This window comes from Desulfurobacterium pacificum, assembly GCF_900182835.1.
In the GTDB taxonomy this organism is placed as follows: domain Bacteria; phylum Aquificota; class Aquificia; order Desulfurobacteriales; family Desulfurobacteriaceae; genus Desulfurobacterium_B; species Desulfurobacterium_B pacificum.
On the sequence record NZ_FXUB01000001.1, the window covers coordinates 631,021 to 688,691 of the forward strand.

Consider the following 57,671-nt stretch of genomic DNA (forward strand, 5'->3'; position numbering starts at 1 on the left):
TTACAGGAGTTATTCGTTGTCTTAACTAAAAAACTTAAACCACCACTAAAAGAATCAATCGCCAAAGAAGTAATCAAAACCTACAGTGAATTTCCTGTAGTAATCGTTAACCCAAACCTTATATTAAAAGCAATTTCAATAAAGGAAAGACATAAGTTTTCTTTTTGGGACTCACTAATTCTTTCTACTGCCATTGAAGCTAAATGTTCTATTCTTTTTACCGAAGATTTATCACACGGAACAGTTATAGAAGGAGTTCAAATTATTAATCCCTTCCTAAAGGAGGAAAAGCGATGAACCTTCAAGACGCATATCTTAACCGCCTCAGAAAAGAAAAAATACCTGTAAGCGTATTCCTGTCAAAAGGCACCAGACTTCAAGGCGTTATTACTTTTTTTGACCAGTTCACCATTCTTCTTGAAAACGGCAATTCCCAGCAGTTAGTTTACAAACACTCCATAGCTACAATCGTTCCATCCAGACCCGTTAAAAACCTCTTCAAAGAACAGGAAGAAAACAAAAATGGATAAAACCATACTCTTCGGTGGACTAACACCTATCCATGAAAGACTTATTCAGGGAGCGGTGGAAAGCCAAGGTTACAAAGCCCTCCCTCTTCCTGTCCCTGACAACCAATCGCTTGCTATAGGCAGAGAGTACTGCAACCGTGGAATGTGCAACCCAACTTATTACACCGTCGGCAATCTGATTAAATTCCTCTTAGAAGAACAGAAAAAAGGCATAAACGTAGAAGAAAACTATATCTTTGCAACCATCGGAGCCTGCGGACCCTGCCGTTTTGGAATGTATGAAACCGAATACAAACAAGCGTTAAGAAAAGCAGGCTTTAAAAACTTTCAGATAGCCATACTCAATCAAACAACTTTTTCTTCAGAAGGAACAATAGAACTAACACCTTCACTCATCTGGCAACTCATTAAAGCAATATGGACTGCAGATATATTGAGAGAAATCGGATACAGACTCAGACCTTACGAAGTAGAAAACGGTTCTATAGACAAACTACTTACAGAACAAACAGAAACCCTATACCACATACTGAAAAAAGGTGGAAAAGTAAAAGAGATACTGAAATCTCTCTATCAATTCAGAAAGAAACTGCAAGTCATACGTTTTAACTTTTCTAAAGTGAAACCCGTCGTAGCCGTAATAGGGGAATTCTGGGCACATACAACAGAAAGCGACGGCAACTACCACCTACACCGCTGGCTTGAAGAGGAAGGTGCCGAAGTAAGACCAGAACCCATAGCAGGTTGGATAGACTATCAACTCTTTATAACCGAAGAAAAACTCAAAAAAGAGATAAAAGCAAAAGGGCTCTCAAAAAACAGAATAAAGTCTCTAATAGCAACTAAAAGCTTATCTATAGCACTCAAAGGCTTCTACAACCTTTTAAGAAGCGTATTTTCTTTCCTGCCAAAAGAGTTACCATCACAGAAATACTTAGCCCAATTAGCATCCCCCTACTTTGACTACATGGTAGTAGGCGGAGAAGGACATTTAGAAGTAGCAAAACACGTTTATTACGTAAAACACAAAAAGTGCCACATGGTAGTTTCCGTTAAACCTTTTGGCTGTATGCCTTCTACCCAAAGCGACGGCGCACAGGCAAAAGTTCTTTCTGACTATCCAGAAAGCATCTTTATCTCAGTAGAAACATCCGGCGATGCAGAGATAAACGTTAAAAGCAGAATTTTGATGAAGCTCTTTGAAGCTAAAAAATTAGCCGAACAGGAACTCTCAAACGCCTTAAGGAAACACAAGATCACCAAAAGAGAGTTTGAAAACGCCTGCAAATCTGAAAATCTACAAAAACCTCTTATAAAAAGAAGTAAAAACTATATTTCTACAGCCGCTCAAGTATTAGACGCAAACGCAAAACAGATTAAGTCTTTAATAAGAGAGAAATTCAGCGATGGATTACTTATACCTACAAAAAACGGTTAAGGAACTAAATAAACTCTTCAAAGCTCAGAGGATAAAAGAAATTACAAATTCCGAAAACGGCATATCTATCACCTTTTCAAACAAAAAAACTCTAAACGTTTATTTAGGATATCCAAACGCAATCTTCATAAGCGATAAAAAATTCAGCGACTTTAAAACGTTCAGTAGCGCCGAAAAATTAACGGTAAAAGAATTCAAGCTTCCAGTGAAAGATAGGGTATTAGAGTTAGAACTTCTAAAAATTTCCCTATCTGGAAAAATCCAAAAACTTTTTCTTATACTTGAACTAACAGGAAAAACAGCCAACGCATTTCTTCTAAACGAAAACAGGAAAATAGTAGCAACGCTAAAAAAGGTAGAAACATCGGTAAGAAACGTATCTGTCGGAGAAGCCTATCAATTTCCACCTAACGACAAGAAAGAAATAGAAGAAATACAATTCGGAAAAGTAACACCTGAAGGAATAGAAAAACAACTCCACAAATTCGTGAAAGGAATATCACCACTTAATTCAAAAGAGATAGCTTTCATCTTCAGGAAAACAAACAACTTAATTGAAGCTTACAGAATCTTCCTTGAAAAACACGAAAACTCCCAAAATCCCCACCTCTACCGCCAAAACGACAAAATCAAATACCTCACAACTTTTAAGTACGAATCTTTAAGAGATTACGAAGGAGAAAAAATAGAAGCAGAATACCCATTTTTAGAAGCCTGGAAAATCTTATATATAGAAAAAGTTGAAAACGAAACGCTCAAAAACGTCAAAAGAAAACTCTTAGAACGCCTAAACAAAAAACTCCACTCGCTCCAGAAAGAACTATCAGAAGTAAGCAACCCGGAAAGCATAAAGTCAGAAGCACTTCATTACAAAAAATTGGGAGAACTCCTCAAGTACAACCTGTACGCCGTAAACAAAGGAGAAACAAAAATAAAAACTTACGACTACGAAACTGAAAAAGAAATTGAAATTCCCATTGACCCCACACTATCCCCACAAGAAAACTTGGAACGTTATTTCAAGCAGTATAAAAAATTAATCAACAAATACGAACACTCTTTCAAAAGGAAAGAAGAACTCCTAAAAGAGATAAAACAGATAAACAACTTAATAGACGTAATTGAGAAAGCGGAAAATATAAAGGAACTCCCTCTATTAGAAACAGAATCATCAAAAGCTCAAAAAAACAAAGAACTACCATTCCGAATCTACACTCTTCCCACAGGAAAAAAACTCTTGATAGGTAAAAACAGCAATGGAAATGAAACAATAACGTTTAAAATTGCAAGACCCTGGGACTTATGGTTTCACGTCAAAGACATTCCAGGTTCTCACGTTATCTTGATGCGAGAAAAGAATGAACCCCCAACTAAAGAAGAATTAGAACTATCAGCATCTGCAGCAGTTTTCTTCAGCAAAGCAAGAAACGGCGGAAAAGTTAAGGTTGATTACGTGGAAGTGAAAAACCTGAAAAAACCACCAAAAAGCAAAGCTGGCTTTGTTATCTACAGAGGAGAGAAAAGCGTTTTAATAGATGACAAACCTTTTAGAGAGTTTTTGAAAGGGGAGGACTAAACCTCCCCTCATATTTTACTGCATACCTATAATTACTATAGAAGTAATAATAACTATTAAGAGATATATCCCAAAAACTCCATAAAACATCAACTTCTTAATTGGGCTGTTCTCCATCTTTTCCTCCTTCAAGAGTTGCTTTCAAAGCTCTAAGTTCCGCTTCAAACCTATCTCTATTAATAAAAATAACGACGTAATGCCCAACAATCCCTTTTAACGTAAACATTGCAGACAGAATAAACAACAATTTAGAAAGAAAATGCGCTACACTTCCAGGAGGGAAAACAACTTTCCATAAAATAAGCGCTGGCAGTAGGAGGCTGCCCCCTATTAAGAAAAAATAAGAGAACAGGTTCAGTTTTCTAAAGCTCAAATCTTCTTTGTATAGCTTCCTAATATAAGACTCTACCTCCTTCCAGCTCCTGCTCTTTAAATAAATTTCCCTGGCTTTTCTCAAAACTTGAGAACGCCCCTTAAGGAAATCTTCTTTTAAACCTACTACCAGCGCCATTCCTTTATCCCCATTAGATATATAGAGAGGGGTTAAGCCCCCTCTCCTTCAAATTTAGACTTTGCAAGAGTATAAGTAATCCACGCTATACCTATCCACCAAATAAAGGATATGATAAGCCACATTATTCACCTCCTTAGTGTTCTCCTGCTTCTTCAATCTCTCTCCTAATTGTTTCAGGAGAAATCTTAAATAGGAACATCTTATAAACCCAAGCCTGATAAGCAATAACAATAGGAGTAAAGATGAGCGCAGCAACAAGCATTACAGTAAGTGTAAGTTGGCTGGAACAACCGTTATAGATAGTAATGGAATGTTCTAAACCAACACTGGAAGGAACAGCCAATGGGTAAGCACCAAACATTACAGCAAATCCTGCGAAGAGGAATGTAAGCGTAGAGAACAGAAAAGCTCTCGCTCCATTCATGCTCTTTACAGCCAACAGGTATCCAACGGCAGAAAGAGCAGCCAATACAATTAACGCAATTTCAATAGCAGGAAATCTGAAAAGTGCATGTTCAAGAACGCCGTTATGAAGCATAGAAGCTATCTGGTTAAACATATCATCAGGTAATGCAAGGAATTTTTTGGCTGCTGCAGCATCATTCACTTTGAAAGAAATCTCATAAGCAAGCGCTGTACACACAACGTACATAACTACAAATGGAAGCCATAGTTTGAGAGCAATATTTCTCGCCCTTTCTGCAATTTCTCCCTCTGTTTTCCATAAAAGCCAGGAAACACCATGAAGGATAACGAACAATACCGTTGTTATACCAACAAGTAAACCGTAAAGTCCGTGGAACTTGAACGGATTAACCAGGTTAATAAAGCTAATTGGGAATCTCTCAGCGTAAACGAAGCCGTGCAACATATCTCCTTTTATTGCACTATTTACAATTGGAATCCCTGCCAAGATATTTCCAATAGCAACACCTATAAGAAGAGCTACTATCAAAGAAGACCAGAAAATGCTCTGGTCCCAAAACTTCTTCCAACCTTCACTCTCTTCTTTACTTCTAAATTCAAAGGAAACAGCCCTGTAAATAAGCGCGAGAAGAACAACAAAGAGAGCTATGTAGAGAGAGCTGAACAGCGCAGCGTAAAGCTCTGGAAAGGCAGCAAATGCTGCACCACCAGCTGTAATGAACCAAACTTCGTTACCGTCCCATACAGGACCAATAGCGTTAAGCATTACTCTTCTTTCAATATCTGTTTTGGCTATTATCGTATGGAGGATACCCACACCAAGGTCAAAACCATCGGTAATTATGTATCCTGCAATCAGAACTGTTACCAATATCGCCCATATAGTAGGCAAATCAAAATGCATCGCTCACCTCCTCCGTAATTAGTAAAGTTCAGCTTCCTTCTCTGGACCTTTAGTTGCAAACTTCGCAAGGAGGTAAAAGTCTGCAATAGCCAGAGCTATGAAAGTAGCAAGGAATACTACGTAAGTTATAACAACCTCTACATTCGTAAGTGGAGATACCGCATTTGCTGTCTTAAGACCTATCTGTGGTAACAAAATCTTTCCAAAATCATCAGTTAACGGATAAACAATCCACGGCTGTCTTCCTACCTCTGCGAAAGCCCATCCTAACCAACAAGCAATATAAGGTAACGGTAGAGAGTAAAGGGCAAGTTTAAGGAATCCAGTGCTGTTTTCAAGATTCTTGTACTTGATAAGTCCTACCAAGAAAAGAAGTACAAAGTAGAATCCAAGGTAAACCATCAAATGGAAAGACCAGAAACTAAAGTTAACAGGAGGAATATAATTGCCAGGACCAAACTGTGCTTCAAACTGCTTCTGTAACTCCGCAGCTCCCTTCAACTCTCCGTTAAAGCTATGAGTTGCCAAGAAGCTCAAAAGTCCTGGAATTGGTACAGGAATCTCTATAATGTTTTTCTGAGAATTTTGGTCTGCCCACGCAAACATAAGTAGATTAGCTCCTTTTGTTGTATGCCACAACGCTTCACCGGCAGCTAATTTAGTTGGTTGAGTCTTAGCAACTTCGTGAGCATGAATATCACCTATAACCACTTCACCAACAGAAGCTATAAGACCAAAAACTAAGGCTATATACGCAGACTTTTTGAAAAACTCAACGTGTTGTTTCTTAAGCAGATGGTAAGCACTAATAGAAAGTACAAACACAGCAGAAAGTATCATTCCCGCTGTAGTAGTATGCCAGAACTTAACATCAGCTACTGGATTAAACACAACAGCCCACCAGTCAGACAAAACAGCTCTCTTACCAGCAGCAGCCATCTCTACTTTTGCACCTACTGGATGTTGCATCCAACCGTTAGCAATCAAAATCCAGAGAGCAGAAAGGTTCGAACCAATTGAGGACAGCCAGGCTGCCAGAAGGTGAACAGCTTTAGGTACCTTATCCCAACCAAAAAGAAATACACCCATAAAAGTAGATTCCATAAAGAACGCAAGTAAACCTTCAATGGCAAGCGGAGCACCGAAAATGTCTCCTACAAATCTTGAATAAACAGACCAGTTCATACCAAACTCAAACTCGTGAACAAGACCTGTAGCGACACCAAGAGCAAAGTTAATAGCAAAAAGCTTTGCCCAAAACTTTGCCATATCACGGTAAATCTCTTTACCCGTTGCGTAATGTAGAGTTAGCATAATTGCGGCAAGTGTTGAAAGTCCCAGAGTTAAGGGAACAAAGATAAAGTGGAAAAAGGCTGTCATCGCGAACTGCAATCGCGACACTAAAAGTACAAAAGGTGATACATCCATCGGGCACCTCCCTTCATAATTTATAAACCTTTCTTACTTATGTAAGTTATTTGGATGGAATTATACCAAAACTGCTAAATGTTAGCATATGAAAATTTCCTGCTTTCAATCATATTATCTCAGTCCCTATACCTTCTTGTGTAAATATTTCTAAAAGAATAGAATGCTTAACTCTTCCATCTATAATATGTGCTTTTTTAACTCCCGATATAAGAGCTGCTTCACACGCTCTCACTTTAGGTATCATACCTCCTTTTATCACCCCTTTATCTATAAGTTCGGCAATTTCACTTCTCTTGAGAGAACGCAAGAGTCCCCCTCTTTCGTCCTTTATCCCCTCTACATCCGTTAACATTATTAATTTTTCCGCTTTCAAAGCAGCAGCAATTTCTCCTGCTGCAAGGTCGGCATTAATATTATAAGCTTCATAATCTTCACCTATTCCTACCGGAGCAATAACAGGAATAAACTTAGAATCAAGCAAATTCTTCAAAATTTCAGGATTTACTTTTTTAACTTTACCAACGTACCCTAAATCTATAATCTCAGGTGCTTTAACCTCCTTTAAATACTGTTCAGAATTTATTTTTTCAGCAACAATTAGATTCCCATCTTTCCCAGACAAACCTACCGCATTTCCCCCATGAGAATTAATTAACTTAACAATCTCCTTATTAACCTTACCTACTAAAACCATTTCTACAATATTCATAGTCTCCCTATCTGTCACCCTCATTCCACCTACAAATTTCGTTGGAATATTTAGCTTCTTCAAAAATTCTCCTATTTGCGGTCCCCCACCATGAACAATAACAGGATTTATACCTATGTACTTTAAAAGAACGACATCCTCTGCAAAGGAAGCCTTCAACTCCTCTTTAACCATAGCGTTCCCACCATACTTTATAACTACTGTTTTTCCGTAAAAACGCTTAATGTAAGGAAGTGCTTCCAGCAAAACAGATGCTTTTTCTATCAACCTTTCCAAACCTATACCCTCCAATTGAAAGTTTTTATAAGTTTACATTAACAAATTTTTCGGAGGAATCTTGAAAGAGAAAAACCTAATCGTTGCAGTAACCGGCGCATCTGGAGCAATATACGCAAAGCTTTGTATAGAAACTCTCAGCAACAACGGATATCACCTTGAAGTCATCTTCTCAGAGACAGGAAAACAAGTTTTTGAATACGAATTAGGGATAAAACCAGCCGAATTTCTTAAAAACCTAAATGTAACAGTATACAAAGAAAAAGATTTCTTCGCACCACCATCAAGCGGCTCACACCCATCAAAAGGGATGATTATTATCCCCTGTTCAACAGGTACTTTAGGGCATATCGCTAACTGCACAATTTCAAACCTGATACACAGAGCCGCCGATGTAACCTTAAAAGAAAAAAGACCCTTAGTTTTAGTAGTTAGAGAAACTCCTTTAAATCCCATACATTTAGAAAATATGCTCAAACTATCCAGAGCAGGAGCTACTATACTCCCGGCATGCCCTTCTTTCTACAGTAAACCACGAACAGTTGAAGACTTAGCTGCTACAGTAGTAGAACGAGCGTTAAGACACCTTGCAGGAAAATCTTTTAACCTCTCTAAAGATTGGAAATAGTTTCTTCTAACAGTCTTTTTGTTGAATAAGGAATAACATCGTGAATCGATTCAGCTCCCAATCTCAACATTAAAAGTCTGTCAAACCCCAGAGCTACTCCTTCACATTCAGGAAGTAAACGTTTCTTTAAAAGAGACAAAAATCCCCCATCCACCGCCTTTTTCCCTTTCTCCTCAAACTTTCTCAAATAAGATTCATAATCTCTCAATTCCGTATAACCGTTCGCTATCTCCACTCCCCCAACGTAAAGTTCAAACCTTTCAGCAACGCCATTTTTCACCCTTGCCATAGCAGAAAACTCTTCCGGATAATCAATTAAAAAGACTGGTTTGTCTATTTTCCCCAGTGCAGGTTCAACTCTTTCAACCAAAAGCTTGAAAAAACCACTTTCATAATCCTCTTCACAGGCAACTTTCTTTACTTCCTCTCTATCAAAAACGTTCACCCCTGCAAACTCTCTAAAAGCTTCCTCAACAGTAAAAATCTCATAACCATTAAGCGTTATCTTCCTCCCCTTTACGTTCGCAAAATCCCCCACCACCTCCCTCACCAAACCAAACGTTTCCTTCATACCATCACGATAATCCCCACCCACTCGATACCACTCAATCATCGTAAACTCTATACTGTGCAAATCAGTTATTTCACCATCCCTGAAAACCCTGACAATCTGATAAATCCCCCCTTCCCTCATCTCCCAAACAATCCTTTTCATAAAAAACTCCGGCGACGTATGTAAAAACCATTCATACCTCTTACCTAAAAAATCCCTAAAAACTGCCCTCACGTTCTCCACGTTATCGTCAGGATTCTCATAAGGCACCATAATCGGCGTATCTACTTCCAAAAATCCTCTTCCCTCAAAAAATCCCCTCACCCTCTCTCTCGCCTCTTTTCTCAACCTCAACAGTTCAAGCAAACTCACATCACGCTCCCTGTAAAGTCCCACCTAAAATCTCACTTACTACTATTTCTACCTCAGAATCTCTTCCTTCCAGATTACAGAATACTCCACAACTCCTCTAACTCTTTATTCCTGAAGTTCGGTTTTATAAACCTTTCATAGTAACGTCTCAGCTCTTCCATAGTTATTCCATATTTCCTGCAAAACGACACAACTGCAGAAACAGGAACTTCGGAAAAGAAGACTTCTACCTGTTCGTTGTAGGGATACTCCTCGGGAAATTCCTGCTTCTTTAACAGTTCTGCCAACTTCTCTTCTGTAATACCCTTACTGTAGGCACAATTAACTGTAATCAACGCTCCATGCACTTCTTTCATCCCCTCAAATTACCCCTACCTTTTAAAGAAGTTTAAGTATTTCACCCCAATCTTGCAAATTAGAACACAAAATCCAAAAATTCCCTTTTTCAAGTAAAATTTGCAACATACCAACTTACAAGAGGTGAACCGTGAGCACGATAGAAAAGACAGAAAAGTTCGTTATGAAAACTTACAACAGATACCCCGTTTCCTTCGTTAAAGGCAAAGGATGTCGCCTTTACGACGAAAACGGCAAAGAATACCTTGACATGCTTGCAGGCATAGCCGTCTGCAACTTAGGACACTGCCACGAAAAAGTATCAAAAGCCATATGCGAACAGGCACAAACTCTCATACACACTTCCAATCTTTTCCACATAAAACCTCAAGCAGAATTAGCAGAACTTCTCTGCAAAAACTCCTTCGGCGAAAAAGTGTTTTTCTGTAACAGCGGCGCAGAAGCCAACGAAGGTGCAATAAAGTTAGCAAGAAGGTACGGAACGGAAAAAGACCCAGAAAAGTTTGAAATCATAGCCTTCCGCCAATCGTTTCACGGAAGAACTATGGCAGCAGTTTCAATAACGGGGCAGGGCAAGTACAACGAAGGCTTCGGACCAATGCTTCAAGGCGTTCACTTCGCCGAATTCAACAACATAAATTCCGTAAAAGAACTAATATCAGAAAAAACTGCAGGCATTATCGTTGAACCTATACAGGGCGAAGGAGGCATCGTCCCCGCAGAAAAAGAATTCCTCCAGGAGCTAAGAAATTTAGCGGACGAAATTGACGCAATTCTCATATTTGATGAAGTCCAAACAGGAGTTGGGAGAACAGGAAAACTCTTTGCTTATCAGCATTACGGAGTAGAACCAGACGTTATGACTTTAGCAAAAGCGTTAGGAAACGGCGTTCCGATAGGTGCAATTGTCGCAAAAGGCAAAGCTGCAGACGTTTTAAAGCCCGGACTTCACGCATCAACCTTTGGCGGCAACTTCTTAGCAACAAGAGCAGGCGTAGAAGTAATAAAGGAAATCTCAAAACCAGAATTCCTAAAGTCCGTTGAAGAAAAAGGAACTTACTTGAAAGAGAAGCTACAATCTCTAATAGAACAATTCCCCGAAAAGTTTGTATCTGTCAGAGGAAAAGGATTAATGATAGGACTGATATGTAAAGAACCCTGCAGCAAAATAGTAGAAAAGGCACTTGAAAACGGACTTGTCATAAACTGCACAGCAGGAAACGTCTTGAGATTTACGCCTCCGCTCATAATTTCTAAAGAAGAAATAGATGCAGGAATAGAAATTTTAAAGAAAACGCTGAAGGAACTATGAAGGTAAAGGAACTTAGCAAGCAATTTTTTGAAACGCAGGAAATAAGGCAGGAAGCCGTTTTAGACGCCATAGACTTCTTTTTAGAAAAACTAAAGAAAATCGGCGGAACTATAGACAGCATCTATCCTGCCGACCCTTTTGCCCTACCGCTTGCTATGTATATTTCCGATAAACTCTCAATCCCCATAAAAACGGAACAGTTCTTAAAAGAAGATGAAAAAATCCTCACCCTCTTCTCCACCCTCTACAAAAACTACGTAACCCCCACTTATATTTCTCAAAAACTCAAAATCTTCAGAAAGCGCTTTCCCCATTCCCCGTCAGTATTAATAGCAGGCAACAATCAGGAAATATTTACAGACGTTCAACTCATAAAATTTAATAACGAAGTGGAAATATTCAGCTACCGCTTCAGAAGGGAAGCTCTAAAGAACTTCTTCTTCCCCGTTGAAGGTGAAATCACCCACTTCTCTCAGGACTTCTGGCAGTTAGCCAAAGAAGAAATAAAAACTTTTGAAAAAGCAAGACGCATAAGAGACAACGCAAGAAGATTCTTAAGAGAAGAAACCGCTCCCCTCAAAATTTTAGAATCAGACCCTGAAATCGTTCTCTGGGAAAAGTTTGTAAAGCTCTCCCTATCACCTCCCAGGCAGATAAATAGAGAAACAGAAACAAACATAAAACTAAAAACCGAAAAGCTGATTCAGGTAGAAGACAAAAAAACGAACTCCGCCATAACATCGCTGTTAGAGTATTTTTCTCAAATATTTGAAGCACACTTCCCTACCTACCTTGCCTATTCCAGCCTTGAAATAACCGACAGGAGAGGAATAACCATAATTCCCCAGGTTTCTCAAATAATGGAAGGCGCTGACGTAAAGTTAGAAATCGTTTTAAGAAGCGAAAACGTTGAAACAGACTACAAGCGCCTGATAGCTGTTTTAAAAGAAGCGTTCAGGATAATCTTTACGGAAATCTTTGAAAAGGAAGCTTTCCGTCCGGCTATTGACTCAGTAGTTGAGAAAGAAACAAACAAAGCCTCTGTTTACGTCAACTGGTTTTTAGACAAAGAAATGATTGAAAAATTAACGAAGAAAATCAACAAGCGCTGGCTACTTTCTCGCCTTCTCTATAGAAAAAGATTTAAATCTCAAATGCGAGAATTCCTCAAAAGCTTAGAAGAATTCACATTTACACCGGAAAATCTTGACTACCTTATCGCAACAATAGAAGGTTTATGGAAGCAAAACCCTACCTACGTGAGATTATACGGAAAAGAAATCAAAAAACTCCTTGACGGAAAAGACCTGTGGGGCATCGTCGGTTACTACGGAACAAAAATTTACGGAAGCAAGAGCAAGCTCCTGACCTCACTTCTCAACTTCCTGCTTTCTCTTAAAGGCTACGAAAACATCCACCACTTTTTAGCAGAAGAGAAAACCTACTTCATACCAGTCCAGACGAAAAGGATTTTAAGACCAAACTGGGAAAGGGTAATAAAAGAAGAGCAGGACGTTTACCTTAAACCTGAACCTTTAAACCCGGAATCACCGGTAACCTACACTCTAATGAGTGAAGATGGAAAACTGCTTGGAACAATTCCCAAGATTTTTGCCCACTACATAGCAGCAAGGGAATCTATCGGAAAGACAATAACGTGTGAAAAACTCTACTTTGACCCGGACATCTTTTCTGAAAACTCCTACTGGATAAAGGTGTCATGCCTTTAAAAGTAGAAAACTTAAAGATATCCACAAAAGACGGAAAGATAACTCCCGTTAAAAACGCATTTCTCACCGTTGAAAAAGGTGAGCGAGTAGCGTTAGTAGGAGAAAGCGGTAGCGGTAAATCCCTCACCGCTCTATCCATTTTAAAGTTACTGCCGGAAAACCTTATAGCAGAAGGAAATATAACGGTTGACGATAAAAACGTTTTTAAGCTTACAGGAGAAAAACTAAGACAGTTCAGATGGAAAGACGTTTCAATGATATTTCAAGACCCATCTGCTTCTTTAAATCCTTTGATTAAAGTAGGCGAACAGGTAGGAGAAGCAATAAAATTCCACCATCCTGAGCTATCTAAAAAAGAGATAACAGAGAAGGTGATAGAACTCTTTAAAATTGCGGATATTCCTGAACCTCATAAACGAATAAATGCCTATCCGCACCACCTTTCAGGCGGACTCAAACAAAGAGTCTGCATAGCAATGGCTCTCGCCTGCAATCCCAAATACGTAATAGCAGATGAACCAACAACCGCTTTAGATGTAACCGTCCAAGGCAAAATACTTGAACTTTTGAAAAAGATAAGTGAGAGAAACAACGTAGGAATCTTACTAATCACCCACGACATGGGCGTCGTAGCAGAATTCGCAAAAAAAATATACGTAATGTACGCAGGATACACTGTAGAACACGGAACGGTTGAAGAAGTCTTCTCAAACCCCTTACACCCTTACACAGAAGGGTTACTAAAGTGTTCTCCCACCTTAAGCGGTAAACCGAAAAGGAAACTCCCCTCCATTCCCGGTTCTATCCCTCAACCAAACGAAAAAATAAGCGGATGCCCCTTTCACCCCCGCTGTCCGATTAAGAAAGAGATATGCGAGAGGGAGTTCCCTCCCGCAAAGTGGAAAAACGGAAGATTCGTTCTCTGTCACTTAAGGTGAATTGAAGAAATCATTAACCTGCTGTCTTGCAAGTTCTCCCAACTCATCTATAACATCCTGATTTATATGCTCCGCTGCTTCAGGATACTTACTTGCAGCGTCGTCAACTCCTAAAAGGAAACTGTGAACGCCCCAGTAAGTTTCATTTCCAAACATATACCATCCTGGAGTAGAAGGCGGTTCTGTATTCAGCACTGTAGTGTAATTGTCAAAACCTACTCTCTTGGCAAGTATGGTGTTAGAAACGTTTGGAACAACTGTATCGCCGTAAGCATTCTGCAATATCACGTTGGTTCCGTTATCAATTCCTACATACACAGGGTCAGCCGGGTCTTGAATTAACTGCGTTATACCAAGCATATAAGCATAAGTGTAAGTATTCTTCTTAACACCTGCAGCTTCCAAAAGACCTTCTATCAACTGATTTGTAGCTGCATCTACAATAGAAGCATAGTTCGCTCCACCAACGTTAAGAACCACTTTATCAGGAGTACCGTACTTAGCATAAATGGAACCAACAATCGCTCCCATAGAAATACCTAAGAAGTCAACACTTGTAACGTTATCAAGCTTTCCATCACCGTCAACATCGTAAAATCCTCCCCTCAACAACTTCTCAAGCAACCTCAAATTAAACACCGCTTGGTAAATATTCATTCTATTAGCAATAGGATTAGAGCCTAAGAAAGTTCCATTCTCACTCATATAATCACCATGATAAGGCAGGTCTATCGCCACAACAGGCAGGTCAATATCATTTAACAGTTTCTCCGCCTGCGTTCTGTTGCCGCCAAGCCCGTGCTGGAAAATGTAAACGGTTCCATTGTAATGTTCAGTATCGTTGTTGCCTAAGTAGACAGGAATTTTCACAAGGTAATCATCAGAAGACAAAGTTTGATTAGCAATAGCAATTAAAACATCATTTAGTTCCCCTAACTTAAAAGCTCCCATCAGCTTAGAAATGTCAAAAGCCGGAAAAGAACCACCTGAAGTAATGTTTTCAATATAAGATCGAACAGAAGAATTCTCTTTCACTAAGCTGTAAACTTCATCTACCAAACCATTAATCAAGCCATAATCTTGTGTCACGTTAGAATAAGCAATCCCCGTAACGTTAAGAGAACCAACCTCTTCTTTCAAATAAGCACTTATAGCAGCAAAATCGGAAACAGAAAGCGTCTTGTTAGCAGTTGTAAAGGTAAACAGCTCTAAAACATCTTCCTTAGTCAAATTAAAATTCGGTAATACTTCGTTAAATAACGGCGCGTAGCTTTCTCTTAAAGCTTCAAGCTCAGGATTATCCAGCGGTTTATCCGATTCAAGCTCCAAGAAAATAGAAGGCGGTAAAACGTCCCTACCAGAAACATCTTTTATCCCTTTAAGGAGAACGAAAAGATACTGATGTCCCGGCTCTAAAGGCTTCACAGGATAAAACTTCAAATAACTTCCATCTTGTCTGAAAATCAGCCTATTACTCTGGTCAATTAAGGAAGCATACGTAGCATTCTGGGAAGCCAAAGTCAAAGCAGTCAAATCAATTAACCTGTAATTGTTCTTCAATGTATTCAAATCTATAGGATAATCTGAAGCAAGTGGAACGAATATCGGCATGTTAGGACTAAAACCTTTAAGCTGGAGTTGATTCAGAGCTTCATAAAGAACTCTCGTTGCATTATCTTTTGCTTTATCTGGGTCAAAGTAAAGATAAGAATCTCCGTCTCTTGTTTCAGGAGTAAGAAAAATATCGTTAGGGAAAGGAACACCTATCGGCGAAAACGCATCAGTAGAAAACGGGTCAAAAACTAAAGCTCCTCTCTCGTAATTAGTATCAACCTTATCAGAAACAGATTCAGGACTCTGCAAACTTCCTCCACAGGAAAAGAATAAAATAGGCATCAACAATAATACTAAAATCCTCCCCATCTTTTCTCCTCCTTAGAATCTATAACTTACTGTTAAACCGTAACCCCAGAGATGACCGTCAGCAGCCAAAGAAACCGTTCCAGGATTACCAGCTACGCCTGGATAACTATCGTTTAGGTTAACGCTTTCTCCGCCAATTTCTCTCTTATACTCAGCAATTATGTACTGCAGAACTGTATCAACCGTCCATCTTCCAAAATGAAGCCCCATACCTAAAGAATAGGTTTTCTTATCAGCATCCGGCCAAAGCATATCAAAGGTATGGTCTGGAATAGGAGACGGGTCATAGAAATAACCACCCCTCAGTGTAACAATTTCGTTCCACTTATACTCAATACCAAACCTTACCTGCCTCGTATCCTTCCAATCCCTCGGGAAGTACTCCTCCGTCTTACCCAAAAGAGGTCTTGAAAACTTAATGGTGTAATCTTTTACAGAACTCCAGTTAGTCCATACAACATCAGCAGTTAAAGTAAGTCTCTTATTCGGCTGATATTTCACACCCATCTGAAGCTGGTCAGGATGGTCTATCTTCGTACTCGCATGAACTTTATCAATTCCAACAACTTCAACCGTTCCTTCAAAGTCAGTATAAGTTCTTGACCTGTAGGTCAAACCAAAAGATAAATTGTCGTAAGGCTTATAGAGGAAACCCACATTAAAAGAAACGTTGAAATCGTCCGTCATTTCACCTTTTATTACCTTTCCGTTAAGCCCATTAGGAGCCGTAGGATAGTAAAGTCTCCTCTGAGTTCCTGCTTCAGACCTTCCAAAAGAGATACCGAAACCGGCTGCCAACTTATCTGTAAGCTTTACAGCCACGGTTGGCGTTACAACAGCCCTTAAATAGTAAGACTCAAAACCGTTGTAAGCACCAGGGTTTTGAGAAACATTATCGTTCCACTTAATATGAAGACCGTAAGGCACGTACGCAGCTATACCGAAATAAACGTTTTTAAAAAGGTGCATAGCAAATCCTGCATGAGGAACAAGCAAATTATCGGAAGTGTCTTTAAAGGTAACTCCATAAGGTTGAACAGGAGTACCGTCCCCATCAACTGCTTTAAAATCGTGAATTTTCAACGTTGGATTAAGAATTTCAAAACCGACAGAAAGCGTAGGACTCTCAATTTGCGTTAAACCGGCTGGGTTGTAGTAAACCGCATAAACGTCATCTGCATAAGCAGAAAACGCTCCTCCTAACGCGGTAGCCTTAGCACCAATACCAAACGTATCTACGTTTCCGGCATTCGCAACACCACAAAGAGAAAGTAAAAGACTTGAAGTTAAAAGGATTTTCCTCATCAAACCTTCCTCCCCGATAGTTTCTTAAGGTCTAAAGTTTGAAAATCCACTCCCTCCAATCCTCCCCTATTTTTCCTTTTTTTCTGTACCTTTCCATCAAACTACCGCAAGGACATGTCCTTTCTTCTCTAACCAATTTCAGCACCAAACGTTTAACTATCTGTGGGAACCTCTCCACAGCCATATCAACTTTCTCTTTATCTCTTGGCGGCAACATTCCTTCAAACAGGACGCCTGCCTTAAAGTCATAATTCTTCACACCTTCAGCGTAATTGGTGACGTAGCAAACAGCACCGTAACAAATTTCAAGTTCCTTAGCCAAGAAAACTTCAGGAACTAAAGTCATACCGACTAAATCACCGCCCAATCGCTTAAAAGCTCTTATTTCTGCAGGCGTTTCAAGGCGCGGACCTTCAGTACAAACGTAAGTCCCACCAAAATGAAAAGGAAGATTTAATTCAGCAAAAACTTCCCTAACTAAATCAGAAATTTGCGGGCAGAAAACGGGACTCTGCCTAACAAATCCTAAACCGCCATTTTCAAAAAACGTTGATTTCCTTCCCTTAGTAAAGTCTAAAAGGTCTGAAGGAATAACGTAATCTCCAGGTCTAAAATCCTCCCTCAAAGAACCAGGACCTGTCCACGCAAAAATACGACCAACTCCTAAAAACTTAGCTGTATAGATATTTGCTCTATAATTAACGAAAGGCGCCGTTACATCGTAATCTTTTTCGCCGTGCCTTGAAAGAAAAAAGAAATCAAAACCATCCTCATGACGAATAGTATAAACAGGATTTGAAATACCAAAAGGCGTATCAAACCTTTTTACTTCCAAAACCTTACCGAAAGACTCCTTTTCTAAAAAGTACGCTCCACTACCACCGATAACTAAAACCTTATCCACGGTTTCTCCTTATCTCCGGCGGAACTATCCTGTGGAGTTTAAACCTTTCCTTAGCTAACTCTTCTACCCATTTTTCCTTCTTATAACGTTGAGTAAACGGGTCTATAGAAATGCCACCTCTTGGATTAAATTCACCATAAACTTCAAGGTAGAAAGGTTCTAACAGCTCAAATAAATCATCCGCTATCCTGTTTACAGTATCTTCGTGAAAATCTCTGGCGTTCCTGAAAGAAAACAGATAAAGCTTTAACGATTTACTTTCTACAAGCCACTTGTCAGGAATGTACTGAATGTAAATAGTTGCAAAATCAGGCTGACCGGTAATAGGACACAGAGTAGTGAATTCAGGACAGTTAAATGAAACCCAGTAAATTTTCCCCTTATACCTATTCTCAAACTTCTCTAACAAATTCGGAGAGTAATCGTAAACGTAATCGGTTTTCCTTCCTAATTTCTTTAAACCTTTATCTTCCATAGAAAATTCCCCTGAAACTTTGTAAGAGGAATTTTAATCAAAAATTGAAGGAATTTCTAATGTTATGAGATTTATTGAATAGTGAATCATCGTTCACAAAAGAGGGGGCGACTAATTAGTCGCCCCTTTCTCCATAAAGGGGAGGGAGGGGGAAAAGGGGGGATTATAAAGACATATATAATATATGGCGTCCCCAGGGGGATTCGAACCCCCGTCGCCGGCGTGAAAGGCCGGTGTCCTAGGCCGGGCTAGACGATGGGGACGCTTCGTATGCCCCATAATATAGCTCCACCTCCGAAATTGTCAACTCCCCCTATTCAGAAACGTTAAGTTTTCCTCCTTTTCCCAAACAACCTTCAACTTTTTGCGCTTTATACTGCTTCAAAGCTCTTACCATATTATTGTAAGCATCTGTGAACTACCTACCACTAAAGTCGTAGGCTTCTGAGGGAGTTTGGTAGGTTACACCTACCCTTATCCCTCCAGGCGGGTTCACTCCGCCCTCTACTCCTATCCCTGCATGCAGCAGAGATTCGGAGATACCTTCACTGAACTTATAGACTCTTATCTTCACTACATTCTTAAGTCCCGTTACAAGATCAAACCACTTCTTCTTGAACTTCCTCAAGATGTTTCTTGCTCCGTTAACATCCGCATTGATGAGTCCTTTTATCGGCGATAAGAAAAGTCCCCTCTTTATCCTCCTACCGTTACCCTTACTCTTTTTCGTAACTCCTGCTTCCCTGTCGCAGGAGTCGGCAACGGAAGTATAGCTCTCATCTATCAGTTTTACTTCTATACCTAATTCTTTAAGCTTGTAGGTTAAGTATTCCGTTACTTTCCCGTGAGGTAACAGCTTGAACATCTGATTCACAAGGTCAGGTAGATTGCTCTCTTTGTTCTTTGATTCCTGAACTTTCCCTATCACTACCGTTTTGACGTTGTATAAAACTGCAAGTCTTGTTATGAGATTGCTTACTTTGTGTGCGTAGTCTCTTAAAAGGTTCTTAACGCTTTTCCAGAGTTTATGAAGTTTCTTTTCTAACTGAATTGTCGGAAGTCCTTTGTTTTTTAGGTTGTCAAGTCTTTTTTGCAGGTTGGCTATTTTCTTAAGTTTTTTTCTGAGAAGTGTCTTTAATCCTCTCCCGTCTATGATGTAAGAAACAGGATTTCCCTCTATCACGCAGGTTGCAAAGTTTGATATCCCATAGTCTATTGCTAATACTTTGTCTCCTTTAGCTTCAACTTCGGGAACTTCTCTTTCATACACTACCACCAGTTTAAAACTTATTTGACCGTAGGATTTATACGGAACTACTTGAACATTAAGAACTTCAAGGTTCTTTAAATCCTTATACCCCGTCTCCATCCACAAGTATTCAGGAAAAAATCCAAATTTTTTGAGCAGGTGTTCTTTTAAGTTTTTTGAGAGTGAGAGTCTTATCCCGCTTCCTTCAATCTTGAATCCTGTTTTGTCCCAAGTTACTACTCTGTGAGGTGTTTCGGGATTTACGTAACTTGGTGGTTTGACGGTTTCTATTCCCTTCTTTTTGAATTTTTCGGGATTTTCTAAAAACTTGAAAAAGTTTTTCCATCCTCTTGACAGTTCGTCAAGAACTATCTGAGCAGAGCGGGACTGTAGGGAACGCAGGTGTAAGGATGTGTCCTTGAGTTTGTTATACAGGTCTCTGTAATCTGGTTTTGCTAACTTGTTTCTTACGAGGTAGTTAGCTTGATTCCAAAGTCTTCCAGCGTGGTAGGTGAGGTATCCGAGGATTACCTGCTGTTCTGTACTTAAGTGCTTTAGCTCAAAAACTATCGCTTTTTTTGCTTTCATCTTATCACTCAAGGTAAGTTATCGCTGAGTCAAAGTCAACACCCCTTTGGGATGTCGGGCTGTATCCCCACTTTAAAAAACGGGGTTTTAGTCTGGCGTTTTTCTATAAAAACAAAGTGCAGATTACAGAAGTTACAAAAAATAAAAATCCCCCCTTCAAAATACCCGAAAACCAAGTTTTCATAACCACCCCAACTATGGTTACAATTTTATTTTATAACCTATTCCTTATTTTTTCAATCAGCATTTCTCCGAAGTAAAGCGATATAATTCATAAATCCTGATATACTCAATTAACAGGAGAAAAAAATGGAATTTCTAATAACAGGAAACCTCAACGGAAACGTAGAAAGACTCCAAGGTTTAGTGGAAATATCAAATCCATATATAACGTTCGTTTTAGGAACTTCCCACCTTGAAAATCCAATCAAACTCAACCGTTCATGGTTCTACGTAAGAAGCAAAGATGACAACGTAGAGGTCTTAGCGAAAAGTGACGGTATAGATATCCTATCAAGAGTATTTATGACAAAAGAAGGCGTTTCGTTCTCCGGAATAAGCGGCGTTTATAACCCAACAACCATAAAGTTTACCCGTTCCGAATGGATTAAAACTCACAGAAAATTAGATAAAAGAAAGCAAAACTGCATTTTCTTAGATGATGTAGAAGCTGTAAAAAACTTCTTCCAGAAATCAAGACTACCAAACCTTGATATGTTTTTCATTGCAGATAGCCCAGAAAAACCGGTATTCAAAGAATTGATAGAACTACTCAAACCGCGCTACCTCTTTTTCCCTTCAAATACCTATACAAAAGAAAAGATTGGAGAAACAACGTTTATAGGTCTTGAACCTGTATCCTCACCAAAAGGAAAATACATACTGCGTCTTTGATAGAATTATTAGAATTAATTCTCATTAAGACTTTAAAGGAGCAGTTATGACAAAATATAAAGACTCTTGCGGCGTCGGCTTTATCGCCAACGTAAACGGTAATCCTTCACACAAAATAATAAAAAACTCCATAAAAGCGGTTAAAAACCTAACCCACAGAGGCGCAACCTTAGCCGACGGAAGAACAGGAGACGGCTCCGGAATCCTCTTTCAGCTACCTCACGAATTTTTTATATCTGAAGCAAAAAAAATAAATCCATCGTTCAACGCCGAAAAAGTCGCAGTAGGAACGTTTTTCCTCCACGAAACGGACAAAAGCCTTCAATTAATAGAAAAAGAAGCAAAAGAAACTTTTAAAGAAATAGTAATCAGAAAAGTCCCCGTAAACGAAAAAGAATGCGGTGAAATTGCAAGACGCTCACTACCAAAAATATTCCAGTTAATAGTACCTGCCCCAGAGTCACCTTTCACGACCTACCTCTTTAAAAGAAAACTCCAGAAACAGCTCAAAAAAATCCACCCCACCAACTACATCGTCTCCCTCTCAGACTCCTTGATAGTCTATAAAGGAATGCTCTTAGCTCCAGACCTTGACAAATTCTACCCTGACCTTCAAAACGAAGAACTCAAAACGAAGTTCGCCATATTTCACCAGCGCTACTCAACAAACACAAACCCGGAATGGAAACTGGCACAACCGCTGCGCTACATCGCTCACAACGGCGAAATAAACACGATAACCGCAAACAGAAACTTCATAAAAACGGTAGAACTCCTTTTAAATCTACCAGAAGAAGCACTACCACTGTTAGAAGAAAACGAAAGCGATTCAGCATCGCTGGATAGAATTTTTGAAGTAATGCTCCTTTCAGGCATAAAACCGGAAGTCGCCATAAACATCCTGATACCTCCCGCCTACGAACTCATGGACGGACTTTCAGACGAAGTAAAAGCGTTCTTTGAATACTCCGCCTTCTTCATGAAACCCTGGGACGGACCAGCAGCAATAGCCTTCACAGACGGCAGAGTAGTAGGCGGCAAGTTAGACAGAAACGGCTTACGCCCTGCAAGATTCATCGTGACAGAAGACGGAACGGTAATTTTCGGTTCAGAAGCAGGCATGATAGATGTTCCGACAAACAAAATCGCAGAGTCGGGAAGGCTCCTGCCCGGCGAAACGATACTCATAGACCCGAAAGAAAAAGAAATCAAACGAAACGACGAAATATTAGAGGAAATAGCTTCAGAATTCCGCGTCACAAAAGAAGTCAGGAGAAAACTCTGCCTTTTAGAAGGTAAAGGCGAAAAGCCGGAAAAAAGCAAAAACCTGACGAAAGAACTCGTTAAGTTCGGCTACTTTAAAGAAGAACTTGAAATGGTCGTTGAATACATGGGAGAAATGGGCAAAGAACCCGTTTACTCAATGGGAGACGACACGCCGATTCCAAACTTACGCAAAAATCCCCCCCTCCTCTTCTCCCACTTCAAGCAGCGCTTTGCCCAGGTAACAAACCCACCCATAGACCCGATAAGAGAAAAAGCCGTAATGTCCCTATCGCTACGTTTAGGACCAAAAGCAAGCTTCCTAAACCTTGACGGCAAGCTCCCACGCAGAATTAAAGTCCCTTCTCCCCTGCTCACTCCTGCTCAGTTTAAAAAGTTAGAAAACGCCTCCTTCCTTAAAACAAAAAAGTTCAAAATGGAATTCGGCGAGTCAGAAACCCTGAAAGAAGCCCTGAACCGCCTCTTTAATTCAGTCAAAGAAGCGATACAGAACGGCGAAGTTGACATCGTAATCCTTTCAGACAAAGACGCAAAGTATCCAATACCTTCACTTTTAGCAGTTGCCGGACTTTCCACCTTCCTGCAGAGAGAAAAACTCCTCCACAGAGTATCGCTGGCGATAGAAACCGGCGAAGCGAGAGACTCCCACCAGATAGCAGCCCTCATAGCCTTCGGCGCTGCAGCCGTTTACCCATACCTCGTTTACCAGTATTTCAGAGAAAACGCCGTAGAGCTCAACAAACCTTACGAAGAATTAGAGGAAAACTACGCAAAAGCAATAAACGCGGGGCTTTTAAAGATAATGTCAAAAATGGGAATCTCCGTCATCGCCTCCTACCACCGCTCCTGCCTCTTTGACGCAGTAGGAATTTCAAAGGAAGTCATAGACGAGTTCTTCCCCGGCGTCTTTTCACCCATAAACGGCATAACCTTAAAAGAGATAGAAAACGCAGTCAGAGAAAGAGTTAAAAAGGCAGAAAAAGAAGCAGAAGTAAAGTATTCCGGAGAATACAGGTTTCGCCCCGACGGCGTTTACCACTCCTGGAATCCAGAAGTTGTGAGAAACATTTTCAAAGCGGCAAAAAGCGGCAGTTACGAAGACTTCAAAAAGGTCGTAGAGGCAGCAGAAAAACGCCCTACCTACATAAGAGACCTCCTGAAAATAGAATCGGACAGAAAACCCATACCATTAGAAGAAGTTGAACCCGTTGAGTCAATAGTCAAAAGGCTAATGGTTCCCGGAATGTCTATAGGAGCGCTTTCAAAAGTAGCCCACGAAGTAATAGCAGAAGCTATGAACCTGTTAGGCTCAAAAAGTTGTAGCGGTGAAGGCGGTGAAGACCCGGAAAGATATGGAACGATAAAGAACAGCAAAATCAAGCAGGTGGCATCAGGAAGGTTCGGCGTCACGCCGGAATACCTGGCATCTGCCGAAGAGATAGAGATAAAAATCGCTCAAGGTGCAAAACCCGGAGAAGGCGGACACCTCCCAGGACACAAAGTTACCCCTTACATTGCAAAGCTCCGCCACTCCGTTCCCGGCGTCGCACTCATATCACCGCCTCCTCACCATGACATCTACTCAATTGAAGACCTCGCACAGCTCATTCACGACCTTAAACTTTCAAATCCAAAAGCGCGAATAGCCGTTAAGTTAGTAGCAGAAAACGGCGTTGGAACCGTCGCCTGTGGCGTCGCAAAAGCAAAAGCCGACACCATACAGGTAAGCGGCGGAGACGGCGGAACTGGCGCTTCCCCTCTGACTTCCATAAAAGGTGCAGGACTTCCCTGGGAAATCGGTCTGACGGAAACCCAAAAAGAACTAATAGAAAACGGATTGAGAGAAAACGTCGTTTTAAGAGTTGACGGCGGATTCAAAGTCGGCAGAGACGTCATCGTAGCAGCCCTCTTGGGCGCTGAAGAGTTCGGCTTTGGAACGGCAGCCATGATAGCAGAAGGCTGCATAATGGATAGAGACTGCCACACCAACAGGTGTCCCGTGGGCATAGCAACTCAGGACGAAAAAAGGATTAAGAAGTTCAGAGGTGCAGTAGAAACCGTAGCCAACTACTTCCGCCTTGTTGCTGAAGATGTAAGAAGGTTACTGGCACAGTTAGGATACAGAAGCCTTGACGAAATCATCGGAAGAACAGACTTGTTAAAAGTTGACGAAGAAAAACTTAAAACCTTCCCGAACGCAGCAAACCTTAACCTTTCGTTTATAACTTCCGTTCCTTCTTACAAACTCAAAAGGAACAGCTACCCCTACACGCCGATACAATCAACTCTTAACGACAGAATAACTAAAGACGCCCTGCCTTTCTTGAAAGAAAAGAAAAAGTTTTCTTCCACCTACGAAATCAAAAACACCGATAGAAGCGTCGGAACGCTACTTTCCTATTACGCAGTAAAGGAATCGGCCACCAGTGATAAACCCCTGATTACGCTCAACTTCAAAGGAACGGCAGGACAAAGCTTTGGCGCATTCTTACCTAAAGGCATAATGCTCAGGTTAGAAGGCATAGCAAACGATTACGTCGCCAAAGGTTTAGCCGGCGGAACGGTTGTTCTGAAGTTTCCAGAAGACTTTAAAGGCAATCCATCCGAGAACGTTATAGCCGGCAACACCGTCCTTTACGGCGCAACGGGCGGCTCTTTCTACGCAGCAGGCGTAGTGGGAGAGCGTTTTGCCGTTAGAAACAGCGGAGCAGTTGCAGTAGTAGAAGGCGTCGGACAGCACGGCTGCGAATACATGGTAAGGGGAATTGTGGTAGTAGCAGGAAAGGTAGGCAAAAACTTTGGCGCCGGAATGACGGGCGGCGTTGCGTTCGTTTTGGATAGGGACGTTGAAGAAAAGATTAACAGAGATTACGTGGAAGTAAGAAAGCTAGACCAAAGAGACTTTGAAGTCCTGAAAGTGCTCCTTTCAAGGCACTACAAATATACAAAGAGCAAGATGGCAGAAGTGCTGCTTGAAAACAAGTTCCTGTTAGAGTCTTTCAGAAAAGTCGTTCCAATAGGAGTAAAGGAACTTGAAACAAAACTTACAGGTGCAGACAGATTACCGGTTTAAAGGTGAAAGATGAAGGAATACTTCGTTCTAAAGTTCAAAACCACGAAAGAGGAATGGGAAAAGCTACAACCCTTAATAGTTTCTGATAACTACTTAGGAGCTGAAGAGACAGAAGAAAACGGAACGCTAACCGTTAAAGCTTACTTCAAAAATAGAGAAAAAATCCCCCCAGAAATCCTCCAACTGTCAGAATCACAGGAATCAATACCTGAAAAAAACTGGAACGAAGAATGGAAAAAGTATTTTAAGCCCGAACCGGTCTCTGAAAAGTTCATCGTCGTCCCTTCCTGGATGAAGGAAGAATACCCCATACCTAAAGGAAAATTTCCCATCTACATCTATCCGGGTCAAACTTTTGGAACAGGCACCCACGAAACGACAAAACTAACGATAAGGTTTTTAGAAAAAACAATCAAACCCGGCTGTTCCTTCCTTGACGTCGGTGCAGGCAGCGGTATCCTTTCAATTGCAGCTAAAAAGTTGGGCGCAAGGGAAGTCCTCGCCTGCGACATTCAAAAAGAGTGCAGAGAAGAGATACCTTTTAACTGCAAGCTCAACGAAGTCAGTGGCGTTGAAGTTTTCATAGGCGACCTGAAAAAACTGAACGGCGCCTTTGACGTTGTAGCAGCGAACATAGAAAAGCACCTGCTCGAACCGCTCGTTCCAGAAATCTACAAAAAGACAAAAAAGTTAGCAGTGTTTTCCGGAATTCTTAAAAAGCAAAGAGACGACTTTGCAAAAACTCTAAAAGAAACAGACTTCACGATTTTAGAAGAAGCAGGAGAAGGAGAATGGATGGCTTTTCTCTGCAGAAAGTAGACCTCCACGCTCACTCAACGGCGTCAGACGGCTCACTCACGCCCAAAGAGGTCGTAGAATTAGCAAAGTCAAGCGGCATTGGAATCTTCTCTCTTACAGACCACGATACCGTCAGCGGCTTAAAAGAAGCCGAAGAAACGGCAAAACAGCTTGGCATAAAACTAATCTCCGGAATAGAAGTAACCGCAGACACTTCCATTTTTGGCAGAGGCAAAAGAGAATTCCACATATTAGGCTACTACATTAACCCCGAATCACCTGCCATTAAACAGCTAACAGAGTTTTCTCAAAACTCACGAATTAAAAGAAACAAAGAACTGCTCTCAAAACTTGAAGAGTTAGGCTATGGCATCAACTATGAATACATGGTGAAAAAATACGGCGAAAACTTCGGTAAACCCAACGTGGCGAAAGAACTAATAAAAAAAGGCTTCTTCAAAGAAAGAGAAGAAGCGATAGACTTCCTCACTTCCTTAAAAGTAAAAAGAGAAAAGTTAGACTACCACACAATCGTCAAACTGATAAAAGAAGCAGGCGGAATCCCGATAATTGCCCATCCCGTCACGCTCAAAATAACGATGAACGACCTCTACTGCTTCCTCAAAAAAGCAAAAGAAGAAGGCATAGAAGGTTTAGAAGTTTACCACTACAGGCACAAACCATCAGAATCATTAGAACTCAAGGAAATCTGCAAAGAACTGAAACTTTACTACACAGCAGGCTCAGACTTCCACGGCGACAACAAACCCTGCATAAAATTAGGCTTCTTAAACGTGAAAACAAACGACATACACTTCCCGTTATAGAGCCCCTTCCCGATTTCCTGCTATCCTATGTCGTTCATGTGGACAACCTGAGTGGAAAAAGTAAGAAAAGTAAAGATGTGAAGTTTTACCTGAATCTGCTTTAGTTGCAGTCTCTATCCGGGCGTACTGTTTGTGCGTTTTTGCACATTCTACACATTTTTGCATTTCTGCACTTTTGACACATTTTGCACATTTGTGCGCTTTTACACATTTAGCACATTTATACAACTTTGAGCAAAAGTGCAAAAAACTCCAGTTTTGGTTTTTTTCGTGTTTTTATACATTCTTGCTTTTTAAACACATTTTTACCAATTTTCACAAAAAGCAATAAAGACGAAAAAGTGCTGAAAGGCAACAAAGTGTTGAAGGTGAAAAAATCGCTTACCCCGTCCACGTGGACAAGATGAGGAACTTTAGAGGGTCAAAGGTTGTCCACGTGGGACTGGTCTACGGAATGTGGAATTTTTTGTCCACGTGGACTGCCTACGTGGACAAGGATAGAGAAAAGCAAGAAAGTGCAAGGTTTTCCAACATCGTGCTTTTGGTTTTTTGTATGTCGGCGTGTGTTCTGCATATTTTTCCTTTTTGTGTTTTTCTACATATTTTACCCTTTTGTGTGTTTTTGGTTTGCTTTCTATGTTAGGACTTGTTTGTGTTTGTTTTGTTTTTATTGTTTTTTGTGCCTTTTTGTGTTTTTATGTTTATTTTGTAGGTTTTGTGTATTTTTTGCTCTTTAGGGCATTATTACTCGTTTGGTATTTTTGTGTTTGTTCTGCATTCTTTGTGCGTTTTTGCTTTTGTGGCATTTTTTACCCTTTTGCACTTTTTGTTTGCCTATTTGCTTCTTCTGTATTCTTTGACAGATTTGCACTTTTTACACATTTTGTACATTTTTGCACTTTAGGACATTCCACCTCTTTGTATTTTTTGGATTTTTAAGCAAAAAGGAAAAACTACCACTTCTTGCGTTTTACCAGCTTGTAGTAGTAGTAAAACCTCTTTGCGTATTGATAGTTCTTGTAAGGGTCGGCTGAATGGTAGAGAGCCACGGCGTTTGCGGTGTAGCCTCTTGTGGAAAGGTAGGTTTTGATAAGGTATAGAGATTTTGAACCAACCTGAATAATTCGCTAGGTTTCCACGAGGAACTTGAGGGTGTTGTAATCGTTAGTTGCCACAAGTGCGCCGTAGAGGAGTGCTTTTCTCCTGTTTTTCCATTCGTCGTCGGTTATTTTTTCCTCTAACTTTGCAGGGTCTTTTTCGTAGAGGTTTCTCCACCAGAGCATATCCCTCGTGAACCTGTTTGAGGGGTCGGCAGGTCTTAAGGGGGTGCAGAGCTCTCCTTTCCCTACTTCTTCAACTATCTCTTTCAGGGTTTCTTTGTCGGGAATTATGTCGGGAAATACTCCAAAGGTGCTCATAGATAAGAGGTCAGTACGGGGTATGGTTGAGGTTATGGGAGCGGTGGGTAGGGAAGATGCCTCTTGTTGTCTGTTAGCATCAAAAAAATCTTCAAAGCCTATTTTTGTTTCATTCATTTTTACCTCCTTGTTACCAAATTCTTTCTGATTGATATGCTATGTCAGAAATAGTCTTGCTAATATTCTTTTCAGCATCTTCTATTTTGCTAGAAACGCTCTCCACAATTTCTCTCTGTGCTTTACCTATAACCTTAGATAATGCTCCACCCATTTCCATATGTTGGTCAAGCATTTCTTTCCTTATCTCTTCCTTCAAATTCTCCTCCAACGCCTTAGCTACTTTCCATATTACAGGCTCTATAAGGGACTGAAGTTCCTGTGCTTTGAGGTTGGATAGGTCTAAAGTGCCTGCCATTTCGTTGAGTACCTGAAGTGCTAAGTCGGTTATTTCTTTCCTCACTCTTTCGTCCTGCAATACGGGGATTTCTTTGGATTTGGTGAGAAGGGCTCTTTTGTAGTTTTCAATGAAGAGTTTTGCGAATTCCTGTGCTGTCATGACTTACCTCCCTTTTTGGTTTTATTTCTGCTTTCTGTTTTTTGATTTTATCGTTTTTTTAACTGCCTCAAGGAAGAGCCAATTCTTTTCCTTTTCTTCTGGTGTAGGACTGGCAAAACGGTACTCAAGCCACGCAAGCTGGAGAGTTTCTATCGGAGTGAAAAATTCTGCGTAGACTTCTGCCAGTGCTTTTTCGTGTCCTCCTTTGAATATTTCTTCAAGCCTTTTTCTCTGCTCATCGGTCATTTCTTTTCCCTCAACCGTTGATTATTTTCGCCTCTGAGGAATTTTCTCCCCTCTTCCTATACGATTATACCCCTTGCAAAAGAAAGGGAAATATATCAACGATTTAGCGTTTCCATTGGAAACGATCAGTGAATCTTTGTTCTTCAATCGGAATTTCGTGGAAAACACAGCACTAGCCACATTCTACTCTCCTGAAAACAATCCAGCCCAGTCGGACGCCTCTTCGCAGATGTCGTCGCAGACGTGAAAGCTGATCTTCGGTATTTCAAACCCGTCCTCAAGGAGCGCGTCTATCGCATCTCCAAAGTTCGGAGAGCTGGGGTCGTAGTCGTCAATAGTGAACTTTTTTGTCGGTTTCTCCTCTTTCTTTTCCTCTTCTTTTGCCTCTTTCGGCTTTTCGTCATCTTCCGTGTCGTAAACACAGACGCCTCCGTTTTCTATGACGATGTCCCACTTCGTAACGGGAAGCCCCGTTTCTTTGGAGAGCTCTTTTGCTTTTCCGTAGGCAACCTTGTAGGCGTTTCCTTCCACTTCGGGAACGCCGTGCTCTTCGCACCACTTAACGGAGAGTTCGTTTTCGTGTATTATCGGGATTATGCAGTAGGGACCTTTCCACACCTCCGCTACTCTCCTGCGTCCGTCTTCTTCCTTGGTGATTACCCTGTAAACGTTTTTTAATCCTTTTCTGTCCTCAAACCAGTCTTCCCTGAACTTTATTTTCTTTTCCATAACGCACCTCCTATTATTCTTCAACGATTTTGAACTTCTTTAAATTTCCCCTTTCCATTAGAAACGGTAAAAACTGCAATCAAAATTCCTTTTTACCTCCTGCTGCTATCCAAACCATAGTTAAAATAGCTACCAAGAAAGCTATGCCGAGAATTACAGAAGCTATTGATGCTATTAAGATTTCTCTTCCCATTTTTTCTATCCTTTCATTGCCTCCCCAAACTACGACGCAGGGATACAATGAGTTTCCCTAACAAAGTCCCATTCAATAGCAGGTAATATGCTTTCTTTTTCCAAATATTCTGTTTGAACTTTAGCTATTTTGTCAGCTACTTTTTTGGCAATTTTCCAGTTGACTTCCTCTAAAGTTATCTCAAGATATACATCAAGGTTGGGATAATATCCCTCTGCAGTTTTAACGTCTATCACCCCGTCAACTTTAAGCAGTTCTTCTCTAAGTTTTGAAAGAAGTTCAATTTTATTCATACCTGAATTCCTTTCAGCTCAATCTCCTTATTCCATTCTTTTAATTCTATTTAACTTCCACAACCAGTGGAAAAGGCACTCCTAAACCGCTTAAAATCCCGACTCCAGTTCTAAGGGAAGGTAAAAGTCCTATCATACTTTTACCTGCAAATTCCACGTAAGATTCTATTGCTTTAAGGTCTGAATCATTCATTGTCCTGAACATTGCTTGAGTGTTCGCCTGAGAAAGAACATACTTACTAACCTGCGCAGGACGCTGGGTTATCACAATAAGCCCGAGATTAAATTTCCTTCCCTCTGAAGCAATCTTCCTCGCCATTGTAAGCGCAAGGTTGTTTCTACCTGCTGAAACGTCTCCGTAGCTGCTTTCAGGGGCAAAGTTGTGAGCTTCTTCAAGAACAACTATTCTTTCTTTTTTGTCTTTCTTGTTCTTTTCAAAGAGTTCTTGCATGACTAATCCTGCAAGGTTCACTCTGGTAGCAGGATCAGTTATGCAGGAAAAATTGAAAATAATAACCTTCTTATCGCTTTTAAGAGCCGAATCCATTTCATCGTAAGTGCTTACCTGGCTTACCAAAATCTCTTCACCTAAAACAGACGCAACTTCTTCACTAATAGCTTCATCTTCTTCAGTTTTAACATTTAAAAGAATATCGTAAAGATTCTTTTCCTTAAAAGAAGTTGTCCTTAAAGAAGGTTTTATTTCCGCTGCTAAGCGTGATTTATTACTTTTTGCAACTTTAGAGTTACCACTTATAATGCTAGATAATCCAATTTCTTTAATGATATTCTCCACTTCTTCAGGATAAATAGGGAAAATCGTTTCTTTAAAAACTATGTGTTCAATATATTCTTCGTGTTCAATATATTTTTCAGAAACAGATTCTCTTAACCCATCATAGTATTCTCCGTGCGGGTCAAATATGAAAACTTGCACAGGATACTGCTGAAGAAGCCTTGATAAGAATTTCTTAGTAAAGTGGCTCTTTCCCGAACCGGTTGTTCCTAAAATTAGCATGTGCTTTGTTATGACTTCTTTTGCATCGATAAATACTTTTTGGTCCGTACCTTTAAATACTCCCACTTCTACTGGATAAGCCATACTTTTCCCTGACCAGGTTGTCTTAGACACAGCATTTAGGACTTCTTTAGAGGCAGCGCAAACAGGTTCGCCGACGTCAAAAGGTTCCATATTAGTTTCAAGTTTCCCGTCAGGAGTTACGATTCCAAGTATTTCGGCAACGGCAATTCTTACTTTATCTCCGTTTTCGTTAAGGTAGGACCAGACTGCTGCTTTTTTCCAATCTTTATCTTTCCTGCCGCTAAAAAGAGTTTTGAATTCGTCTATTGAACCGAAAACTGCCGATTCTCCGGCTGAAAAGGGGTTGGCAAAGAATCCCATATCGTAAGAGTAAATCGTAGTTATTTCTGCTAATACAGTTCCTTCCAGATGGTTAACTTTAACGTAAGAGCGTTCTTTTATTCCAGGCTCTATCAGAATGAATTCAAAAGAATCTGACTTAACGGGATTTATTGCAAATCCGATAAGGTTATCATCAAATTTTGATGAGTCTTCTTTTATCCTTTCAAAGTAATCAACAAGTTCCTTTATCTCACCAGGATCATCACTGTCGTCGTAATAAACCGCAGCTTCTATGTTTCCTGAATCGTAATCGGAAAGCCCTGCTCCGGTAAAGTTGGCAGAACCTACAACAGCTTTACAGTCATCAACGAGGATGAATTTCGCGTGTAAGCGGTTATTCAGATAAACAATTCCTCCTCTCTTCCTAATTTCTTCGAACACTCTGTCGTCTGTTATCAACAGGTCTTTAAGCTCCGAAGCTCTGAGAATTACTTCAAGTTCTACGTTCTCCCGAAGGTGTGAAAGCAAAAGACTAATCATATTCCCTTTCAGCCAAGCAGAAGATATTTTTACAGAAGAATTAGCATTTCTAATTAAGTCAGCTAAGTACTTGTATATTTCTTCACTTTTGAGCGTTTTCACGATTATCCCCCTTAAACTTCCTTTAAAGAACTTACCTTACTAGTAAAAGAAGCAAACCTGGCTCTTAGAGAACTTATTCTATTAAGAGAGTTGCGAGCGTGCCTTTCGAAAGTTTCCATTTCAGCCATGCAACCTTCTATGTCGTGACAAATAGAATTCAGCTCTCTCATCAATGATTCAAGGTTCTCCTCTATTTCGTAAGCCCTAGCTCCTTCCATAATAACAAGGAGATAACTCATTAAAGTATTAGGAGAAACAGGAAAAACTTTCTTTTCTAAAGCATATCTAAAAACAGAAGGATTCATCACAAAAAGGCTGTACCATACACTTTCCGCTGGTATGTACATAAAAGCAAAGTTAGTGGTGTTATACTCTGCAGGTTTTATGTATTTACTTGATATACTGTCTATCATATTTTTAACATCTCTTACTAAAGCCCTGATATCTCCTCCCTTTTCAACAACTTTTATGTAATTTTCCAAAGGAAACTTAGAGTCAATGGGTAGAATTTTTCCGTCTAACTTCAGAACTGCATCTACTTTATCAGTTCCCATGGAATATTGAAATTCATACATATCTCTGGGAAAAACTTCTTTGAGCAGATTTTCAAGCATCACTTCTCCCAAGATTCCTCTCTGCTTCGGCGGTTTCAAAATGTCCTGCAGCGATTGGATTTCTGACGATATTTTCTCTACTACAGATAGCTTTTGATCTAACGTCCCAAGTTTTTCAGAAAGGCGATTGGTTTGCTCGATAAATTGCTTGTTAACTTCCTGAATAGTATTCTTTACATCGGTAACAATTTTCATATTACTCGCATTCAAAGACTGAGTAACTTCTGAAATAGTTTTATTTATTTTACTTTCCAGTTCCGTTAGCTTCTGTTTTGTCTCACTGGATAAACTGTCATTTTTAGATGAAAGTTCTCTAGTGGTTTCATGGACAGTATCTTTGAGTTTAAGCAGATTGTTAACCAAATCCTCCTTTGTTTTTACTAAATCTCCTGTAATCTTCTCAAGTATTTTGTTTTCAAAATCCTTTTCTATAAGTAAAAGTCTCTCTCTAATAGAACTCAAAATTCTATAAATTTCCTCGTTCAAAGGGTTATTTAGGGATTCTCTTAACTTCAGCCAAAGAACGATAACGACGATAGAAAGAATAAAAACACACAAAAGTGTTAACCCTTGAAGAACCAAGGATGCCTGCATCCCTACCCTCCTATGTTTTTGTCTTTGATAGTTTATCATTTTATTACTTTTAATAATTTAAAAAAATTCCTCTTAACGTAAGGCTACAGAAAGCTTTATGTTCCAAAAGCATTTCTAAATGCAAGCATCCCTCAAAATTTGATTTACTTTTTCTTTTTTAAGAATTTTCAAAAAAACAACCAACCAGATTTGTTATTCCTGTAAGGATGTCTCTAAAATTAGACTAACCTAATTACTAACATTCAGTCAAAGTTTTCTTTTATTTTTTAGAAGGTTCTTACCCAAAATGATGTATCATTAACATTGAATTTTTCCGAAGAGGGTAGCTATGGCGATTGTTAGCGATTTGGAGAAGAGACTACAAGAAAAACTAAGGGAACTTTTTCAATTTGAATCTGAGGATTTAGACTTCGGCATTTACAAGATGATGAACTACAAGAGAAAACAAATTGAACAGTTTATAGAAAAAGACCTCATTGGCGAAATACAGAAACAATTAAACGTATTGAGTAAAGAAGAAAAGGAAAGAATCAGGAAAGAACTTGAAAGAATAGAACAAAAAATAAAAGAAGTATTTGGAGAGAATGCCTTTGAAGATGGAGACCTAAAGGAAGGATTTAGAGACACTCCTTTAGGTAGGGAGTATTACGAGAAAAAGAAAGCGCTTGAACAGATTAATATTTCTGAAGATTTAGAGAGGGAAATTTATAACCACTTAATTAACTTCTTTTCAAGGTATTACGACAATGGAGACTTTATAAGCAAGAGAAGATACGGCAAAAAGGAGAAATACTGCATTCCTTACAACGGAGAGGAAGTTTACTTTTACTGGGTAAACAAAGATCAGTACTACATTAAGACTACTGAATACTTTAGGAAATACACTTTTTGGGATAAGCAAAAAAGAATAAAGGTAAACTTCAGGGTAGTGGAAGCAGAAGAAGAAAAAGGAAACGTTAAGTCGCAGGAGAAAAAATTTTTCGTTTTGAGTAAGAAAGTTTTTGATTTTGATAAGAAGAAAAACGAATTAAACATTTATTTTGAATATAGGGCAGTAAGCAAAGAAGAAGCTTTGAAGAATGGTTGGGGGGACAAAGAAGGAAAAGGAGTAAAACAGGAAAAAATCAATGCTTCAATAATAGAAATATTAGAGAAAAAAATACCGCAGAATAGCCCTGCAAGGCTCATTTTTGAAAAAGATGGAGAGAAAACACTTATTGAAAAGCATCTTAACCGATATACCAAAAGGAATACTACCGATTATTTCATTCACAAAGACTTAAAAGGCTTCCTGGAAAGAGAATTAGACTTTTACATAAAGAACGAATTTCTCCAGTTAGATGATTTAGACGTATTAGAAAAGAGTGGTTACTTTGACAAGCTGAGAGTTTACCTTATTGCAGTTAGAGTGTTCAGGAACGTTGCCTTAAAGATTATTGAGTTTCTTGCACAGATTGAAAACTTCCAGAAAAAACTCTGGGAAAAGAAGAAATTTGTCATTGATACGCATTACGTTATAACCTTAGATAAGATTAAGGAGTATGCGGGAGAGGAGTTTTTAGAGAGTATCCTGGATGAAATCCTCAATAATAAAGAACAATTAAAAGAGTGGGAAGAGCTATTTGGAATTAAAGTTAAAAGCAAAAAAGGATTAAAGAAGGGTAAAGAATGGAAGAAATTACCCATAGATACCAGATACTTTAATGAAGAGTTTAAATGGAAGTTATTGGTTGCCTTAACAGAAAAGAATAACTTAGATGAGATTTTGGATGGAGTTTTAATTAAGTCAGAAAATTGGCAGGCTTTGAATTTGCTTTTGAATAAATACTATGAAAAGGTGCAAACGATTTATATTGATCCGCCTTATAATGCAAAATCATCTGAAATTTTATATAAAAATACGTTCAAGCATTCCTCGTGGCTTTCCTTAATGGAAAATAGGCTTTCTCTAGGAAAAGAATTTTTGAGAAGTAAAGATGGCGTTTTTATTATAGCTATTGATGAAAATGAGCAAGAAAGATTAGGATTACTATTAGATAATATATTTCCAAAGTATAAGAAGACTATGGTATGCGTGGTTCATAACAGAAGGGGAATACAAGGGGAAAATTTTAGGTACACAAATGAATTTGCGTATTTTATTTATCCAGAAGGAAAAGGGATTATAAAGAAAACAAAAATTCCAGAAGAAGAATGGGAGTTTTCTAATCTGAGAAATTGGGGAGGAGAATCGGAAAGAAAGTTTGGGAAGAATAGTTTTTATCCAATTTATGTGGATGCAAAAACTTTAGAGATAATAGATGTAGGATATCCAGAAGAAGATACATTTCACCCAGAAAAACAAACTTTGGTAGTTAAAAAGGACGGAAAAGAAATTTATAAAGTCTATCCTATAGATAAAACAGGTATAGAAAGGAAATGGAGATTTGCTCGTGAAACGTTAATGAATTTTATAAAAAAATATCCTAATGCTATTAGAGTTAAAAAGAAAGGTGACCGTATAGAAATTGAAGTAGCTCAAGTTTTAGAACGTCCGTCAACATGTTGGTATTTAAAAAAGTATGATGCGAGCGTTTACGGAACACAAGAAATAACTAATCTCTTCAAAAAGAAGATTTTTGATTTTCCTAAATCTGTTTGGACGGTTTTTGATAGTATCAAAATTTCATCCAATTATGATTCTTTGGTTCTTGACTTCTTTGCAGGTTCTGGAACAACAGCTCACGCAGTTATGAAACTTAACAGTGAAGATGGTGGAAAAAGGAAATTTATCCTTGTAGAGATGGCAGATTATTTTGATACTGTCATTATCCCAAGAATTAAAAAAGTGGCATATTCCTTTCATTGGAAGGAAGGAAAACCGCAAGATACAGACGGAATTGGTGTTTTCTTCAAATACCACACCTTAGAACAATACGAAGATGCATTGGAAAACGTTGAATTCGAGCAGCAAAGCGAAAAACAACAAAAACTTCTATTAGAACTTCCCGATTACTTTGTCAAATACATGCTTGAATGGGAAACCAAAAACAGCAGTACTTTCCTTAACGTTGAAAAATTGAAAGACCCGTTTAACTACAAGCTGAGAATCATAGAAAACTATCAGCAGAAAACCGTTAACGTTGATTTGATTGAGACGTTCAATTACTTGCTTGGCTTAAACGTAAGCAGATACAAGGTTTTAGATGAAAATGGCAGGAAATACGTTTTTGTCTTTGGAGAAAAAGAAGGAAAGAAAATAGCCGTTGTTTGGAGAAGTCTTGAAAACATTAACTTTGAAGAAGATAGAAAAATCATTGAAAGAGAAATGGAAAACTTTAAACCCGACATCGTTTACGTTAACGGCGATTCTATGGTTAAGGGATTCACGGCAATTGAACCTGTTTTCAAAACGTTGATGTTTGAGAAGGTGGAGTGAGATGGAACTTGAAAAGCACTTAGTATTAAATAAATACTTTCTCAATCTTTTCGGCTTAAATGATTTTGACGAACTGAGGGGAAAATTAAGGGATGTACAGGAAGGTTACGACTCTGACGGAAGGAGTCACTTTGTAAATGTCCTGAAAGGTTTAAGACCTGACTGGGAAGCTGAGCTTTTAAGATATGACAGCAATATAAAAACATATGTTGAGCGGTTAAAACGCAATAGGATGCAGCCCAAATTCAATCTCAAGTACTTCCAATATTTAGCTATTCTATTTACAGAAATTTTCCTGGAGAAGTGTTTTGATAACAAAAGTGGCTTTCTGAATGAGTTGAACGAATTCCTTCAAAAATTCAATCAAGCAAATAAAACAAAGATAGAACCGTTCACGGAAGAGGAATTCAAGAAACTTGCCTTTTGGATGGCAACAGGAAGCGGGAAAACCCTTGTAATGCACGTGAACTACTGGCAAATCCGCAAGTATTTTGATGAGTGGGACAACATTATCTTGATAACTCCCAACGAAGGATTATCAAAACAGCACTTTGAAGAGATGAAATTAAGCGGTATTCCCTGCAAACTTTACGATGGCAACCTTGATAGCTTAAAAACAAAAGACGGGGAAGTTTTAATCATAGATGTTCACAAGCTGACTAAAGAGAAAAAAGGAGAAGGCGTAAGAGTTGACGTGTCTTACTTTGACGGCAAAAACCTTGTATTCATAGATGAAGGGCACAAAGGTCAGAAATCTGAGGAACAAAAATGGAAAAAACTGAGAGAAGAAATAGCAAGGAACGGTTTTTTGTTTGAATACTCAGCCACTTTTGGACAGATTATCGGAAAAAATGAGGACTTGCTTGACGAGTATGCTAAAGCAATAATTTTTGACTATTCCTACAAGTACTTCTATACTGACGGTTACGGTAAAGATTTTCACATTTACAACTTAAAGGCACAGGAAAAAAAAGAAAAGAAGAAAAAAAAGAAAAATGGAAAGGAAATTGAAGTAGAAGAAATAGTCAAGTACTATCCTGAAGAGCAGGTAGATTTACTGTTAGTGGCAAACTTACTGTCTTTTTATGAACAGTTAACTATTTTTGAAAACTACTATGAAGAATTAAGAGAATATAACATAGAAAAGCCGTTATGGATTTTTGTTGGAAGTAAGGTTACAGGTTCTGGTTTAAATTCTGACGTTGTGAAAATACTGCGTTTCTTAGATAAAGTTCTCAAGGATGAAGACTTTTTAAAAGAAAAAGTAAAAAAGATATTAGACGGCAAATCAGGACTGATAGATAAAGAGGGTAACGATATTTTTAGAGGAAAATTTGAATACATAAGAGAGTTTGACCCTGAAACTATTGTTAGCGATATATATCAAAAAGTTTTTAACGGTAGAGGCAATCTTTCCCTTTATGAGATAAAGAATGCCGATGGAGAAATCGGGTTAAAAACTTCTACAGGAGAAAAGTATTTTGGCGTTATCAATATTGGGAACGTTAGAGATTTAAAAAAATTGATAAAGGATTACGACATAGAAGTGGAAGAAGACCACATGAGTCAGTCTTTATTTTCTGACATAAAAAGCAGTAATTCTCCCTTAAATATTTTGATCGGCTCAAAGAAGTTTGTAGAAGGATGGGATACTTGGAGAGTATCCGTTATGGGATTGATAAATATGGGGAAGGGGGAAGGCCCTCAGATAATTCAGCTTTTCGGCAGAGGAGTGAGATTAAAAGGTAAGGATTATTCCCTAAAGAGGGAGGAAAATCCCGATTATAAAGTAAAAGTTTTACAAACACTTCTTGTTTTTGGTTTGAATGCGGATTATATGGATGCATTCTTGAAGGCAATAGAACAGGAAGAAGTTAATTATGAAGAGATTGAAATTCCTATAACGTTTAATCGGGTGAAAAAGTGGGAAAAGAAGATTCATACCATTAAAGTTAATGATAATTTTGATTTCTTGAAATACAAGTTAGAGCTTGAAAATGATGATGGTATTTTAAGTAAAGTGAAATTGGATTTAAGACCTAAAATAACGCTGGCACGTGGTTTGAATGTAGAAAGTGTGGATTCAAAAGTAGATGAGCCTGTAAAGATTCCGGAAGAGTATTTTGATTTAATAGATTGGCAATATATTTATTCAGAACTTATGGACTATAAGTTGTCAAGCGGTTTCTATAATCTTGTTATAAAAACAGAGGTTGTGAAGGATATTGCAAAGAGCCAGAGGTACGAAGTATTCTTGCTTGAAGATGAGGATTTTGGAATTGAGAGTGGAAATCGTTTGAAGATTAAGAGTTTTAAAGGAATTAGAAAGTTTCAGGATATTATTCTGTTAGTTCTGAAAGACTACATTTCTAAGTTTTATAGAACGAAATTTAAACAGGAAAGTATGAATCATTTGGAGGTGGAGGCGTTAACTATTGATGACCATCCTCATATGTATCCTGAGGATAGAAGAATAATAGTTAAGGTTCCTAGGGATTTAATAGATGACATTAAAGATATCTTAGAGCAGCTAAGAAATTATGAACCAGATATCTGCGAAATCCCGGAAAAATGGAAAAAGTGGGATTCTTTTATTGTACATTTTGATAAGCATTTATATACGCCATTAATAGTTTATGAGAAAAATAAAAAAAGAATTACTTCGTTTCCTGTTAAGTTAAATGAGGGAGAAACAGAGTTTGTTAGAGATTTAAAAGCTTACTTCGAGAGATATTCCGAAGAATTTGAAGGCAAAGATATTTTCTTGTTAAGGAATCTTTCAAAAAGGGGAATAGGGTTTTTTGTTGGTATTGCAGGTTTCTATCCTGATTTTATCCTATGGGTAAAAGAAGAAGACAAAGAAAGAATGATTTTTATTGATCCTAAAGGGATAAGGAATATTAAGGGCTTTCACGATGAAAAGGTTCAGTTTTGTGTTTCTTACATAAAGGAAATTGAAGAAAACGTAAAGAAGAAAGCAGGTATAGAATTGAAGCTAGATGCATTTTTACTCTCTGTTACTCCATACGAAAAAGTAAAAGACAATTTTGGTAGTAAAGTTTCAAAGGAAGATTTTGAAAGGCACAAAATTTTGTTTCTAAGAGATGAAGAAAATTATTTAGAAAAGCTTTTTAGGCAAATTTTTGCCGAATGTTTGGAATGAGGTTGTTCAGAGCGATGTAACTCTTATAGTGTATACCTTCTGAATCCTGAAAAGTTTAAGCTCAATTTTTGGACCGTTTCCACTGGAAACGGTTGTTTTTTCTAAAAAACGACCGTTTAATTGAAATCTTATTTTCTCTCTAATACATAAATTTTGAAGTTCCGCTAATGGATGTTTATCAAGAGAGCCTTCTCTACAAGTATTCCAAAGGTTATAGGATACTAAGGGGAACTGCTGGTTCAGGGAAAACAGTAGTTCTTGCGGGAAAGGCAGTCCAGGAAAAAGTGATGAATAAGAACAAAAGAATTCTAATTATCACATTTACTAATTCCCTGGTAGGTGAAATCAAGAGCAGCATAGAAAAAGTTTTAGAAGCAGAAGAGATAGAAGATGTTACTGTGAGCGATTTTGAAGTTACTACAATTGACTCTTTAGTTCAAAATCTTGTTTTTCGTTACACAGATAATATTAAGAAAAAGACTAATAGTAAAAAAGCACGAAGAATCTTGTTTAACTACTTAGAGAGAAATCCAAACTTAATTCCTGATGATGCCAAGTACGATGTCATTTTGTGCGATGAATCACAGGACTTTTCTAAGGAACTCTTTTCTGTTGTCAGATCTCTATCTAAGAAAAACAGTTTAATAATTTTTGGAGTAGATGAAACCCAAAGAATATATGACGGGACAGATTGGAAATGGATAGACGTAGGTTTTGATGCTCGAGGTAAGGTAACTATCCTAAGGAAAAGCTATCGTAATCCCGGGAAAATTTTTCAATTAGCTATTGAATTTTTACGGCAAGATTTACAGTTAATGAAAGAACTAAAAGAGTTAGATGCTGTTGTGTTGGATAAAGGAATAGAATCAATAAGGAAAGATGATGGAGAAATAGAATTTTATGAAACTAATAACGAATTTGAAAAGGTAGCTGAAATTGTAGTTGACTTGATAGAAAACGGAACCAATTATGGAGATATATTTATACTTACTTCGTTAGAATGTCACGTTAAGTTGTTTTATAGGGCAATTTCATCGAAAGCCCCACACCTTAAGAATAAACTCCATTATTTCTCGTACCATAGTCCTAAAAAATACAAGTTTGTGCCTGACGATAAGATAGTCATAATGCCTTATAAATCAGCAAAGGGATTAGAAAGACCGGTAGTTATAGTTACAGGAATCGGCAACCTGCCTTATGACAGCAGTAGGGAAGTAGCTGAGAAAAGGAGAGATAGGAGAACACTTTATGTGGCTTTAACCCGAGCGCAGAAAAAACTGATTATTACTTCTTCCAGAGAAAAAGATAACGGTTTTACAGGGGATATGAAAAGTGTTATAGAAAGATTATCTCTGGTAAGATAGATTTGGATCTATCAGGTAACTAATGGATATTTGGTGATAGAATAACTGTCTATGTAGAGGAATTTCTTTCAAACAAAGGGAATTATTTAAAGTAGTTATGGCATTGGAATTTGAGGTGACCAGAAAATTAATAGGACAGTGAAGATGGAATTCTTGTATAAAATCGATCAGGCTGCAGAGAGAGTATTATCATCTATTTCTGATGAGTTTGTGGAAAAACTAGAAAAAAGTAAATTGGCACCAGAAGAATGGCAGGAATTTATAGATAATCTTTTACACGAGGTAGAAGAAGAAATAAAAAATGAAATAAGTGTGGAAGTACAAATAAGAGGGGAAGCAAGGCAAGTATATCCTTATAATTTCAAAAGTATGAGGAACGAACCTTTTAATAAGAAAAAACCTCTTTGGGAGGTTTTTGAAAGATACGTGAAGGGATATTTAAAGATATACATTTCCGGAAAATTAATAGCTGTTGGAGACTACGAGAGCGAGGAAGGTAGGGAAATTAACAAGAAAGCTCTTGTTTTATATGCTTCGGGAGTTTCGGAAATTTTGCCAATGCTCAAGGAAGATATTAGTGAAGTTTTAGAAGAAGTTACAGGAGAGGTGCTTCCTTAGCGGTTATTTTAAAGTCATTTAAATTAAACGGTAGGAGAAAAAATTCTTCTTCTTTTTCCCCGTAGAACTCAACGCTCATAGTTCTTTCGCTATATTGAATTATTTTATCGCAAATCTCTTGATGTATGATTCTCGGCAGTAATCCTTTGTTTTCTAAATCTTTTATGAGTAACCTTGTTTTTGTCAAATTCTTAGGTTTGATTAAAGATACAAAGAACTTAAAGTCTGAGAAAGGCTTAATTACCTGAATCTCAGCATATGATCTTGTTAGGAAATCCAAAACATTATCTTCGTTGTTCAGAAAAATTTTCTTCCAGAAATCAGTCAACAAGGTTAAAGCTTTTTGTATAAATTGTTTTACAATTATTCGTGATTTCAGCCAAGATTTATTTACTATTTCACAAGTTAGGGATTTTAGTTCAATATCTTCGCAATTCCACGGTTCTTCTTCATTGCATAATAAATCAAGAAAATCGTCAGGTATTATTTCATAATATCTCGGTTCTAAAGAACTTTTACTAAAATAGACATACTTAGTTATACTCATAAACTCCTTGCAACTTTTTTCTTTATGTTTAAATGTAAATAATTCTCTGCTGGCTACAACTTCTTTTATCCTGAGAAGTATCCAGAAATCCAAGTAAAGATAACTCCATTCGGCTGCTTTACCTTTTGCAATGTCTTCTATTGCTTTCAAAGAATCCAGAACGAATAGAGCTTTTTCCATTTTTTTACTATCTTACAAATATGTTTCTATTGCCTTGATGAAATGTTTTCTAAACAGTTCGTATTCCCTTTTTATGGGTTTCAGCTCGTTAAGTTCAGCTCCTCCTGTAGATGCTTTGTATAACCTTGCTATTCCAGGTCTGCTGTAAGAATAGTACCTATTAATTACTCTATGAAATTCTTCAACCAAGCCTTTTAGTTCCTCTTTTGAAATTTTTCTTCCTCTTGGGATAGTATCAGATAAAAATTTAAAAAAGGCAGTAACCATTCTATTTGTTTGTGTTTTTTCTAAAGGATCGTCAAAATTTACCAAGGAGTAAATCTTCCACGCTTCTCTGATATCTGTTTTTGTGTACTTCATTTTTGCCTCCCAGCCCTGGAAACAATATATATAATAAAAACTACACTTTTGAGTTATTTCAACTTACTGTGTTTACGCTGTTTGTACAGTTCTAACAGAAATAGCTTTTGAGCTGAGCTTGACTTTTCTAGTAACTTATCAAGCTCAAGTTTTGTCTGAGAAGCCTGTTTGTAAATTTCCTCTCCAATGGTTTTTGTATACTTTTCTGAAACCACTCCTCCGGGAACAGAACAGTAGCTGTATTGCTCCTCATAAGGAAAATCTAATAACTCTAGAACGTCTAAGGCATCTACAAGACAATCAAATTTTTGCTGTGAATCCTTTAGTCTTTTAATTATTTCACAAATAGGCAGGTAAACTTTCTTTACAGTTTCCCTTCTTTCGTAGTTTCCCCCTTCTCCGTTGTAGATTTTTATTTCTTCAAAAGAGACGAAGGTATTTTCCACTAATGTTCTAAGAAAGTCTAAAAATTTATTTTTTAACTCCATCTCCCAGCTAACACTTTTCCAACGGTGGTCTGCTATGGTTATAGGAGCATCCCAACCGCAGCAGGATAAGCCATAGCAGAATTTGACCGGCAAAGGAAGAACGTTGAATACAAGTTCCGTAATTTCGTCAATGCATTCTTTTTTTAATGAAAGTTTTTTCCACTCATGCCTCACTGGACTACATTTATCATATCCACTACCTTTTTCTGATGTTAAGCAAAGTTGAAGATTTTTTATTATGGCATCCATTCTTTCAATTTCAGTCACGATTGTTTCCTCCAGCAATCTTATTTCTTCTAACAATATAGTTCCTTCAGCAGTAATACTTAAAATAGACTTACAGATACTTCCTAAATGCCCTTTCCAATATTTCCTTAAAACTCATTCTGCCTTTTAAGGTTAAAGATTTAAATAAAGCTTCTTTAACGGCTTCTAAAAACGCAAGACTATATTCTTTATCCATAAGGTTACGGCTGCCGAATTTGTAATCAAGCCAGGCTGCTTGGAGAACCTCCAGGGGCGTGAAATTCTCTGCATATATTTCAGCAAGGGCTTTCTTACTACCACCTCTAAAGATTGATTCTAATTTCTGCCTCTGCTCTTCAGTCATAATCCCTCCTTGGTTCTAGTTATTACAAGTAGTGTATCAAACTCTTAAGATATAATTAAGGAAAATACCGAATAATTGAGGGCGAAAATGAAAGATATAAATTCTCTGAAAGAATCTCTCAACAGAGCCTTGAAGGAAGAAATTCCTGCTTTGGATGAAAATCTCAGGAATAAAATCGTAGAGGTTACACTCAAAGTAATAGAGAAATCAGCTATCTTTCAACAAACACCTACCAACTCTAAGGAACTTCAGTCCCTTATAGAGCCTGTAATATGGAAAGTGGCTAAGGCGTTGGAAAGCAAGTTAGATAAAGTAAAAGAGGAGTTGATTAAGAATGATGATGAAAATACTCTTAATCTTGCAAGAGCAATAGGTAGTGTGGTTAATGAAAGAGCTAATGGCATTGAGAAAAGTATAGAACAAGCTAAAGATGATATAGAAAAAACAATTCGTGATATAAACTGGCAAAACGATAGGTTGTATTAAATCCGACTTCGGTATACAACTATGGGGATTTCAAGATACGACTGGAGAACGAAAAGGTGGGAAGCGCCCACCTGGCTCGTAAGGCACGTTTACCAGACCTTCAGAAGCCTTGCCAGATACAACGACGCAGTCAGCGTTGAGGAACTGGCAGCAGAAACAAACCTGCCGATTGAGGCGGTCATTGCAGCAGTTCAGAAGCTCTGCCACTCTGAGGTAGCGCCAGTAACGATAGTTACCACGCCGTTAACCGACTTCATAGTGGGCAGAGAAACGGTGGGAACTTACAGGCTTCAAAGGGCAATCAGGAAAGTGGCAGGGAACGTTCCGTTCGGATACATAGAGATACCTCTGACCGCAGAAGAAAGGAAAAAGAAAGTCCCCGTCTGGGGCGAAGACGACATAGACGAAGAAACTCTGAAAGACCTTGAAAATATAGACCTCTAAAAGCAGGCTGAGGCTTACTTCAAGGAACTTCAGAAAGTATCCGAAACACCTCACAAGGCAGTCGTTTGGAACGGAAAAGTAGCTATGCCTGAAGAAAAACTGAAGAAATTATTTAACACGGGCGATTAATCGCCCGTGTTCGTATCAAAATCAAAAAGTTCATCATCATCCATCACTTTATCAGGACAATAAATGTTTCCAGACAAAGAAGAAAAAATCGGACTATAAAGTATTTCCATACCAGGAGTTCTCCACGCAGGGACTTCCCATACATTCATTTCTACTTCTTCTTCCACAGGCATCCACACAACAGGCTGTTCCATCTGCTCTGCTTCAGCTCTTTTCCTTCTCAGCAGGAACGGAGCTAACAAAACGGAAAACTGAAGCAGAGTTACTGCCTGCCAGACTACGATAAAGGCAAACCAGCCTGCAAGCGTTCCGAACTCCTGCCCGCAGATGTTATAAGCAAACTTACCAGCCGTATTGGGCAGGAAAAACACGACGTTAAAAGCATCAATGAGCAGTTTCATCAAGTCCATCTCTGCCCATCCCTTTGAAAGGATTGTATTCAACATTAAATTCTATTCATTAAATTCTATTCTCAACCTGAAACACATTCAAGCACCTTAATCAAGAATTTTCACTGTCAGAATCTTCTATCCATTTAAAAAATTTTTCCCATTCTTCTTCGCTTAAATTGATGTCTAAATCATATTCATCAGCAGAGCTTTCTTTAGAATTCTTTTCTGGCTCTTCTAGAATTTTAATTTTTATTTTCCCTAAAATCTCTTTTCCTAACGCATTCTTTAAAAGCTTTAAATTCCGACGATTCAGACTCAGAGAAGATATAGTCCCATCTTCCACCAGATATTCAAGCACGCTTTTTCCGGTAGAATCTGTTAATAAAAGGTAGTCTATCAGTTTGTCCTGCAGTATAAAGTTGGCAGGATTTCCTGACCGGATTTTTTTAAGCTCCTTCCTGAGAAACAGGACTCTTGCCTTAACCATATTATCTTTAGAAACTCTACTTTTACGACGTATTTCTTTTATTTTTTCCTTTTTTTCCTGACTTAATTCTGGAAGCATAGGTATCTGAAAATTAAAGTCTGCTTCAAGCGCCCATCTCACGAAAGAAGCATTCACAACCACAGGTAAAACACTGCCGTGCATAAGATCCCATTCAACCGCCTCTCTAATTTTGGATAAAAGGCTTTCCAGCCTCCTTACACCTAAGTATTCTTTTTCGTTTTCTTTTTCACATATCTTCGCTAACTCTATTTTTGCGTCGTTTTCCACAACAACTACGTCAGGAATGGAATTAGTTGAATCTCCTGAAGGCAGGTATTCCTGCATTTTAGAACTGATGATAGCCAGATAGTCTTCGTATCCCAGCTTTCTGACATTTATGCGGACGTTAAGCCTTCCTTTCAGTTCCGGTGCAAACTCTTCCGGTGAAGTTTCAGTGAAAGCTCCAGCTAAAATGAAAGTTATGTGAGAAGTGTCGATAGAATCAGAAGACTTCTCTGCCCTTACCCAACCACCTTCGATAAGCTCTAAAAGGTGATACTGGAGGCTGCGGTAGAAACCCTCTTCATCGTCTCCCCTTTCTTTTATTAAAAGCTTATCTGCTTCATCTATAAAGATTAAACCAAAGGGACGTTTTTGAAAGCTCATCAAGACAGGGAAATCTTTATCCTTTTTCTCTTCAAAACCTGGAAAAGACAGTATTTCACCGGCTATTTCTTCAATCAAAGAAGCAGTTTCTAAAGCATCTTCTGAACCATTAAATCTGTCATACATGAACTCTAAAACCCGTGTGTGTCTGAGAAAGACTCGGGCAGCTGCGTATTCGAGAGCAGCCTTTAATTTCTCAGGTGAGCTTTCAGATTCGCAAAAAGCAGCAAGAGCTTGCTTGTATAAATAATAGTTTTTTGCCAGATCTTTAATTCCGTGATAACTATTCTTAACCGCAGACGCAAATTCTGCAGTAACTATTTCGTGCGGATCTTTTCCCTTATAGCCTGTCAAAGTATACTCAGTTATGGATACTTTAGTAAAAGGAACCTTGAGTTTCTGCGATAGGGCTCTTGCAATCTCCGTTTTACCGTTTCCGGTAGGACCTACAATCAGGCAGTTGTTCTTCTTCCTGGAACGTCCTTCAAGGTAAGCTTCCAGATTTTCGCAGATAGCATTTGACAGCTTAAAAAGAGCTTCAAGCTGCCCTACTACTTTTTCGCTGAGTTCACGAGCCAAGTAGTAGCTTGCAAATTCCAGCATGACAAACTCCTTACAATAAGGTTAATTGATTGTTGTTCTTCCCAGATACTTTTTTATTCAAAACATCAGCTACGGTAACTTCAGAAACTGATAGATTCGGCAGGAGCTGCTGGACTTCACGGCTTTTCTCGGCTGGAGTTTTCACTTCTGGTGGAAGGCGGTAAACGGTTGTCCCTTTCTAAAATTTTTCTGATAACTTCATTTATGTGCTGGTTAATAGACCTATATCCGTTATCTATCAACCACTTTTTGTATTCCTTGAGTATTTCCCTTCTTACCCTGATGGTGGTCTGAACGAATTTTTTTTCCTTCTTTCTTTTATCGCTTTTCATATCATGACACCTTGACGTCATTTCTTTCTATTTATGAAGATAATCCCCATTCCCCGACAGTCAAGGGGGAAAGAAAAAGTAAAAATCAGACCAGTAGGAGGAAGAAAGATTCCAGAAATCCCTCTTTCAGAATTAGGAACGTGGATTTCTCAGATATCAAAAAATTTCTTCCAGCCGAATATTTCTAAACCTGCTGGTTCGCCATCCTCGTCAAAATCAACTATAAAACCGCCGCTGAAATATTCGCCCTCGCATCTTCCTTTATCGGAAATCGTGACCCAGAGGATATCGTCTTTAGGAAAATACTTTGATTTTTCTTTGAGTTTCTCTATGGTAAGAGATATCCATTTTCCTTTTTCAGTGTCATAGAAAGATACATAAAGAATGTCGCTACTCTTATCATATTTAAGTTTTCCTTCTTCAGGCTTAAAAATGTCTATTTCTTCCATCAGTTCCTCTCATAGAAAATAAAGCGCTCCCATTTCAAGAAGGTATTGGTCAACTATCCAGTTTCTTCTTAAAGCGTTCACGTAAAGGTGAGAATAGTGAATTGGTGCGGGCAACCTCAGTTTGTTTTCATCATTGAATATGGTAGAAAAGTTAAGCTTGGTTAGTAAAAAGAGTGTTCTTATGAGTTCAGAGGTAATTGAATTAGGAGAGTATTGCCCGTAACTTATTTCCCAGAAACTGTCTATCAGAATGCTTCTGGCACCTTTGCAAGAGTGAGGTAAGAGAACGGCCAAATCCTTTCTTAAGACAACGCCTTTCTTTCCTTCGTCGGATAATATGCGGAAAGAATGCCCTTTCTTAATATTGGCGGTAAACACTTTTAATTTTCTATCTTTTACAACATAAGATTCAGATAAAGAACCTACTTCATCTTTATATAGATTCCCGTCTTTTAGCAGTAAAACTCTGCTGCCGTAAACGTTTATTTTCTCCACAACTATTTCAAGTATCCAGTTAAGGTTATCTATTTTCTCTCCTCCTGTATCGATAGAAACAGGATAAAGACCTTTTATAGTGCCATCAGATAGAAATACAGTTATCCCTCCTGCACGAGTTCTACGGTTAAAAGGATCGTTACCGCAATCAACGCCTATGATAAGGTCGTAATTGAACTTTTCTGACAGAGAGAATGGTCTTATACCGAGCTTGGCGTATATGTTATAGACTAAAGTTCTAGAAATATTTAAAGGATTAGAGTTTCTTATCCATTTATCATAAATGACAAACTGGCTTATTATGTTTTTGGCAAACAACCTTCTTTTAAGAGAATCGTATTTTTCTTTGTTCATTTCAGGAATAAGGCAAAGAGCAGAAGAAAATTTGTATTTACTAATTTCTTCCTGAATTTTTTTAGGTAAAGAAAAATCGTCGAAATCAACTATAAACACAAGTTTGCCTTTAGCAGGACGTATCGTCTTAAATAGTTCTTTGTAACCTTCTATTCTGTTTAGTTTTAAAGCTTTCTTATCTTTAAGTTGACTACGTAAAAACGCATTTACGCTGCTTTCATTAAATCTTTTGTCTACCAAGACGAAAAATGGCATTCCTCCCTGTTCTTCTATGTATTGTGGAATAGAAAACGGAGGGTAATTCAATACTTCTTTAAGTGAAAAAACCTTTTTCTCTGTTCCATCTATGGTTTTAACTACATAAACTGGCTTTGAAAAAAGTTTTCCATCTATGCTACAGGGAGTATCAGCTAAAAACGGAATCTTCCTGACAGTTTCTTTCAGGATTTCTTTTCTCTCGAAATTTGAAATTACGAGTTTATTAGGGGATAAAGTTTTAGTTCGGTAGCAAGTGTCAGGATGAAATGGATAAACCCTGCCTTTTCTACCGAATTTAGCTTTCAAAATGGGAAATTCTTTCGGGAAATCTGTTACGCCGTATTTTTTCTCTAGAAGTTTTAAAATGCTTTCTCTCTCTTCTTCAGAAGGACTTTTAATCACTTCTTCTACGTTTATAAGGTCGCCCTTACCAGGACTATTTCCAGGAGGATAATAGAGCAATCTTTCTCCAACTATATCTTCTAAGGTAATCTCATTCCGTTTAAGCATCTGGTAAATACTTCTGTACCATTTAACCCTGTGCTTTAGGTCAAAGAATAAATAGAATTTTTCTCTGATTTTTCTTACGGTGAAGTTTCCGATAGTGAGTATTACAGAATAGGAAGAATGAATTTCTTTCTTTTTAGGAAGGTTTTCTTTAAGCAGTTTTTTTATTCCTTTTTCGTTCAAAATTTTTATAAGTATCTTCTCTTGAATGAAGTCTTGAAGTTTTTGAAATGGTATTTCCTCTAACAATTCTGCATCGCTGCACGGTAATGATTTTCTGTGAGATACCACTTCAACTTCTGCATCTTCCACAGGAGTAATAGGGACACCTATAGAGCGAACTTCTCCGTTTCTCTCATCTAAATCTTCTGATTGAGGAATAAGACGAAATCTATAAACAACATCAGGAATAATTGACGGTACTATTTCAAAACCATTGAGTTCCACTTTGGTTTCCATTACTTTTACCCCCTCTTCTTGTTTTCTTTGAGAATTTTAAAATTTTTCTTAAAAAGAATAAAACAAGTTCCTCTCACGCCTGAATCAACTTTTTCAAAAAGATCAATACCTCTCTTAGACATATTAAGCCATCAGCTCAGATAGGAAAAGCTGGCTTGTGGTAATCAACCGTGTGGAACGCACTGCACTACACACAACTTGAGTTTTAAACAGGCTTTTTGATTCACCCGTAAACGAGGGGATACGGAAGCTATTGATAACATTATTGAGAGAAATTTATGATAGTTGTTCCAACCCCTAAACCGCTGAAAAGAGACTGAGAAATGTCAAAGAATTGTATTATAAAAGCTATGGAAAAAGAGTAACCGTCAAAAAGTTGCACACCTTAAAATAGAAAACAGGAAGGGAAAGTAATACTCAATTTTTGTGGGAGAAGGAAATGAACACTTCGCTTACGCCGATGACAATTGTAATCGGAACTTGTGCTGTTGCGATTATGGTCCTATTTATCACCTATCTTGCTATTTTTGTATTGAACTATGATGTTAATAGGAAGGAAAAAGAAATCATCCTTTCTGAGATTACTCCTGAAACGTTAAAGGAAGCTGGGAAAAAAGCAGAAAAGATACGTATTCCTGCCAATGCGCTTACCCCAGAGCAGAGAAGAAGATTAAGGGAAATGGGGGCAGTAACAGCTTCAACGGATGATTTCCTTCTAAAAGCAGGTATGCTGTATCTACTGTATGAAACTCTTTTTGACAATGATGACGCTAAAACAAACGAAATCCTGTCTAATCAAGAAGAAACATACACATCTGATATAAATTCAAGCACTGACGATACCGATGCAAATGAGCAGACAACAGATATTTTTCAAAGTCAAGAAGAAAACATAGAGCAATCTAACGACTCTTTGGATTACGTTCCCTCTTTAGACGATAATAATGCTGCAAATGATTGGGATAGTAGAAGTGAAAGTAGTTGGGATTATGCTGATGACAGTTGGGATAGTGATTGGTAGTGAAGTTCAAGAGGTTTAAACTTGCATATAGTCTAAACAATAAAAAAACGCTTTTAGAAACATGGATTGTCAGATGTTTTATAGAGAAAAAAATAAAACCAGAACAGGCTGCTATATAGGGAAAACTTTGTATACCGGGCTCACCCTACTTTTTTCTTCCCTAAATAGTCAATTACTTCAAAACCGATAAGTGAAGTAAGTATCAGCGCTATAAAAATCCACATTCCTACTACCATTGTTACTTCGTTTTCTCCTTCTTCTCTAATTCTTTTTCATCTATGTAGTAGATTATTTCAAAGCCAATAGTCATTAAAATAAACATTATTCCGAGAATTATTGCTGCAATCACTTTCCCTCCTTTAAAGGCTTCTCAGTTCTTTCTTGCTCTGATAATTTACCGTCTCAAATATAATAGTTATTGACGCCAGCATTATTCCAATGAATCATTGCAATAACCAACTTTTCCTCTGAAAATTGCGAATTCTTCTCCAACCTTATTTTAAAATTACTATCGGAGGTAAGCAGCATGGCATTACTGAAAATACACACCATAGAGGCAAAGATTTACAGTCGCAAGAGTCCAGCGTTCTTAATCGGCAGAGTAAGTTATGACACGAAAACGCCAGAAGACTATGAAATCAAGCCAGTTGCTAAAGGTAAAACCAAAATTCTCATTGGGACTAAAGGGATATACATACTCAACGACAAGATAACTGAAGAAATCATTAGTAGAGTTTGGGAAAACTACCTAAAAGAGAGGAAAGGAAACAGAAACAGGAAAGAGGGAATAGTAGAACACCCCGTAGAAGTAATTGAAGATGAGGTAAGAAACTACTTCTGCGAAAAAGGAATTGTTCCTATGCCCGAAACAGGCTGGATTAACTTCTCCTATGAAATCCCAGACTTTGAAAAGATGAGGAGAAGTATTCTGGAAATTGTTAAGGAAGTAAAAAGAAAGGTAGTAAAAGAGTAAGATTAAAACTTACATGCAAGTTACAAATCGCAATTATGAGAAAGGACAAAATGAACACGAAAGAAGTCCTTAAAACAAAATCTATTTATAACAGAGAAGACTTATTGAAAATTAGGGTTTTCCTATCAGCCATCTTGAATGTTGCAAAATGCAAAGTCCCGAAAGATTCCGTAAAAGCTTAACTACGATTTCCTGAAGAGAATATCACTTTCAAAAGCAAGGAGGAAGCATGCCAATAGCGGTTGAAGATAGAGAATTGATAGAAAAGGCTTGCGAAGTTCTTGTAAAGGAACTCGGACTTATAGGATTTGTGAGGTTTGTAAAGCTTATGGGCTGGGCAAAAAGAAACTGGACAGAAGAGAGAAAAGAAGTTCTTAAAGAACTGGAAGAAAAGCTGATGAAAATGACTACCGAGGAAGTCGTCGAATACTTTGCTGAGGGAAGAAAAGTAAGACCGGGATAGGTTGTTGTGTAGGTTCATTCAAAAAGAGAAGAATATTGCTTAAGACAGGATTGCTAGGTAGGATTACAAACCTGTTCTTTTTGGGTAAAGAAGCATTTACGGGGTAAAAATGCCGAAAATAAACGAATATGTAACTACCTATCAACCTTCTTAGGAGTGTAGGTAGCACCCCAAAAGATAATCCCTATTAGGATGAAGATTCCGAGAAAAATCAAGAGCCCCGCTATCGTATCCATCCTCTAATTCCCTCTTTAAAGAGATGTTACAGAAAAGAATAATTTCTTTCAACATTTCTAAAAACTGCTCTAGCGGAACAAAACAACTCTCGGGTTCAGGAAAACTTTTCCGTCAACGTTTAAAACATATTTTTATCTTATGCAAGAATTTCATCACCCTTGCTGCATATCAATAGAATTCAGACTCAGGAGGGCTCACTAAACCAATGAAAGACAAAATCATCATTAAAGGTGCAAGGCAGCACAACTTAAAAAACATAGACCTTGAAATACCAAAAAATAAGTTAGTAGTCATTACGGGAGTTTCCGGTTCTGGAAAATCCTCCCTCGCCTTCGACACCCTCTACGCCGAAGGGCAGCGCCGCTACGTAGAAAGCCTTTCAGCCTACGCAAGACAGTTCTTGGAACTGATGGAAAAACCGGACGTTGACCTCATAGAAGGACTTTCCCCTGCCATTTCAATAGAACAGAAAACCGTTTCAAAAAATCCCCGCTCCACCGTCGGCACCACCACAGAAATCCACGATTACCTGAGAGTCCTCTTTGCAAGGGCAGGAACGCCCTACTGCCCCAACTGCAACGTCCCCATCCAGCCCCAAACGGTGCAGGAAATCGTTGACAGAATTCTTGAAAAAGAAGGCAAAAGAGTAATACTGCTTTCCCCTATCGTCAGAGAAAGAAAAGGCGAACACAAAGACCTTTTAGAAAAAATCGCAAGGCAGGGCTTTAGAAGGGTAAGAATAGACGGCAAAGAATACAGAATAGAAGAAGCCCTTGAACTGAAGTTAGAGAAGAAAGTTAAACACACGATAGAAGTTATCGTTGACAGGATAAAAGTTTCCGCAAAAAACAAAAACAGAATAGCAGACTCGGTAGAAATAGCCGTAAAACTCTCAGACGGCTTGGTTATAGTTCAGGACTACGAAACAAAAGAGGAAGAAACCTTTTCCACCAAAGGCGCTTGCCCGATATGCGGATTTTCCTTCAAGGAAATCTCACCCCGCCTATTCTCTTTCAACAGTCCTTTAGGCGCCTGTCCCGAATGCAGCGGCTTAGGCTTTAAGTTAGCAATAGACCCAGACCTCTTAATAGACTGGGACAAGCCGATAATAGAAGCCGTAGAACTTTCCCAAAAGGCAAAGTTTGAATACCTGCAGGACATGATAGAAACAGCCTGCGAATACTTGGGAATTTCCTCTCTCACGCCGGCAGGAGAAATAAACAAAGACGACCTGAACTTTATCCTCTACTCACCGAAACAGCCGATAAGAATTTTTAACACCGTTCCTTTTAGCAGAGGTAACTACAAACCATACTACTTTGAAGGAATAATCAAACACCTTGAAAGGCGCTACTTTGAATCGGAATCGGACTACGTAAAAGAGCTGATAGAACCCTACTTGAGAGAAGTCACCTGCAAAGCCTGCGGTGGCAAAAGGCTTAACAGAGAAGCGCTGTCGGTAAAAATAGCAGATAAAAACATAGCTGAAGTTGAAGCTTTAACGGTAGAAAAGTGCTACGAGTTCTTTGAAAACCTTCAGTTGGAAGGAAAGAAAAAGCTAATAGCAGAACGAGTTTTAAAGGAAATCAGAAACAGGTTAAAGTTCCTCATAGACGTCGGACTTACCTACCTGACTCTTGACAGGCGAACGGCAACCCTTTCCGGCGGAGAATCTCAAAGGATAAGGCTTGCAACACAAATAGGCTCAAGGCTGACGGGCGTTCTCTACGTTTTAGACGAACCGAGCATAGGCTTACACCAGAGGGACAACAGAAAACTCATTGAAACCCTGAAAGGACTGAGAGATTTAGGAAACACCGTAATAGTGGTAGAGCACGACACCGAAACGATAGAAAGCGCAGACCACGTAATAGACATGGGACCGGGCGCAGGAATTCACGGCGGCGAAGTCGTTGCCTGCGGAACGCCGGAAGAGATAAAGAAAAACGAAAATTCCCTAACCGGAAAGTACTTGAGCGGAAAACTGAAAATAGAAGTACCGAAAGAAAGAAGGAAGCCGGGTGACAAGTGGCTTAAAATCATCGGCGCTTCAGAGCACAACCTAAAAAACGTTGACGTTGAAATACCTTTAGGCTTGTTCGTCTGCGTCACAGGCGTTTCCGGCTCTGGAAAATCCACCCTCATCAACGAAATCCTCTACAAAGCATTAGCCCGCGAAATTTACAACTCAAAAGTAATCCCCGGAAAACACGAAAGAATAGAAGGTTTAGAACACGTTGACAAAGTAGTAAGGGTTGACCAGTCTCCCATAGGCAGAACGCCCCGCTCAAACCCTGCCACCTACGTTGACGTCTTTACCCCCATAAGAGAGCTTTTCGCCGCAACGCCGGAAGCAAGAGCAAGGGGCTACAAAAAGGGAAGGTTCTCCTTTAACGTTCCCGGCGGAAGGTGCGAAGCCTGCAAAGGCGACGGGCTGATAAAGGTTGAAATGCACTTTCTACCCGACGTTTACGTAACCTGCGACGTGTGCGGAGGAAAGCGCTATAACAGAGAAACTTTAGAAATTACCTACAAAGGCAAAAACATCTACGAAGTCCTTGAAATGACCGTTGAAGAAGCGATGGAGTTTTTCAAAAACCACCCGCGGATATTCAACAAGCTGAAAACCCTCTACGACGTGGGACTCGGCTACATCAAGTTGGGGCAACCGGCAACGACCCTTTCAGGCGGCGAAGCTCAAAGAATAAAGTTAGCAAGAGAACTCTCAAAGAAAGGAACGGGAAAAACCGTTTACATATTGGACGAACCAACGACAGGACTTCACATCCATGACATTAAAAAGCTCATAGATGTCCTTCAAAGATTAGTTGATAAGGGTAACACCGTAATAGTTATAGAACACAACCTTGACTTTGTAAAGTGCGCCGACTGGATAATAGACTTAGGACCAGAAGGCGGAGAAAGAGGTGGACAGGTAGTAGCGACAGGAACGCCAGAAGACATAGCAAAAACAAACACATGGACAGGAAAGTTCTTAAAAGAAGTCCTTTCTTAACAATTCCTTAACACTTTATAAATACACTTACCTCCGAAGAAACAAAAACTTCGGAGGTAGGAATGAGAAAAAAACTTCTACTCGCCGGACTGCTGTTAATCGGAACATCATCACATGCACTTGCACAACAGGCAACAATTCTCATCAACGGAGTTCCCGTAAAACAGCTCTACGTTGACAGCGAAGGAAGGCTTTATCTAACACCTGGAGAAGGTAGAAAACCGGTAAAAATTGAAATCCCAACAACTTCCAAAACAGCTCTCTCATCAAAAGAAAAGAAGATAAAAATCAGTGGAAAAGCTTTCATCCACTACGACGTTGACCTTAAAAATCCCTCCCACCCAAACGCCTTCAAACTCACCAGAAACTACGTTGAATTGAGAGGATACTTCAACAAAAAAGATTACTTCAGAACAACCCTTGACGCTCATCAGGATGACGACGGCTCATACAGAACAAGACTCAAATACGCATACGTCTACTTTTCAGACGTTCTACCCTATACAGGCGTTGAGTTAGGACTTGCCCACAGACCCTGGATAGACTGGGAAGAACACCACGGCTGGCTCCACAGAGACGTTGAAGAAACGTTTATAGAAAACCACTCCGGCGCAGGACTAATAAACTCAGCAGATACAGGAATTGACTTTAAAGGAAAGCACGGCATCGCTTCCTGGGAATTCGGAATTTTCAACGGAGAAGGCTACCACGGCGAAGAAGAAAGCAAACATTTCGGGAAATCTTTAGAAGGAAGACTATCCCTCAATCTTTTCAAAGGATTTATCCTTTCCGGACACACGACACACATATTTGACCTTAAAGGTGAAAACATGGATAGACATATCTATCAAATTCACGCCGTCTATAATAACCCCTATCTCTTAGTTGCCGCTCAGTATATCTGGGATAAAGACGACTACCACAACGCCACTGACGTTAAACAGAAAGGTTATTCAATCAACGGAGACCTGAAACTAAAAACTCTAACAGGATATCCCATAACCCTTTTTGCAAGATACGATAGCTGGAATCCCAATACGGGCAGGCCTGATGATTCCAGAAAACACTTCGTTTACGGCGCAAGCTACACACTGAACCCTTTTGTGAAGTTCTCACTGGCTCAGGACAGGAAAATAGTAAAAAGCAACGGTGGAAACGACTCTAACACCTTTATGGCAGTAACAAATGTTAAATGGTAAAAAGATTTTTCCGCTTTTTATAAAATAAAGTCAGAAATTTTTCAGGAGGACTTGATGAAAAGAAAACTTGCAGTTGCAGCAACACTTCCGGCTGTTTTACTACTTGCAGGATGTTTTGGTGGAAATGGAAATAGCCAGAAAACTTCCTCAGCAGGAGGAAATAGAAAAAGCACAACGGTAATAAATGGTGCAGGTGCCACTTTCCCCTATCCCGTTTACGTTAACTGGGCTAAAGAGTATTACAGAGCAACCGGCATAAAAGTTAACTATCAGGGAATCGGTTCTGGCGGT

51 protein-coding genes and 1 tRNA gene (2 of these 52 only partly in view) are annotated in these 57,671 nt (G+C 38.8%); 24 read left to right on the forward strand and 28 right to left on the reverse strand.

Annotated features, from left to right (window positions below; all coding sequences use genetic code 11):
* The 4 genes in view from QOL23_RS03190 to QOL23_RS03205 are tightly spaced (each overlapping or abutting the next) and all read left to right on the forward strand, a layout consistent with a single transcriptional unit that may run on beyond the window.
* Positions 1–297, forward strand: partial view of a PIN domain-containing protein gene (locus tag QOL23_RS03190; RefSeq protein WP_283400138.1) — the 3' portion only. The gene continues 144 nt to the left of window position 1, outside the view; 297 of the gene's 441 nt are visible here — the last part of the coding sequence; the start codon falls outside the window, past its left edge; it ends in the stop codon at positions 295–297.
* Entirely contained in the window at positions 294–530 is a 237-nt protein-coding gene (gene hfq, locus QOL23_RS03195; RefSeq protein ID WP_283400139.1) for an RNA chaperone Hfq, read from the forward strand. Before QOL23_RS03190 ends, hfq begins: the two co-directional genes overlap by 4 nt.
* Complete coding sequence (locus tag QOL23_RS03200) at positions 523–1,968, forward strand: hypothetical protein (protein WP_283400140.1); 1,446 nt, start codon at positions 523–525, stop codon at positions 1,966–1,968. Before hfq ends, QOL23_RS03200 begins: the two co-directional genes overlap by 8 nt.
* Positions 1,937–3,544 (forward strand): Rqc2 family fibronectin-binding protein, encoded by a 1,608-nt coding sequence (locus tag QOL23_RS03205; protein WP_283400141.1) that lies wholly within the window; start codon positions 1,937–1,939, stop codon positions 3,542–3,544. Before QOL23_RS03200 ends, QOL23_RS03205 begins: the two co-directional genes overlap by 32 nt.
* A 97-nt stretch (positions 3,545–3,641) precedes the next feature.
* Here the strand turns inward: QOL23_RS03205 and QOL23_RS03210 are convergent, their stop codons facing one another.
* The 4 genes from QOL23_RS03210 to argB form a co-directional block, all read right to left on the reverse strand.
* The gene (locus tag QOL23_RS03210) at positions 3,642–4,055 is read right to left on the reverse strand and encodes a hypothetical protein (RefSeq protein WP_283400142.1); all 414 of its coding nucleotides are present in this window, start codon (positions 4,053–4,055) and stop codon (positions 3,642–3,644) included.
* Between the two features lie 136 nt (positions 4,056–4,191).
* Complete coding sequence (cydB, locus tag QOL23_RS03215; RefSeq protein ID WP_283400143.1) at positions 4,192–5,388, reverse strand: cytochrome d ubiquinol oxidase subunit II; 1,197 nt, start codon at positions 5,386–5,388, stop codon at positions 4,192–4,194.
* 18 nt (positions 5,389–5,406) lie between these two features.
* Positions 5,407–6,816, reverse strand: a complete 1,410-nt coding sequence (locus tag QOL23_RS03220; protein ID WP_283400144.1) for a cytochrome ubiquinol oxidase subunit I — start codon at positions 6,814–6,816, stop codon at positions 5,407–5,409.
* 109 nt (positions 6,817–6,925) lie between these two features.
* Complete coding sequence (argB, locus tag QOL23_RS03225; RefSeq protein ID WP_283400145.1) at positions 6,926–7,804, reverse strand: acetylglutamate kinase; 879 nt, start codon at positions 7,802–7,804, stop codon at positions 6,926–6,928.
* 61 nt (positions 7,805–7,865) lie between these two features.
* On the opposite strand from argB, the gene QOL23_RS03230 reads away from it, so the two are divergent.
* Positions 7,866–8,432, forward strand: coding sequence for a UbiX family flavin prenyltransferase (locus QOL23_RS03230; protein WP_283400146.1), 567 nt, complete (start codon positions 7,866–7,868; stop codon positions 8,430–8,432).
* Here QOL23_RS03230 and QOL23_RS03235 read toward each other — a convergent pair.
* Together QOL23_RS03235 and QOL23_RS03240 are read right to left on the reverse strand one after the other, a co-directional pair.
* A complete protein-coding gene (locus tag QOL23_RS03235; RefSeq protein WP_283400147.1) occupies positions 8,416–9,381 on the reverse strand; it encodes an amino acid--tRNA ligase-related protein in 966 nt (321 codons plus the stop codon). The genes QOL23_RS03230 and QOL23_RS03235 overlap by 17 nt on opposite strands.
* Before the next feature lie 50 nt (positions 9,382–9,431).
* A complete protein-coding gene (locus QOL23_RS03240; protein ID WP_283400148.1) occupies positions 9,432–9,713 on the reverse strand; it encodes a hypothetical protein in 282 nt (93 codons plus the stop codon).
* Positions 9,714–9,877: 164 nt separating this feature from the next.
* Between QOL23_RS03240 and QOL23_RS03245 the strand changes: the two genes are divergently transcribed.
* From QOL23_RS03245 to QOL23_RS03255, 3 genes are read left to right on the forward strand one after another with little or no spacing between them, the layout of a single operon-like run.
* Positions 9,878–11,026 (forward strand): aspartate aminotransferase family protein, encoded by a 1,149-nt coding sequence (locus QOL23_RS03245; protein ID WP_345782575.1) that lies wholly within the window; start codon positions 9,878–9,880, stop codon positions 11,024–11,026.
* Positions 11,023–12,756, forward strand: coding sequence for a hypothetical protein (locus QOL23_RS03250; RefSeq protein ID WP_283400150.1), 1,734 nt, complete (start codon positions 11,023–11,025; stop codon positions 12,754–12,756). The genes QOL23_RS03245 and QOL23_RS03250 overlap by 4 nt, the downstream gene beginning before the upstream one ends.
* A complete protein-coding gene (locus tag QOL23_RS03255) occupies positions 12,747–13,694 on the forward strand; it encodes an ABC transporter ATP-binding protein (RefSeq protein ID WP_283400151.1) in 948 nt (315 codons plus the stop codon). The genes QOL23_RS03250 and QOL23_RS03255 overlap by 10 nt, the downstream gene beginning before the upstream one ends.
* Here the strand turns inward: QOL23_RS03255 and QOL23_RS03260 are convergent.
* The 6 genes from QOL23_RS03260 to QOL23_RS03285 form a co-directional block, all read right to left on the reverse strand.
* The gene (locus QOL23_RS03260; protein WP_283400152.1) at positions 13,686–15,617 is read right to left on the reverse strand and encodes a hypothetical protein; all 1,932 of its coding nucleotides are present in this window, start codon (positions 15,615–15,617) and stop codon (positions 13,686–13,688) included. The two genes, QOL23_RS03255 and QOL23_RS03260, sit on opposite strands and share 9 nt — an antisense overlap.
* 12 nt (positions 15,618–15,629) lie before the next feature.
* Positions 15,630–16,922: an OmpP1/FadL family transporter gene (locus tag QOL23_RS03265; protein ID WP_283400153.1), complete on the reverse strand. Its 1,293-nt coding sequence runs from the start codon at positions 16,920–16,922 to the stop codon at positions 15,630–15,632.
* 31 nt (positions 16,923–16,953) lie between these two features.
* Complete coding sequence (locus QOL23_RS03270; protein ID WP_283400154.1) at positions 16,954–17,826, reverse strand: MTAP family purine nucleoside phosphorylase; 873 nt, start codon at positions 17,824–17,826, stop codon at positions 16,954–16,956.
* Positions 17,819–18,301: a preQ(1) synthase gene (queF, locus tag QOL23_RS03275; protein ID WP_283400155.1), complete on the reverse strand. Its 483-nt coding sequence runs from the start codon at positions 18,299–18,301 to the stop codon at positions 17,819–17,821. The genes QOL23_RS03270 and queF overlap by 8 nt, the downstream gene beginning before the upstream one ends.
* 185 nt (positions 18,302–18,486) lie before the next feature.
* Positions 18,487–18,564 (reverse strand) — tRNA-Glu (locus QOL23_RS03280).
* A gap of 155 nt (positions 18,565–18,719) precedes the next feature.
* Positions 18,720–20,138, reverse strand: coding sequence for an RNA-guided endonuclease InsQ/TnpB family protein (locus QOL23_RS03285; protein WP_283400156.1), 1,419 nt, complete (start codon positions 20,136–20,138; stop codon positions 18,720–18,722).
* A 309-nt stretch (positions 20,139–20,447) separates the two neighbouring features.
* Here QOL23_RS03285 and QOL23_RS03290 point away from each other — a divergent pair, with 309 nt between their 5' ends.
* From QOL23_RS03290 to QOL23_RS03305, 4 genes are read left to right on the forward strand one after another with little or no spacing between them, the layout of a single operon-like run.
* Complete coding sequence (locus tag QOL23_RS03290) at positions 20,448–21,032, forward strand: hypothetical protein (RefSeq protein ID WP_283400157.1); 585 nt, start codon at positions 20,448–20,450, stop codon at positions 21,030–21,032.
* Between the two features lie 46 nt (positions 21,033–21,078).
* On the forward strand, positions 21,079–25,389 hold the full coding sequence (gltB, locus tag QOL23_RS03295) for a glutamate synthase large subunit (protein ID WP_283400158.1): 4,311 nt from the start codon (positions 21,079–21,081) through the stop codon (positions 25,387–25,389).
* Between the two features lie 9 nt (positions 25,390–25,398).
* Entirely contained in the window at positions 25,399–26,208 is an 810-nt protein-coding gene (locus QOL23_RS03300) for a 50S ribosomal protein L11 methyltransferase (RefSeq protein WP_283400159.1), read from the forward strand.
* Positions 26,181–27,014 (forward strand): PHP domain-containing protein, encoded by an 834-nt coding sequence (locus tag QOL23_RS03305; RefSeq protein ID WP_283400160.1) that lies wholly within the window; start codon positions 26,181–26,183, stop codon positions 27,012–27,014. Before QOL23_RS03300 ends, QOL23_RS03305 begins: the two co-directional genes overlap by 28 nt.
* A gap of 1,127 nt (positions 27,015–28,141) precedes the next feature.
* Here QOL23_RS03305 and QOL23_RS03310 read toward each other — a convergent pair.
* The 7 genes from QOL23_RS03310 to rmuC form a co-directional block, all read right to left on the reverse strand.
* Entirely contained in the window at positions 28,142–28,549 is a 408-nt protein-coding gene (locus tag QOL23_RS03310) for a hypothetical protein (RefSeq protein ID WP_283400161.1), read from the reverse strand.
* 13 nt (positions 28,550–28,562) lie between these two features.
* A complete protein-coding gene (locus tag QOL23_RS03315; RefSeq protein WP_283400162.1) occupies positions 28,563–28,988 on the reverse strand; it encodes a hypothetical protein in 426 nt (141 codons plus the stop codon).
* Positions 28,989–29,009: 21 nt separating this feature from the next.
* Entirely contained in the window at positions 29,010–29,234 is a 225-nt protein-coding gene (locus tag QOL23_RS03320) for a hypothetical protein (RefSeq protein WP_283400163.1), read from the reverse strand.
* A 183-nt stretch (positions 29,235–29,417) separates the two neighbouring features.
* Positions 29,418–29,963, reverse strand: a complete 546-nt coding sequence (locus tag QOL23_RS03325; protein ID WP_283400164.1) for a hypothetical protein — start codon at positions 29,961–29,963, stop codon at positions 29,418–29,420.
* 222 nt (positions 29,964–30,185) lie between these two features.
* Positions 30,186–30,449, reverse strand: a complete 264-nt coding sequence (locus QOL23_RS03330; RefSeq protein WP_283400165.1) for a hypothetical protein — start codon at positions 30,447–30,449, stop codon at positions 30,186–30,188.
* A 46-nt stretch (positions 30,450–30,495) separates the two neighbouring features.
* Complete coding sequence (locus QOL23_RS03335) at positions 30,496–32,454, reverse strand: ATP-binding protein (protein WP_283400166.1); 1,959 nt, start codon at positions 32,452–32,454, stop codon at positions 30,496–30,498.
* A gap of 11 nt (positions 32,455–32,465) precedes the next feature.
* Entirely contained in the window at positions 32,466–33,662 is a 1,197-nt protein-coding gene (rmuC, locus tag QOL23_RS03340) for a DNA recombination protein RmuC (RefSeq protein ID WP_283400167.1), read from the reverse strand.
* A 328-nt stretch (positions 33,663–33,990) separates the two neighbouring features.
* Between rmuC and QOL23_RS03345 the strand changes: the two genes are divergently transcribed.
* The 4 genes from QOL23_RS03345 to QOL23_RS03360 all read left to right on the forward strand — a co-directional run bounded on the left by QOL23_RS03345 (position 33,991) and on the right by QOL23_RS03360 (position 42,225).
* Entirely contained in the window at positions 33,991–37,080 is a 3,090-nt protein-coding gene (locus tag QOL23_RS03345) for a site-specific DNA-methyltransferase (protein WP_283400168.1), read from the forward strand.
* A gap of 1 nt (position 37,081) precedes the next feature.
* The gene (locus QOL23_RS03350; protein ID WP_283400169.1) at positions 37,082–40,243 is read left to right on the forward strand and encodes a DEAD/DEAH box helicase family protein; all 3,162 of its coding nucleotides are present in this window, start codon (positions 37,082–37,084) and stop codon (positions 40,241–40,243) included.
* Between the two features lie 167 nt (positions 40,244–40,410).
* Entirely contained in the window at positions 40,411–41,607 is a 1,197-nt protein-coding gene (locus tag QOL23_RS03355; RefSeq protein WP_283400170.1) for a UvrD-helicase domain-containing protein, read from the forward strand.
* A gap of 144 nt (positions 41,608–41,751) precedes the next feature.
* Complete coding sequence (locus tag QOL23_RS03360; protein WP_283400171.1) at positions 41,752–42,225, forward strand: hypothetical protein; 474 nt, start codon at positions 41,752–41,754, stop codon at positions 42,223–42,225.
* Here QOL23_RS03360 and QOL23_RS03365 read toward each other — a convergent pair.
* From QOL23_RS03365 to QOL23_RS03380, 4 genes are all read right to left on the reverse strand, one after another.
* Complete coding sequence (locus QOL23_RS03365) at positions 42,203–42,952, reverse strand: hypothetical protein (protein ID WP_283400172.1); 750 nt, start codon at positions 42,950–42,952, stop codon at positions 42,203–42,205. The two genes, QOL23_RS03360 and QOL23_RS03365, sit on opposite strands and share 23 nt — an antisense overlap.
* 12 nt (positions 42,953–42,964) lie before the next feature.
* On the reverse strand, positions 42,965–43,312 hold the full coding sequence (locus QOL23_RS03370) for a hypothetical protein (protein WP_283400173.1): 348 nt from the start codon (positions 43,310–43,312) through the stop codon (positions 42,965–42,967).
* 53 nt (positions 43,313–43,365) lie between these two features.
* Positions 43,366–44,067: a hypothetical protein gene (locus QOL23_RS03375; RefSeq protein WP_283400174.1), complete on the reverse strand. Its 702-nt coding sequence runs from the start codon at positions 44,065–44,067 to the stop codon at positions 43,366–43,368.
* Between the two features lie 70 nt (positions 44,068–44,137).
* Positions 44,138–44,410 carry a hypothetical protein gene (locus QOL23_RS03380; protein WP_283400175.1) on the reverse strand — a complete coding sequence of 91 codons (273 nt, stop codon included), beginning with the start codon at positions 44,408–44,410 and terminating at the stop codon, positions 44,138–44,140.
* Between the two features lie 87 nt (positions 44,411–44,497).
* Between QOL23_RS03380 and QOL23_RS03385 the strand changes: the two genes are divergently transcribed.
* Positions 44,498–44,896, forward strand: coding sequence for a hypothetical protein (locus tag QOL23_RS03385; RefSeq protein ID WP_283400176.1), 399 nt, complete (start codon positions 44,498–44,500; stop codon positions 44,894–44,896).
* Positions 44,897–44,917: 21 nt separating this feature from the next.
* Entirely contained in the window at positions 44,918–45,340 is a 423-nt protein-coding gene (locus tag QOL23_RS03390; RefSeq protein WP_283400177.1) for a hypothetical protein, read from the forward strand.
* Positions 45,341–45,465: 125 nt separating this feature from the next.
* Here the strand turns inward: QOL23_RS03390 and QOL23_RS03395 are convergent, their stop codons facing one another.
* From QOL23_RS03395 to QOL23_RS03415, 5 genes are all read right to left on the reverse strand, one after another.
* Positions 45,466–45,915 (reverse strand): hypothetical protein, encoded by a 450-nt coding sequence (locus QOL23_RS03395; protein WP_283400178.1) that lies wholly within the window; start codon positions 45,913–45,915, stop codon positions 45,466–45,468.
* 55 nt (positions 45,916–45,970) lie between these two features.
* The gene (locus QOL23_RS03400; protein ID WP_283400179.1) at positions 45,971–47,617 is read right to left on the reverse strand and encodes an AAA family ATPase; all 1,647 of its coding nucleotides are present in this window, start codon (positions 47,615–47,617) and stop codon (positions 45,971–45,973) included.
* Between the two features lie 116 nt (positions 47,618–47,733).
* Entirely contained in the window at positions 47,734–47,949 is a 216-nt protein-coding gene (locus QOL23_RS03405) for a hypothetical protein (RefSeq protein WP_283400180.1), read from the reverse strand.
* 149 nt (positions 47,950–48,098) lie between these two features.
* Entirely contained in the window at positions 48,099–48,398 is a 300-nt protein-coding gene (locus QOL23_RS03410) for a DUF2283 domain-containing protein (protein WP_283400181.1), read from the reverse strand.
* A 9-nt stretch (positions 48,399–48,407) separates the two neighbouring features.
* Entirely contained in the window at positions 48,408–50,471 is a 2,064-nt protein-coding gene (locus QOL23_RS03415; RefSeq protein ID WP_283400182.1) for a Piwi domain-containing protein, read from the reverse strand.
* 439 nt (positions 50,472–50,910) lie between these two features.
* Between QOL23_RS03415 and QOL23_RS03420 the strand changes: the two genes are divergently transcribed.
* The 6 genes from QOL23_RS03420 to pstS all read left to right on the forward strand — a co-directional run.
* Complete coding sequence (locus QOL23_RS03420) at positions 50,911–51,492, forward strand: hypothetical protein (RefSeq protein WP_283400183.1); 582 nt, start codon at positions 50,911–50,913, stop codon at positions 51,490–51,492.
* Between the two features lie 526 nt (positions 51,493–52,018).
* Positions 52,019–52,465 (forward strand): hypothetical protein, encoded by a 447-nt coding sequence (locus QOL23_RS03425; protein ID WP_283400184.1) that lies wholly within the window; start codon positions 52,019–52,021, stop codon positions 52,463–52,465.
* A gap of 229 nt (positions 52,466–52,694) precedes the next feature.
* Complete coding sequence (locus tag QOL23_RS03430) at positions 52,695–52,928, forward strand: hypothetical protein (protein WP_283400185.1); 234 nt, start codon at positions 52,695–52,697, stop codon at positions 52,926–52,928.
* Positions 52,929–53,370: 442 nt separating this feature from the next.
* A complete protein-coding gene (gene uvrA, locus QOL23_RS03435) occupies positions 53,371–56,181 on the forward strand; it encodes an excinuclease ABC subunit UvrA (RefSeq protein WP_283400186.1) in 2,811 nt (936 codons plus the stop codon).
* Between the two features lie 62 nt (positions 56,182–56,243).
* Positions 56,244–57,380, forward strand: a complete 1,137-nt coding sequence (locus QOL23_RS03440; protein ID WP_283400187.1) for a hypothetical protein — start codon at positions 56,244–56,246, stop codon at positions 57,378–57,380.
* Between the two features lie 51 nt (positions 57,381–57,431).
* Positions 57,432–57,671: the 5' end (the start) of a phosphate ABC transporter substrate-binding protein PstS gene (gene pstS / locus QOL23_RS03445; RefSeq protein ID WP_345782573.1), read on the forward strand. Its footprint extends 831 nt past the window's final position; the window shows 240 of its 1,071 coding nt (coding positions 1–240); it begins with the start codon at positions 57,432–57,434; its stop codon lies beyond the right edge, outside the window.

What these genes read in the sequence shown, in the direction of transcription:
- hfq (WP_283400139.1), top strand. Translation starts at nt 294, where the DNA reads ATGAACCTTCAAGACGCATATCTTAACCGCCTCAGAAAAGAAAAAATA.
- QOL23_RS03200 (WP_283400140.1), top strand. Translation starts at nt 523, where the DNA reads ATGGATAAAACCATACTCTTCGGTGGACTAACACCTATCCATGAAAGA.
- QOL23_RS03205 (WP_283400141.1), top strand. Translation starts at nt 1,937, where the DNA reads ATGGATTACTTATACCTACAAAAAACGGTTAAGGAACTAAATAAACTC.
- QOL23_RS03210 (WP_283400142.1), bottom strand. Translation starts at nt 4,055, where the DNA reads ATGGCGCTGGTAGTAGGTTTAAAAGAAGATTTCCTTAAGGGGCGTTCT.
- cydB (WP_283400143.1), bottom strand. Translation starts at nt 5,388, where the DNA reads ATGCATTTTGATTTGCCTACTATATGGGCGATATTGGTAACAGTTCTG.
- QOL23_RS03220 (WP_283400144.1), bottom strand. Translation starts at nt 6,816, where the DNA reads ATGGATGTATCACCTTTTGTACTTTTAGTGTCGCGATTGCAGTTCGCG.
- QOL23_RS03240 (WP_283400148.1), bottom strand. Translation starts at nt 9,713, where the DNA reads ATGAAAGAAGTGCATGGAGCGTTGATTACAGTTAATTGTGCCTACAGT.
- QOL23_RS03245 (WP_345782575.1), top strand. Translation starts at nt 9,878, where the DNA reads ATGAAAACTTACAACAGATACCCCGTTTCCTTCGTTAAAGGCAAAGGA.
- QOL23_RS03250 (WP_283400150.1), top strand. Translation starts at nt 11,023, where the DNA reads ATGAAGGTAAAGGAACTTAGCAAGCAATTTTTTGAAACGCAGGAAATA.
- QOL23_RS03255 (WP_283400151.1), top strand. Translation starts at nt 12,747, where the DNA reads ATGCCTTTAAAAGTAGAAAACTTAAAGATATCCACAAAAGACGGAAAG.
- QOL23_RS03260 (WP_283400152.1), bottom strand. Translation starts at nt 15,617, where the DNA reads ATGGGGAGGATTTTAGTATTATTGTTGATGCCTATTTTATTCTTTTCC.
- QOL23_RS03265 (WP_283400153.1), bottom strand. Translation starts at nt 16,922, where the DNA reads ATGAGGAAAATCCTTTTAACTTCAAGTCTTTTACTTTCTCTTTGTGGT.
- queF (WP_283400155.1), bottom strand. Translation starts at nt 18,301, where the DNA reads ATGGAAGATAAAGGTTTAAAGAAATTAGGAAGGAAAACCGATTACGTT.
- QOL23_RS03285 (WP_283400156.1), bottom strand. Translation starts at nt 20,138, where the DNA reads ATGAAAGCAAAAAAAGCGATAGTTTTTGAGCTAAAGCACTTAAGTACA.
- QOL23_RS03290 (WP_283400157.1), top strand. Translation starts at nt 20,448, where the DNA reads ATGGAATTTCTAATAACAGGAAACCTCAACGGAAACGTAGAAAGACTC.
- gltB (WP_283400158.1), top strand. Translation starts at nt 21,079, where the DNA reads ATGACAAAATATAAAGACTCTTGCGGCGTCGGCTTTATCGCCAACGTA.
- QOL23_RS03300 (WP_283400159.1), top strand. Translation starts at nt 25,399, where the DNA reads ATGAAGGAATACTTCGTTCTAAAGTTCAAAACCACGAAAGAGGAATGG.
- QOL23_RS03305 (WP_283400160.1), top strand. Translation starts at nt 26,181, where the DNA reads ATGGATGGCTTTTCTCTGCAGAAAGTAGACCTCCACGCTCACTCAACG.
- QOL23_RS03310 (WP_283400161.1), bottom strand. Translation starts at nt 28,549, where the DNA reads ATGAATGAAACAAAAATAGGCTTTGAAGATTTTTTTGATGCTAACAGA.
- QOL23_RS03315 (WP_283400162.1), bottom strand. Translation starts at nt 28,988, where the DNA reads ATGACAGCACAGGAATTCGCAAAACTCTTCATTGAAAACTACAAAAGA.
- QOL23_RS03320 (WP_283400163.1), bottom strand. Translation starts at nt 29,234, where the DNA reads ATGACCGATGAGCAGAGAAAAAGGCTTGAAGAAATATTCAAAGGAGGA.
- QOL23_RS03325 (WP_283400164.1), bottom strand. Translation starts at nt 29,963, where the DNA reads ATGGAAAAGAAAATAAAGTTCAGGGAAGACTGGTTTGAGGACAGAAAA.
- QOL23_RS03330 (WP_283400165.1), bottom strand. Translation starts at nt 30,449, where the DNA reads ATGAATAAAATTGAACTTCTTTCAAAACTTAGAGAAGAACTGCTTAAA.
- rmuC (WP_283400167.1), bottom strand. Translation starts at nt 33,662, where the DNA reads ATGCAGGCATCCTTGGTTCTTCAAGGGTTAACACTTTTGTGTGTTTTT.
- QOL23_RS03345 (WP_283400168.1), top strand. Translation starts at nt 33,991, where the DNA reads ATGGCGATTGTTAGCGATTTGGAGAAGAGACTACAAGAAAAACTAAGG.
- QOL23_RS03350 (WP_283400169.1), top strand. Translation starts at nt 37,082, where the DNA reads ATGGAACTTGAAAAGCACTTAGTATTAAATAAATACTTTCTCAATCTT.
- QOL23_RS03355 (WP_283400170.1), top strand. Translation starts at nt 40,411, where the DNA reads ATGGATGTTTATCAAGAGAGCCTTCTCTACAAGTATTCCAAAGGTTAT.
- QOL23_RS03360 (WP_283400171.1), top strand. Translation starts at nt 41,752, where the DNA reads ATGGAATTCTTGTATAAAATCGATCAGGCTGCAGAGAGAGTATTATCA.
- QOL23_RS03365 (WP_283400172.1), bottom strand. Translation starts at nt 42,952, where the DNA reads ATGGAAAAAGCTCTATTCGTTCTGGATTCTTTGAAAGCAATAGAAGAC.
- QOL23_RS03370 (WP_283400173.1), bottom strand. Translation starts at nt 43,312, where the DNA reads ATGAAGTACACAAAAACAGATATCAGAGAAGCGTGGAAGATTTACTCC.
- QOL23_RS03380 (WP_283400175.1), bottom strand. Translation starts at nt 44,410, where the DNA reads ATGACTGAAGAGCAGAGGCAGAAATTAGAATCAATCTTTAGAGGTGGT.
- QOL23_RS03385 (WP_283400176.1), top strand. Translation starts at nt 44,498, where the DNA reads ATGAAAGATATAAATTCTCTGAAAGAATCTCTCAACAGAGCCTTGAAG.
- QOL23_RS03390 (WP_283400177.1), top strand. Translation starts at nt 44,918, where the DNA reads ATGGGGATTTCAAGATACGACTGGAGAACGAAAAGGTGGGAAGCGCCC.
- QOL23_RS03395 (WP_283400178.1), bottom strand. Translation starts at nt 45,915, where the DNA reads ATGTTGAATACAATCCTTTCAAAGGGATGGGCAGAGATGGACTTGATG.
- QOL23_RS03400 (WP_283400179.1), bottom strand. Translation starts at nt 47,617, where the DNA reads ATGCTGGAATTTGCAAGCTACTACTTGGCTCGTGAACTCAGCGAAAAA.
- QOL23_RS03405 (WP_283400180.1), bottom strand. Translation starts at nt 47,949, where the DNA reads ATGAAAAGCGATAAAAGAAAGAAGGAAAAAAAATTCGTTCAGACCACC.
- QOL23_RS03410 (WP_283400181.1), bottom strand. Translation starts at nt 48,398, where the DNA reads ATGGAAGAAATAGACATTTTTAAGCCTGAAGAAGGAAAACTTAAATAT.
- QOL23_RS03415 (WP_283400182.1), bottom strand. Translation starts at nt 50,471, where the DNA reads ATGGAAACCAAAGTGGAACTCAATGGTTTTGAAATAGTACCGTCAATT.
- QOL23_RS03420 (WP_283400183.1), top strand. Translation starts at nt 50,911, where the DNA reads ATGAACACTTCGCTTACGCCGATGACAATTGTAATCGGAACTTGTGCT.
- QOL23_RS03425 (WP_283400184.1), top strand. Translation starts at nt 52,019, where the DNA reads ATGGCATTACTGAAAATACACACCATAGAGGCAAAGATTTACAGTCGC.
- QOL23_RS03430 (WP_283400185.1), top strand. Translation starts at nt 52,695, where the DNA reads ATGCCAATAGCGGTTGAAGATAGAGAATTGATAGAAAAGGCTTGCGAA.
- uvrA (WP_283400186.1), top strand. Translation starts at nt 53,371, where the DNA reads ATGAAAGACAAAATCATCATTAAAGGTGCAAGGCAGCACAACTTAAAA.
- QOL23_RS03440 (WP_283400187.1), top strand. Translation starts at nt 56,244, where the DNA reads ATGAGAAAAAAACTTCTACTCGCCGGACTGCTGTTAATCGGAACATCA.